Below are 57,671 nucleotides of genomic sequence, written 5' to 3'. Positions count from 1 at the left end.
CAGCGCCCCCAGAAACAGCATGGCAAACACCGGCGCGGTGATGTTCAGGGTTTCGAGGAAAATAGCCAGCATGCCGGGAGAACCTTGGGTGGGCGTCGTTAGGGGGCTAATGATAAGCCACTGGGGACGTTGGCGTCTGGTAGAACGCCTTCGCGAGCAAGCCCGCTCCCACATTTGATCAATGTCGAACACAAAATTTGTGCACGGCGAAAATCCACTGTGGGAGCGGGCTTGCTCGCGAAGCAGGCGACTCGGTCTCAGGTAATAGGCGCAGGGTTGAACAAGGTAATGTCGTTATGCAGCTTATGCTGCTCCGCCCACGTCTGTTTCTTGCCGCTGGCCACGTCCAGGTAGTAGTGGAACAACTCCCAGCCAAGCTCCTCAATCGACGCCCGCCCGGTGGCAATCCGCCCGGCATCGATGTCAATCAGGTCCGGCCAGCGCTGCGCCAGTTCTGTGCGGGTCGACACCTTCACCACCGGTGCCATCGCCAACCCATAAGGCGTACCCCGCCCGGTGGTGAACACATGCAGGTTCATCCCCGCCGCCAACTGCAACGTTCCGCAGACAAAATCACTGGCCGGGGTCGCGCAGAAAATCAGACCTTTGCGCTTGAAGCGCTCGCCAGGGCCAAGCACCCCGTTGATCGCGCTGCTGCCGGATTTGACGATTGAGCCCAGGGACTTCTCGACAATGTTCGACAACCCGCCCTTCTTGTTCCCCGGCGTGGTGTTGGCACTGCGATCCGCTTCGCCCTTGGCCAGGTAACGGTCGTACCAGTCCATTTCCCGCACCAGTTCCTGAGCGACATCCTCGGTTTCGGCGCGGGACGTCAGCAGGTAAATCGCGTCGCGCACTTCGGTGACTTCGGAAAACATCACTGTCGCACCGGCCCGCAGCAACAGGTCCGAGGCATAACCGAGCGCCGGGTTGGCGGTGATGCCAGAGAACGCATCGCTGCCGCCGCACTGCATACCAAGGATCAGCTCGGACGCCGGCACGGTTTCCCGACGACGCAGGTCGAGCTTCTTCAAACGAGTCTCGGCCAGCGCCATGATCTGCTCGATCATCTCGGTAAAACCGTGACTGGAATCTTGCAAACGGTATAACCACGGCTCGCTGAGATCGACCGAACTGTCGTTCTCGTGCATCACCTGCCCGGCCTGCAATTTCTCGCAGCCCAGGCTGATCACCAGCGCTTCACCACCCAGGTTCGGATTGCGCGCCAAGTTGCGCACAGTGCGAATCGGGATGTACGCGTCGGTGGCGGTGATCGCCACGCCGCAGCCGTAACTGTGGGTCAGCGCCACCACGTCGTCGACGTTAGGGTACTTGGGCAGCAACTCGTCCTTGATGCGCTTCACCGCATGATCCAGCACGCCGGTAACGCACTGCACGGTGGTGGTGATGCCGAGAATGTTGCGCGTGCCGACGGTGCCGTCGGCGTTGCGATAACCCTCGAAGGTGAAGCCTTCCAGCGGTGCCTGCGCGGCCGGCACCTCGGTGGACAGCGGCAAGCTGTCCAGCGGTGGCGCGGTCGGCATGCGCAGTTGATCTTCCTTGACCCAGCTGCCGCGAGAAATCGGCTGCAACGCGTAGCCGATCGTCTGGCCGTAACGAATCACCTGGCCGCCCTCGGGAATGTCCTCGAGCGTGACCTTGTGGCTCTGCGGCACAAAATCCACGGTGACCAGGCCATCGGGGAATTCAGTGCCGGCCGGCACGCCCTGATCGTTGACCACGATCACCACATTGTCCCGCTCGTGCAGGCGGATGTAGCGCGGCGAGTCGGAATGTTCAATCAACTGCATGACGCCGCTCCTCAGGAATGCGCTTCAGATAACTTATTGTTGGTTTCAGGACCGCTGACTGGCGGCTCTTTGAGCACCACACGCTTGATCGGGCCAACGATCACCAGATAGCTGAAGACGGCTACCAGCGCGTTGCAACCGACGAACACCAGCGCCCATTTGAACGAACCGGTGGAGCTGATGATGTAACCGATAACGATCGGCGTGGTGATCGAGGCAATGTTACCGAAGGTGTTGAACAGGCCACCGCTGAGACCGGCGATCTGTTTCGGCGAAGTGTCAGACACCACCGCCCAGCCCAACGCACCCACGCCTTTGCCGAAGAATGCCAGGGCCATGAAGCCGACGACCATCCATTCAACGTCTACATAGTTGCAGGCCACGATGCTACTGGAAACCAGCAGGCCGGCGATGATCGGCGCCTTGCGGGCGAAGGTCAGCGAGTGGCCTTTACGCAGCAGGTAATCGGAAATCACCCCGCCGAGCACACCACCGATAAACCCGCAGATCGCTGGCAACGAAGCAATGAAACCGGCCTTGAGGATGGTCATGCCGCGTTCCTGCACCAGGTACACCGGGAACCAGGTCAGGAAGAAGTAGGTGATGCCGTTGATGCAGTACTGGCCCAGATACACGCCGAGCATCATGCGGTTGGTCAGCAGCTGGCGGATGTAGTCCCACTTCGGACCGTCGCCCTTTTTGCCTTTGCCTTTGTCCTGGTCCATGTCGACCATGCCGCCGTTGTCGGCGATGTGCTTGAACTCGGCGTCGTTGATCATCGGGTGTTGGCGCGGGCTGTAGATCACCTTCAGCCAGATCCCCGAGAAGACAATGCCGATCACGCCCATGACGATGAACACATGCTGCCAGCCGAAGGAATAAACGATCCAGCCCATCAGCGGCGCGAACAACACGGTGGCAAAGTATTGCGCCGAGTTGAAGATCGCCGAGGCGGTACCGCGTTCTGCTGTCGGAAACCAGGCCGCCACGATGCGTGCGTTGCCGGGGAAGGATGGCGCTTCGGCCAGGCCCACCAAAAAGCGCAGCATGAACAGCGCAACCACCGCCGTGGACATGCCGAACTCACCGACATAGCCCTGCAGCACGGTGAACAGCGACCAGGTGAAAATGCTCAGCGCGTAGATTTTTTTCGAACCGAAACGGTCCAGCAGCCAGCCACCGGGAATTTGCCCGGCCACGTAGGCCCAACCGAATGCGGAGAAGATATAACCGAGGGTGACCGCGTCGATGCCGAGGTCTTTTTGCAGGCTGGAGCCGGCGATTGCGATGGTGGCCCGGTCGGCATAGTTGATCGTGGTCACCAGAAACAGCATGAGCAGGATCAAATAGCGGACGTGAGTCGGCTTGGTCGATTGCATTGTAGATGTACTCCCACTGATTATTTTTATGCGCGGGTGAATCTGTTGTGTTGCGGTATCGATACCGATACCGCGGTGTTTCCTGTCAGGAGCCGATGTAGCTGGTTTTTACGACCGTATAAAACTCTTGCGCATAGCGACCTTGCTCACGTGATCCATAGGATGAACCTTTACGCCCACCAAACGGAACGTGGTAATCCACGCCGGCGGTCGGCAGGTTGACCATCACCATCCCGGCCTGGGAGTGGCGCTTGAAGTGGTTGGCGTACTTCAGCGACGTGGTAGCGATGCCCGCCGACAGACCGAACTCGGTATCGTTGGCCATGGCCAGCGCCGCCTCGTAATCGGCGACGCGAACGATATTGGCTACCGGGCCGAAGATCTCTTCGCGGCTGATACGCATCGCCGCTGTGCTGTCGGCAAACAGCGTCGGGGCGAGGAAGTAGCCTTCGGTGTCGCAGGTCACCAAGCCACCGCCGCTGACCAGACGCGCACCTTCGGACTGGCCGATGTCGATGTACTTCATGTCTTGTTCAAGCTGAGCCTGCGAGACGACCGGACCGATATCAGTGCCGGTTTTCAGCGCGTGGCCAACCTTGATCGACTTCATGCGCTCGGCCATGGTTTCAACGAATTTGTCGTGAATCCCGGCGGTGACGATGAAGCGGCTCGACGCGGTGCAACGCTGGCCGGTGGAATAGAATGCGCTCTGTACCGACAGCTCGACCGCTTGTTTGAGGTCGGCGTCATCCAGAATGATCTGCGGGTTCTTGCCGCCCATTTCCAGCTGAACCTTGGCCTGACGCGAGACGCAGCTGACGGCGATCTGACGACCCACGCCCACGGAACCGGTGAAGCTGATGCCGTCGACTTTCGGGCTCTGCACCAGCGCATCGCCAACCACGCGACCGCTGCCCATCACCAGGTTGAACACGCCGGCCGGGAAGCCTGCGCGGGAGATGATTTCCGCCAGCGCCCAGGCACAGCCCGGAACCAGATCAGCAGGTTTCAGCACGACGCAGTTGCCGTAAGCCAGGGCCGGAGCGATTTTCCACGCCGGGATCGCAATCGGGAAATTCCACGGGGTGATCAGGCCGACCACACCCAACGCTTCACGGGTCACTTCAACGTTGACGCCCGGACGCACCGACGGCAAATAGTCGCCGGACAGGCGCAGGCATTCACCGGCGAAGAACTTGAAGATGTTGCCGGCGCGAGTCACTTCGCCGATGGCTTCGGGCAGAGTCTTGCCCTCTTCCCGGGCCAGCAAAGTGCCGAGCTCTTCGCGGCGGGCGAGGATCTCGCTGCCGACTTTATCCAGTGAATCGTGGCGAGCCTGAATACCCGAAGTGGACCAGGCCGGGAACGCGGCGCGAGCAGCGTCGATAGCGGCGTGGACCTGAGCCAGATCGGCCTTGGCATAGTCGCCGATGGTATCGGTCAGCTCGGACGGGTTGATGTTGGCGCAGTAATCACTGCCCGCCACCCATTCGCCGTTGATGTAGTTATCGAAACGCATTGAATCAGCCACTGAAATCTCTCCTCACGCAAAAAGCCGCTGATCGCTCAGCGGCCTTGGTTTTATCGAGTGTTATTGCGCACCCTGCTTGTCGATCAGCGCGGCGAGCATTTCGTACTCTTCGCCCGTCAGATCGGTCAGCGGCGCACGCACAGGGCCTGCGTCGAAGCCTGCGATTTTTGCCCCGGCCTTGACGATGCTCACCGCGTAACCGGCCTTGCGGTTACGGATGTCCAGGTACGGCAGGAAGAAGTCGTCGATGATCTTGCCGACGGTGGCGTGATCTTCGCGAGCAATGGCGTGGTAGAAATCCATCGCGGTTTTCGGGATGAAGTTGAACACCGCCGAGGAGTAAACCGGCACGCCCAGCGCCTTGTAGGCCGCGGCGTAGACTTCAGCGGTCGGCAAACCGCCCAGGTAGCTGAAACGATCACCGAGGCGGCGACGGATCGACACCATCAACTCGATATCGCCCAGGCCATCCTTGTAACCGATCAGGTTCGGGCAGCGCTCGGCCAGACGTTCCAGCAAAGGAGCGGTCAGGCGGCAGACGTTGCGGTTGTAAACCACCACGCCGATTTTTACTGATTTGCAGACCGCTTCAACGTGGTCGGCAACACCGTCCTGGCTGGCTTCGGTCAGGTAGTGCGGCAGCAGCAACAGGCCTTTGGCGCCCAGACGCTCGGCTTCCTGAGCGTATTCGATGGCTTGACGAGTCGAACCGCCGACACCGGCCAGGATCGGTACGCTGGTCGCGCAGGTGTCGACGGCTGTCTTGATGATTTCCGAATATTCGCTGGCCGCCAGAGAGAAGAACTCACCGGTGCCGCCCGCGGCGAACAATGCCGAGGCGCCGTATGGGGCCAGCCATTCGAGACGTTTGATATAGCCCGCGCGATGGAAATCGCCCTGAGCATTGAAGTCGGTGACCGGGAACGACAGCAGGCCGGAAGAAAGGATGGACTTCAGTTCTTGTGGATTCATTATTCGAACACCCTGGGTAGCAACGTTGTGTGAGAAAACCGTTCAGCCTTCGCCGAAGTTGTAGGTCATCGTACAACTTAAAATGCAACCGTCAACTGCATTTCATCGCGAGCCGCAAAATTCGCGTCGGAAAAAGTAATTCCTTGACGTAGGAAAGTTCTCATCTATGATCCAGATAGCTGTATATACATACAGCTAAATTTGATTCTACCTACGACATATCAAGGAGCTAGAAATGTCAGGTCTACACGCACAACCGAAGGAAAATACCCGACAGGTCATTGCCGATCTGGATGATCTTTTTACCGAGCACGGCATCGCCCTTACTGGCAATGGCGACACCCTTAAACTCACCGCCGGCAGCCATCACGGCCTCAAACATCAGCGCCAGGGCCTGCTGTCGACGCCACCAAAAAATGCGCTGAAAGGCGCGCCCCAGTTGAGGTTTGAGGGTGCAGAACATACCGCGATCGGCGACGGCACCCTGCTGCGCTTCGTCAAGGATGCACCTGCCATACCGGCCTCGCAGGTGGAGTTGCACCTGCCCAATGGCCTGGCATTGACCTATGGACAAGTGATTGCGCTGGGGGGTGATTTTTATGGAATTCCCGACCAACCGATCTGCGAAGGCGCAACAGCGGCGGACCGAATCCAGCGTTTTACCAACGCCTTCAACTCCCTGGCGGTACTGCCGGCCTCAAACGCCGAGGCGAAGCTGATCCTCGGTGTCATGCAGAAGGAAATCGCCGCCATCAATCAAGCGATCAGGGACGGCAAACAGCCTCACGAAGCTTATGACGCCCTCGGTGATACGTTGTCGGAAGAGTGGAACAAGATCACCGGCGGCGGCAGTTTCGTCTCGGCGCTGTTCCCTTTGGGGCGTTATCTGAAACTGGCCGCCAACAACGCCGACCATTTTGCCGAATGGGCGTTACTGGCCTACATCGCCGGGCACACGGCAGCGCTGCAACAAGCAGTGCTCGCCCACAACAGCGGCGATGAAAAGCAGTTGGAGTTGGCCTATGCGATGAACGCTTTTGCCGATCACTACCTGACCGACCTGTATTCCGCCGGCCACCTGCGAGTACCGCGCAAACAGTTGGCGGCGGTGGTCACGCCCAGTGATCTCGGCTCGCTGATTACCCGCTTCATGCACGATGAAGACAGCAAGTTCGGCCTCAACGTGAGCAATGGCAACGGCGATCGCTGGCACGCCTACGGCGACAAGCGCTACTTCGATGCCATCGACAGCGCCAATCGCGCCCAGGTGAATCAAGCGGTTCAGGTGTCTGCGGATGAAGTGTTCGCGGCGTACCTCAGTGGCTCTGCCCCGTCGGCTGGCAGCTTTGCTGCTTTGAAAAGGCTGCCCGACCTGCAAGCGGTACTGAACCCGGCAGGCAATTTCTCGCCACTGTTCAAAGTCGAGGGCAACAAGGTGTTGCGGCGCAAGGACGTCAACAACCTCAACGATACCGCCACCGTTGACGACTGGTGGGGCTGGAGTACCTATCTGCTGCTCAAGGACTACCAACCAACCGGCATGCTGAACTCAGCGGCCAATGCCTGATAAGGAGATCACTGATGACTATCAAACTGAAACTGGAACTGGTTTCTGGCCAATCGCTGAAAGGTGCGCCGCTGGAGTTGCTATCCAAAGGCGTGCCGATTACCCGGACGGTCGTGGATGAGCGCGGGCATGCGGTCTTCGATGCCAAACCTGGGGCTGCTGAGTTGGCGGTGAGGGTGGATCGTTCGATTTTGAGGACTGGCTGAAGTTACTGCGAGATGGCCGTCGGCCCTTTCGCGAGCAAGCCCGCTCCCACATTGGATCTTCGGTGAACGCATTTTTTGTGAACAACCGAGATCAAGTGTGGGAGCGGGCTTGCTCGCGAAAGCGATCTGTCAGGCAGCAAATCACCCAACCTGCAAACCTATCCCCGCTGTGCCTGCGCCTCTTCATGGGCCTGGCGCAACCGCTCGCGGCTATTCGTCAGGTGCAACCGCATAGCCGCCCGCGCCGCATCGGAATCCTGGCGGGCGATAGCATCATAAATCTCTTCATGCTCACGGCTCAGGCGACTCATGTAGTGCTGCTGGTCGTCGTGGGCCAGGCGCGCGGAGTTCAGGCGCGTGCGCGGAATGATGCTGGTGCCCAAGTGGGTCATGATATCGGTGAAGTAGCGATTGCCGGTGGCCAAGGCAATTTGCAGATGGAACTGGAAGTCCGAAGCCACCGCATCGCTGGCGTGGGAGGCGCTTTCATTCAGCGCATCCAGCGCCGCTCGCATCAACGCCAACTGCTCAGCGCTGCGACGTTGCGCGGCAAGGCCGGCGGATTCCACTTCCAGGCTGATACGCAGCTCCAGAATTGCCAGCACATCCCGCAGCGTGACCACTGTGGCCGGGTCGATACGAAAACCGCTCGGGCTTGGAGTGTCGAGCACGAAGGTGCCGATGCCGTGACGGGTTTCAACTTGCCCTGCTGCCTGCAAACGGGAAATCGCTTCGCGCACCACGGTGCGGCTAACGCCATGGGCATCCATGATCGCCGACTCGGTGGGCAATTTGTCGCCACGTTTGAGGTGACCGTCGCGGATCTGCTCGGACAGCACCGTCACCAGTTCCTGAGCGAGGCTGCGGCGCTTGCGAGGGAGGCGAGGTGCGTCGATCGGGTTTTCCATGGTGAACGTCTGTCTCGAAAAAAGCGGCTGAAACCGCATCATAGCTCAACACGGTTGTACGATCACCACCACTCCCTGTGGGAGCGTGGCTTGCCCGCGATGAACGATAACGCGGTTCTGCAGGTGAACCGCGTCGAGGCCATCGCGGGCAAGCCCGCTCCCACAGGTCAAGTGGTGTTTATGCGGTCACCGTCTGATCCACCAAATGGCCATTCTCGATACGCACATGCCGTGGATGGAAACGCTTCAGGCTGCTGCGATGCCCGACGCTGACGATGCTCAGCCCCGGCAATTCATCGATCAACGCCTGATACAGCGACGCTTCATCCTCTTCATCCATCGCCGAAGTCGCTTCGTCCATGTACAGCCATTGCGGCGCATAAAGCAGCGCACGAGCGAAGGCCAGTCGTTGCTGCTCGCCCGGCGAAAGCATGCGCTGCCAGTGGTTGGCTTCATCCAGACGCGAAACCAGGTGTGGCAAGCGGCAGGTTTCCAGCACGTGGACGTAGCGCTCGTGCGGGTAGGTGTCGCCGGGCTGTGGATAACTCAGCGCCTCGCGCAAAGTGCCAATCGGCAGATACGGTTTTTGCGGCAGGAACAGATAACGCCCCGTCGGCAGGCGGATGCTGCCGTGGCCGGCCGGCCAAAGGTGCCCCATCGCCCGCAGCAACGTCGATTTGCCGCTGCCGGAACGACCGCTGAGCATGACGCGCTCGCCCTCCTCCACCGTCATGTCGGCGTTGGTCAGCAGGTGACGACCGTCAGCGAGGTCGAGACCAAGGTTATGCACCTTCAACGCCGAGCCATGATTCTGCACGTCGATGGCCGGTGCGCGTTCTTCGTTGTCGGTCATGGCCTGACGGAAACTCAGCAGACGATCACACGTGGCGCGCCACGCAGCGAGATTCTGATACGCACTGATAAACCAGCTGAAACTCTCCTGCACGTTGCCGAACGCCGAACTGATTTGCATCAGATCGCCGAGTTCGATCTTGCCAGCGAAGTAACGCGGTGCAGCGACCATGAACGGAAAGATGATGGCGGCCTGGCTATAACCGGAGGTGAAGAACGTCAGACGCTTGGACACCTTCATGATGTCCCAGAAATTGCGCCAGACCATGCCGAAACGGCTGCTCAAACGACGGTTTTCATTGGGCTCACCGTTGTACAACGCAATGCTTTCGGCATTTTCGCGAACCCGGACCATGGAAAAACGCAGGTCGGCTTCGAAACGTTGTTGCTGGTTGTTCAGGCCGATCAAACGGCGGCCGATCAAATGCGTCAGCCAGCTGCCGATCACGGCATAGACCAGCACACACCAGAACATGTAGCCGGGAATGGTGAAACCGAACACTTCGATACTGCCCGACACGCCCCACAGAATGATCGAGAACGACACCAGGCTGACAATGTTGCGAAGCAAACCAATGCCCAGTTCCAGGGTGTTCGAGGTGAAGTTGTTGAGGTCTTCGGAAATCCGCTGGTCCGGGTTATCGGTGTAACCGCCCTGTTCCAGCTGGTAGTAATTCTTGTTGCCGAGCCAGCGGGCAAAATGCTTTTCGGTGAGCCAGGCTCGCCAGCGGATGGTCAGCATCTGGGTCAGATAGAGCCGGTAGACGGCAGCGATGATTGCCACCGCGGCGATCCCGCAGAAATACAGGATCAGCCGCCAGAAGGCCGCCTCGTCCTTTTGTTGCAGGGCGTTGTAAAAATCCTTGTACCAAGTGTTGAACCACACCGAGAGCCCCACGCTGACCAGCGACAATGCGATCACCGCGATCAGCAACGTCCAGGCCTTGCCCTTCTCTTCGCTGCGCCAGTAAGGCGTGGTCATCGCCCAGACTTTGCGAAAAAACTGCCCGCGCACAGCATCGTTGACCGCGGAATATTCAGCGTTCTGATTCATGGATAAGGCTCGATAAAGAAAAGAACACACACGAGCCGATCATAAATGATCGACCCGGCTTGTAACGAGGTGTGACAACAATTGTTCAGCGCCGGTTCAGCGACGGACCGGACGCTTCTGCAGTTTGCGTTGCAGCGTGCGGCGGTGCATGCCCAAGGCGCGGGCAGTAGCGGAGATGTTGCCTTCGTGCTCGGTCAGTACGCGCTGGATGTGCTCCCACTGCAGGCGGTCCACGGACATTGGGTTTTCCGGCACCAGCGTGTCGAGGTCGGCGTGCTCGGAGAGCAACGCGGCCAGCACGTCATCGGCGTCCGCCGGTTTGCACAGGTAATTGCAGGCGCCGCGCTTGATCGCCTCGACGGCGGTGGCAATGCTCGAGTAACCGGTGAGGATCACTACGCGCATTTCCGGGTCGAGTTCGAGCAGTTTCGGCAGCAACACCAGGCCCGAATCGCCGTCCATTTTCAGATCAAGGGCGGCGTAATCCGGGATGTCGGCCTGGGCGATGGTCAGGCCTTCTTCGGCGGAACCTGCTGTGCTGACGCGAAAACCGCGGCGGGCCATGGCGCGGGCCATCACGCGGGTAAAGGTTGCGTCGTCGTCTACCAGCAGCAAATGCGGCAGTTCTTCGCCTTCGACTTGGATCTCGTCACTCATGTTCGTCTCCTCGGGCGACACGGGGCAGGCGCAGCTCGGTAAGCGTGCCACCTTCCTCATGACTGTAGAGTTTCACTGAGCCGCCGGCGCGTGTCACGCTGGCCTTGCTCAAAAACAGGCCCAGGCCGAAACCTTTGCCCTTGGTGGTAAAAAACGGTTTGCCAATCTGCTCGGCAATGGCCAGTGGCACACCGGCGCCATGGTCGCGAATGCTGATGGTCAAATCCTCGGCATTCCAGTCCAGGGTCACTTGCAAGCCTTCGGGGCACGCATCGGCGGCGTTGTTCAGCAAATTTAGCAGGGCTTGGGTCAGATCCGGCGGCGGCGCCATGCGCGGCACGGTCCCCTGGCCCAGGCGCTGGAAGCGGTAACTGGCTTCCGGGCGCATCAGGTGCCAGCGGTTCAGGGCTTCGTCGAGCCAGTCGGTGACGTCTTGCATCTCCACCGCCAAGCGACGATTGGCTTCCGCCGCCCGAACTAACTGCTGCAAGGTCTCTTTGCAGAGTTTGACCTGATCCTGCAGCACGCTCAAATCGTCCTGCAATAGCGGGTCTGGATGGTCCTGACGCATTTCCTTGAGCAACACGCTCATGGTCGCCAGCGGCGTGCCCAGTTCATGGGCGGCGCCGGCAGCCTGGGTCGCGACGGCCAGCAATTGCTGATCGCGCAGGCCTTCTTCACGACGAATGGCGCGCAATTCTTCCTGACGACGCAGCTCCTCGGCCATACGGGCGGCGAAGAACGTGATCACCGCTGCCGCCAGAGCAAAGCTCAGCCACATGCCGTAAATCTGCAAGTTCTCGCGGGCGATAGGGAATGTTTCCAGCGGGTAGAACCGCGCCAGCAGTAACGTATAAAGCGCCAACGCGATTCCCGACAGAATCACCGAATAGCGCCACGGCAGCGTCACGGCGGCGATGGTCAGCGGCACCAGGTAATAAGAGACGAACGGGTTGGTCGAACCGCCTGAGAAGTACAGCAAGGCACTGTGGATAAACAGGTCGCAGGCCAGTTGCACGGCGTATTCGAGCTCGGTCACCGGCCACGACGTGCGCAGGCGAATCGCGGTCAGCGCGCAGAGCACCATGGAAAAGCCGAGGGTGATCGCCAATTGCAGCCAAGGCAACGGCAGCAGGTCAAACCAGTAGGCCAGGCCTACGGAACCGGCCTGAGCGGCCAGCACCAACGTGCGGATGAACGTGAGCCGCCAGAGGTTCTGGCGAGTGGCGGAAGTGATTTGAACGGGGGCGAGCATGAGCTCTCCTGATGAGCGCTCCAGGCGGATCGCACGGAGTATAACCAAGCCGCGGGCCTGAGAGGCGAAAGTGCGGCAAACGACCACAGCCACCAAGCAATGTATCTGTGACGAAATAACCCTGTGGCGAGGGGGCTTGCCCCCGTTCGGCGGCGAAGCAGACGCAGATCGGCTGACGCGGATTGACTGATAGAACAGGGTGGCAGGATTTGGGACTGCTTCGCAGTCCAACGGGGGCAACCCCCCTCGCCACAGGGTCACCTGCCTTCCATCTGTATAGAAGTTGTAACTGTGCGAACCGGGCCATTGAAGCTAGAGTCTGATGGTTTCACGCAGGTTCGGACCTCAACCCCTGCGCACCGTCCAAGGAGCTTTTCATGCACACATTGCGCCGCAGCGCCGCCCTTCTTGCCTTAAGCGTTGGCACCGTCGTCAGCCTCCCGGCCCTGGCCGTCGACGAACTGCATTACAACCAGATCTCCCTGCGCGCCGAAGTCAGCCAGGAAGTGGCCCGCGACCTGATGATCGTGACCCTCTACACCGAAGAGCAAAACACCGACCCGGCCAAACTCGCCGCCGACGTCAGTACCACCATGAACAAAGCACTGGCCCAGGCTAAAGAAGTCAAAGACATCACCCTGCGTCAGGGTAGCCGCAACAGCTACCCGATCTACGACACCAAAGGCCAGAAAATCACCGGCTGGCGTGAACGCGCCGAACTGCGCCTGGAAAGCTCGGACTTCGCTGCCCTCTCCAAACTCACCGGCGAACTGCTCACCGACCTGAAAATGGGCGGCATGGACTTCGCCATCGCCACCCCAACCCGCAAAGCCAGCGAAGACGCCCTGCTCAAAGAAGCCGTGACCGCCTTCAAGTCCCGCGCCCAACTGGCCACCGATGCCCTGGGCGGCAAAAGCTACAAAATCGTCAACCTGAACCTCAACAGCAACGGTTATCCACAACCGTACATGCGCGGGCCGATGATGATGAAAGCTGCCGGCATGGACTCTGCGCCGGTGACCCCGGAAGTTGAAGCTGGGACCAGCCAGGTCAGCATGACGGCGGATGGGGCGATTGAAGTGTTGATGCAGTGATTGGATAAGGGTTAAACGAAAACCGGCGATCAATAAGTGATCGCCGGTTTTTTTGTGCCCTGAAGAAATGGAGTTTGTCCGTCAGGCCTTGTGTTGATTGACCTGCCGTCAATCGCGGGCAAGTCGAATCGTCGCACCGCCGCTCCCACAAGGTCATGCGCCAATTTCAAATCAGCACAAATCCTGTGGGAGCGGGCTTGCTCGCGAAAGCGGTGTGTCAGTCACTGCGATGTTGGATGTACCGCCGTCTTCGCGAGCAAGCCCGCTCCCACATTGTTTGCGGTGTGTCTACGCCGGATCGACGTTATCCAACGCCCGGTTCACCGCCAATTCCGCCACCATGATGACCTGTTGAATCGCCAATGCCGTGTGGCGCTGCGGGCCAATCAGATTGTTGGCGAAATCACTGGCCAGGACACTCGCTGAGGCCAACGATTCGTAGGCGTGGGCCAGCAGGCTTTCGGTGCCGACATCCGGGGCGACCATGAACATGGTGCTGGGGCGACGGGGTTTTTCTGTGTATTGCGCGGGGGGATCAAGGTAGTAGTCGAGGGCGCGTTTTATGGCTTCGCGGTCTTTGAGTAATTCTTCGGTGCGCGATGCTTCTGCGTTGGGTGTGGTGGTATTGAAGGGTGGGTCGGGGATTAATTTGTCCATTGAAAAATTTCTCCAGCGTTGGAGCCTCCACTTGCCGCTTCTCACACGGCGAAGAGGTGGCAGCTATGTGCGAGGTGAGAAGACCGGTTATGGACACCCGGCCGGACCGAAGTCCGCCCGCACACAGCCGCCATAACGCATTTGCAGGCAGCAATAAGCTGGCAGCGATTATGCGTGTACAGACACTGGATGACCATAAGTTGCCGGGCTCTCACACCCGATCGCTGAGTTGTCAGCGACAGCCAAAGGTTATTGAGCCCGCGTCCGACCGACAACCTGAAAAATGCGTGGGAAAGGTCTGAGTTCTGACACACCCGTTAAACATTCAAAAGCGGAACGCAGAGCGTCCCTGGCGGCATTCCCACGCGGGAGCGTTGGAACGATCAATCTCACGTCTGACGCCGAATGCTCATCTGACACAGCTCCTACGTGGGATTGTGTACACCCGCCATAGACTGGTCGACTAAAAGGCCGCCAAGCCAACAACCAGCTTGAATATGCCGAGATAGAGGGGTCTCCCTTACAAACGGATATTTCCGCCAATCTCACCAACAACGCTACCCTCAGGAAAACACCGCCGCCAAGCCCTCGGGGACTCCATGGAAAGAACCACCGTCAAACCACTTCTACTCGCCCTTACCCTCGCCACAATCGCCTCCACCGCCCCACTCGCCCAAGCCGCCACCACCCTGGTCTACTGCTCCGAAGCCAGCCCCGCCGGCTTCGACCCCAGCCAGTACACCAGCGGCACCGACTTCGACGCCTCCGCCGAAACCGTCTTCAACCGCCTCACCCAATTCAAACGCGGCGGCACCGAAGTCGAACCCGGTCTGGCCACTAGCTGGGAAGTGTCCAAGGACGGCCTCAGCTACACCTTTCACCTGCGCGACGGCGTGAAATTCCACACCACCGACTACTTCACCCCGACCCGCGACTTCAACGCCGACGACGTGTTGTTCACCTTCCAGCGCCTGCTCGACCCGCAGAATGCGTTCCGTAAAGCCTACCCCGCCGAGTCGCCGTACTTCACCGACATGGGCCTGAACACCACGATCAAAAGCATCGACAAGACCGACGACCACACCGTGCGCTTCAGCCTGAACAACATCGACGCCGCGTTCGTACAAAACCTCGCCATGAGCTTCGCCTCGGTGCAGTCCGCCGAATACGCCGCGCAATTGTTGAAAGAAGGCAAAGCTGCCGACCTCAACCAGAAACCGGTCGGCACCGGCCCCTTCGTGTTCAAGCGCTATCAAAAGGACTCGCAGATCCGCTACGCCGCCAACAAGGCCTACTGGAAACCCGAGGACGTAAAACTCGACAACCTGATTTTCTCAATCACCCCGGACGCCGCCGTGCGCTTGCAGAAACTCAAGGCCGGCGAGTGCCAGGTCAGCGGCTACCCGCGCCCGGCAGACATTGAAGTGATGGAGAAAGATCCAAACCTGCGGGTACTCAAACAAGCCGGTTTCAACCTCGGCTTCCTCGCCTACAACGTGACCCATCCGCCACTGGACCAGCTCAAGGTCCGTCAAGCCCTGGACATGGCTATCGACAAACCGGCGATCATCAAAGCGGTCTACCAGAGTGCCGGGCAACTGGCGCAGAACGCTTTGCCGCCGGCGCAATGGTCCTATGACCCGAGTATCAAAGACGCACCGCACGACCCGACCAAAGCCCGCGCGCTACTAAAAGAAGCAGGGGTTGCGCCCGGTACTACTATCGATTTGTGGGCCATGACCGTGCAGCGTGCCTCCAACCCCAACGCGCGGATGTCGGCACAGATGATCCAGCAGGATTGGGAGAAAGTCGGTATCAAGGCCAACATCGTCAGTTATGAATGGGGCGAGTACATCAAGCGCGCCAAGAACGGCGAACACGACGCCATGATTTACGGCTGGACCGGCGACAACGGCGACCCGGACAACTGGCTCGGCGTGCTCTATAGCTGCGCCGCGGTGAAAGGCAGCAACTACGCCAAGTGGTGCGACCCGGCCTACGACAAGCTGGTGCAGCAAGCCAAGGTGTCCACGGACAAACAGCAGCGGGTCAACCTGTACCAACAGGCACAGCAAATCCTTAAGCAACAGGTGCCGATTACACCAATTGCGAACTCGACAGTGTTCCAGCCACTGCGCATGGAAGTGACCGACTTCAAAATCAGTCCGTTCGGCCTTACCCCCTTCTACGGAGTGGGTATAAATAAGTAACACCAGGCTCCAACCGGGTGCACCAAATGCCCCGGTCGCCCCTTGTCGGTGCGCGATTTGCACCGTAAAAAACCTGCGCAAACGGTCAAATGCGCACGTATTTATACATATGCGACATTAAGGTACGTTCGTGCCACTGTTTAAGGTTTGTAACCATTCCGGATCTTGCATTGGGTATGGCCCCTGCATAAGTATCCGCAGGTCGACTCACGAGGTCGTCCTCTAATTCCAAAAATGACAACAAATCATGAGGCCACCATGCTTAAACACGCGGTCATTCCGTTTTTAGTCGGCGCAAGCTTATTAGCCAGCGCACCTTTCGCCGTCGCTGCGACTAACCTGGTGTTTTGCTCCGAAGGGAGCCCGGCCGGTTTTGATCCTGGTCAGTACACCACCGGAACCGACTTCGACGCCTCTGCAGAAACCATGTTCAACCGTCTGACCCAGTTCGAGCGCGGCGGCACCGCCGTTGTTCCTGGTCTGGCGACCAAGTGGGACATCTCTGATGACGGCCTGACTTACACCTTCCACCTGCGTGAAGGCGTCAAGTTCCACACCACCCCGTACTTCAAGCCGACTCGTGAGTTCAACGCCGACGACGTGCTGTTCACCTTCAATCGCATGATTAACAAGGATGACCCGTTCCGTAAGGCGTACCCGACCGAATTCCCGTACTTTACCGACATGGGGATGGATACCAACATCACCAAGATCGATAAAGTCGACGACCACACCGTCAAGTTCACCCTCAAAGAAGTTGATGCCGCGTTCATTCAGAACATGGCCATGAGTTTCGCCTCGGTCCAGTCCGCCGAGTACGCTGCCCAGCTGCTCAAGGAAGGCAAAGCCGCCGACATCAACCAGAAGCCGGTCGGTACTGGCCCGTTTGTGTTCAAGAGCTACCAGAAAGACTCCAACATCCGCTACACCGGGAACAAGGACTACTGGAAGCCTGACGACGTGAAGATCGACAACTTGATCTTCGCCATCACCACCGACCCGTCGGTGCGTATTCAGAAGCTGAAGAAGAACGAGTGCCAGATCACTCTGTTCCCACGTCCAGCCGACTTGAAGGCGCTGAAGGAAGACAAGACCCTGAAGGTGCCTGATCAGGCCGGTTTCAACCTGGGTTACATCGCCTATAACGTGATGGACAAGATCAAGGGCAGTGATCAGCCAAACCCGATGGCCCAGTTGAAAGTGCGTCAGGCACTGGACATGGCCGTCAACAAGCAACAGATCATCGACTCGGTTTACCAGGGCGCCGGCCAACTGGCTGTCAACGCCATGCCACCGACCCAATGGTCTTATGACACCACCATCAAGGATGCCCCGTACAACCCTGAGAAAGCCAAAGCGCTGCTCAAGGAAGCCGGCATCAAGGAAGGCACCGAGATCAACCTGTGGGCGATGCCGGTGCAGCGTCCTTACAACCCGAACGCCAAGCTGATGGCGGAAATGCTGCAGTCCGACTGGGCCAAGGTCGGTATCAAGGCCAAGATCGTCACCTACGAATGGGGCGAATACATCAAGCGTTCCAAGGGCGGCGAGAACCAGGCGATGATCATCGGCTGGAGCGGCGACAATGGTGACCCGGACAACTGGCTGAACGTACTGTTCGGCTGCGACTCTCTGCAGGGCAACAACTTCTCCAAGTGGTGCGACAAGAAATTCGACGGCATCGTTAAAGAAGCCAAGCGCACTACCGATCAGGCCAAGCGCACCGAACTGTACAAACAGGCGCAACACGTCCTCAAAGACGCCGTTCCAATGACACCTATCGCTCACTCGACGGTGTTCCAACCCATGCGCGACAACGTGCAGGACTTCAAGATCAGCCCGTTTGGCTTGAACTCCTTCTACGGCGTCAGCGTCAGCAAATAAGGTTTGGCAACGGCGACGTTATTCACGTTGCCGTTGCTTTATCTGCCGAGAAAGTAGGAATCAACTGACAGCCAAATCCGCTGCGCACCACAGCAGAGGTTTAGGACGCGTCGCCTTTTCCTACGAGTCTTTCAGGCATTTACGCATTTACTGCCAGACCCACGGCTCATACCGTCGGGATCTGACCAGTTCATGCGTGGGCTCTCGGTTTGCTGCGTGCAATGGTTTGAGATCAATGAAGCCCCACGTTTCCGGACGGGACCACGGCTCATTGCACAACACTAAAAAGAGGGAGCGTCATGCGCCATACCTTGGTTTTATCCGCATTGCTGAGCACCGGCCTGCTGGCCGTCACTTCCATCAGCCAGGCCGCCAATAACAGCCTGGTGTTCTGCTCCGAAGGCAGCCCCGCAGGCTTCGACACTGCGCAATACACCACGGCGACCGATAACGACGCCGCCGAGCCGCTGTACAACCGATTGGCAGAATTTGAAAAAGGCGCCACTAACGTCGTACCGGGCCTGGCAACGAGCTGGGATATTTCCGAGGACGGTCTCAAGTACACGTTTCACCTGCGCGAAGGGGTGAAATTTCACACGACCAAATACTTCACACCGACCCGCGATTTCAACGCCGATGACGTGCTGTTCACCTTCAATCGTATGCTCGATCCACAGCAACCCTTCCGTAAGGCTTATCCGACCGAGTTCCCGTATTTCAACGGGATGAGCCTGAACAAGAACATCGCCAAGGTCGAGAAGACCGGGCCGCTGACCGTGGTGATGACGCTCAACAGCGTCGACGCCGCATTCATCCAGAACATCGCCATGAGCTTCGCCGCGATCCTGTCTGCCGAATACGCCGACCAGTTACTGGCCTCCGGCAAGCCGAGCGAGATCAACCAGAAGCCGATCGGCACTGGCCCGTTCGTGTTCAAGAGCTACCAGAAAGATTCCAACATCCGTTACAGCGGCAACAAGCAGTACTGGGACCCGAGCCGGGTCAAGCTCGACAACCTGATTTTCGCCATCAACACCGACGCCTCGGTGCGCGTGCAGAAGCTCAAGGCCAACGAATGCCAGATCACCCTGCACCCGCGCCCGGCCGACGTGACCGCGCTGAAAAACGATCCGAAACTGCAACTGATCGAAAAGCCTGGCTTCAACCTTGGTTACATCGCCTATAACGTGCGGCACAAACCGTTCGACCAGCTTGAAGTGCGCCAGGCGCTGGACATGGCGGTGAACAAGCAAGGCATTCTCAACGCGGTGTATCAAGGCGCCGGGCAACTGGCGCAAAACGCCATGCCACCGACCCAATGGTCCTACGACGATACCGTCAAGGACGCCGCCTATAACCCGGAAAAAGCCAAGGAATTGCTCAAGGCTGCCGGCGTCAAGGAAGGCACCGAAATCACCCTCTGGGCCATGCCGGTTCAGCGTCCGTACAACCCCAACGCCAAGCTGATGGCCGAAATGCTCCAGGCGGATTGGGCGAAGATCGGCCTCAAGGTCAAGATCGTCAGCTACGAATGGGGCGAGTACATCAAGCGCACCAAGAACGGCGAGCACGACATCAGCCTGATCGGCTGGACCGGCGACAATGGTGACCCGGACAACTGGCTCGGCACGCTTTACAGCTGCGATGCCATTGGCGGCAACAACTACTCCATGTGGTGTGATCCGGCCTACGACAAGCTGATCAAGCAGGCCAAGGTCGTCACCGACCGCGACCAGCGCACCGTGCTCTACAAACAGGCTCAGCAATTGCTCAAGCAGCAAGTGCCGATCACGCCTGTCGCCCACTCGACGGTCAACCAGCCGTTGAGCGCCAAAGTCGAAGGATTCAAGGTGAGTCCTTTCGGTCGGAACGTGTTCTCGGGCGTCAGTATCGACCAATAACCGATTAACCAAAACGCTGGGGGCGGATTCCGCCCTCATGCAAGCGTATTGCCGTAATTCGCCAATCTGGCCTATAGCAAACGTTTGCGATGCCTGCATGAGTTCTAAACCAAATAGCCGGATCACCAAAAAAGACCGGCATTTAAAAAAAGAAAGTAAGGAGCTTCACCCATGAAACTGAGCAGCACCGCGTTATTGGCCTTGGCCATCAGCAGCGTGACCGCCACGGCTTACGCAGAACCTGCAAGTCAGGAGTTTGTCCCTACCACATTGGCCGGCAGTAGCGCCCAAAGCGAGGCCAAAGGCTTTATCGATGGACAAAGCCTGGGCGGCACAACGCGTAACTGGTATGCCAACGAACTGAAACGTCGTGACGACACCTTCAGCTACAAGAAAAACAGCGTGAAGAACGATCCGAGCGCCCCTAGCACCCCGACACCACGTCGTATCAACTGGGTTCAGGGCACTATCGTCAACTACACCTCGGGCTTCACCCAGGGCACCGTTGGCGTCAGCACCGAAGTCGCCGCCTACAACGCCATCGTTCTGGACCGTGACCGCAAGGATATTGCCGGCGGCTCCAACCGCACCCTGGCAGACTCCAACGGCGATGCCGTCGACCAGTGGAGCAAACTGGGTCTGGCCAACGCCAAGTTCCGTGTATCGAACACCACCTTGACCGCCGGTCGTCAGAACTTCAGCACTCCAATCGTTGATGTCATCGGCAACCGCGCACTGCCTTCGAGCTTTGAAGGTATCAGCCTGCACAGCGAAGAATTCAATAACCTGTCGTTCGACCTGGCCGGTTTCGACCGCGTTTCGCCACGTACCGAACAGAGCCTGTCGAAGTTCCGCAGCGAGTACTCCGCCACCGGCGTTGAAACCGACAAGGTCTACACCGCAGGCGTGAACTACCAGCCGTTCAAGAGCCTGAAAACCAGCCTGTACGGCGCCAACGTCGAAGACTTCTGGAACCAGTACTACTTCGGCGCCACCCACGAGCTGGGTGACAGCCAGGTACTGAGTCTGACCACCGGCCTGAACTACTACAAAACCGTCGACGAAGGCAAAAAGTTGATGGGTGAGATCGACAACGACACCTACTCGCTGTCACTCGGCCTGACTCACCAGGCTCACAGCCTGACCTTCTCGTACCAGGAAGTGAACGGCGACACGTATTTCGACTACCTGCACGAAACCAACGGCATCTACCTGGCCAACTCCTTGCTGTCGGACTTCAACGGCCCGAACGAGAAATCCTTCCAGATTGCCTACGGCCTGAACATGGCCGAATACGGCGTGCCAGGCCTGAAGTTCAACATCTACCAGGCGCGCGGCTGGGGCATTGACGGTACTCACTACCGCGGCACGGCTTACACCGATCCGGGCGCCAAGCGCGGCGACCTGAGCCTGATGGACGGCGAAACCCACTACGAATACGGCATCGGCGCGTCCTACGCCGTGCAGAGCGGCCCACTCAAGGCTACCGCCATCCGCGCGACGTACACCACTCACCGTGCCAGCGAAAATCAGGCTGACGGCAACATCAACGAGTTCCGTCTCGTGACCACCATCCCGTTCAACATTTTGTAAAACGTATGCCTGCGGCTGACTCATGATGAGTCGGCCGTCTGGCTTTTCTGTTCAACCGATTGCAGAGGGCTCTAGATGAAAATGCTTCCCCTACGAGCGGCCATCGCTGCCGCGTTGCTGAGTGTCGCCGTCGGCGTCTCGGCCAAACCCTTGGTGGTCTGTACCGAAGCCAGTCCGGAAGGCTTCGATATGGTCCAGTACACGACTGCAGTCACAGCCGATGCGGTGGCCGAAACCATCTTCAATCGTCTGGCGGACTTCAAGCCCGGCACCACTGACGTGATCCCGGCACTGGCCGAGTCGTGGGACATCAGCGACGACGGTCTGACCTACACGTTCCACCTGCGCAAAGGCGTCAAGTTTCACACCACCGATTACTTCAAGCCGACCCGCGACATGAATGCCGACGATGTGGTCTGGAGCTTCCAGCGTCAACTGGACCCGAAACACCCATGGCATAAGCTGTCGAGCGTGGGCTTCCCGTACTTTGAAAGCATGGGCTTCAAAGAGCTGCTCAAAAGCGTCGAGAAAGTCGACGACAACACGGTCAAATTCACCCTGACCCGCCGTGAAGCGCCGTTCCTGGCCGACATCGCCATGGCCTTCTCCTCGATCTACTCCGCCGAGTACGCAGACCAGTTGCTCAAGGCCGACAAAACGGGCGACCTGAACAACAAACCGGTCGGCACCGGCCCGTTCGTCTTCCAGCGTTACGCCAAGGACGCTCAGGTTCGCTTCAAGGCCAACCCGGACTACTTCCGCGGCAAACCACCGGCTGATTCGCTGATTCTGGCGATTGCCACCGACAACAACGTGCGCCTGCAAAAGCTCAAGGCCAACGAGTGCCAGATCGCGCTGTATCCGAAACCGGATGACATCCCGAGCATCAAGAAAGACACCAACCTGAAAGTTGATGAGCTCAATGCGATGACCGTTTCGTACATCGCGATGAACACCTCGCACAAGTACATGAGTGATGTGCGCGTGCGTAAAGCCATCGACATCGCGTTCGATAAGGAAGCCTACGTCAACGCGCTATTCGGCAAAGGCAATGCGACGGTAGCGGTCAACCCGTACCCGGACACCCTGCTGGGCTACAACCACAAACTGACCAACCCGCCGCGTGACCTGGACAAGGCTCGCGCCCTGCTCAAGGAAGCCGGCGTGCCGGATGGCACCGTGTTCACCCTGTTCACCCGCAACGGCGGCGGCCCGACCAACCCGAACCCGATGCTCGGCGCGCAGATGATGCAGGCCGACCTGGCCAAGGTCGGGATCAAGGTCGATATTCGTGTCATGGAATGGGGCGAAATGCTCAAGCGCGCGAAAAACGGCGAGCACGATATGGTGTCCGCCGGTTGGGCTGGCGATAACGGCGACCCGGATAATTTCCTGACGCCTATGCTCAGTTGCGAAGCCGCCAAGAACGGCGAAAACTACGCTCGCTGGTGCAATGAAAAGTTCCAGACGTTGATCGACGAAGCCCGGGCTAAAGTGAACCCGGACGAACGCACGGCGCTCTACGAACAGGCCCAGGCCGTTTTCAATCAGGACCAGCCGTGGATCAGCATGGCGCACACCCGTATGTTCACCGCAATGCGCACCAACGTAGAGGGCTATCAAATTAGCCCCCTCACCACTAATAACTTCGCCACCACCCAGGTGAAGTAGATAAGAAACGCCCGGCCTCGCTGACCCCAGCGCTGCCGGGCACGCCTAACCGGCTGATGAGGTACCACACAAGATGTTTAGTTTTATTGCCCGCCGATTGGGGTTACTGATCCCCACGTTCTTCGGCATCACCTTGCTGACTTTCGCGTTGATTCGCATGATTCCAGGCGACCCCGTGGAAGTAATGATGGGCGAACGAAGAGTCGACCCCGAAATGCATGCTCAGGCAATGGAACGCCTAGGTCTGAACAAACCCCTGTATGCCCAATACCTGGATTACATCGGCAAGTTGGCCCACGGCGATCTCGGCGAATCCCTGCGTACCCGTGAAAGCGTCTGGACCGAGTTCAGCTCTCTATTTCCCGCGACCCTGGAACTGTCCATGGCCGCCCTGTTGTTCGCCGGCATCCTGGGCCTTTTGGCCGGGGTGATTGCGGCACTCAAGCGAGGATCCCTGTTCGACCATGGGGTGATGGGCATCTCCCTGGCGGGATACTCGATGCCGATCTTCTGGTGGGGCCTGATCCTGATCATGTTCTTCTCGGTGAGCCTGGGCTGGACGCCGGTGTCCGGGCGGATCGACCTGCTCTACGACATCGAGCCGCGCACCGGTTTCATGCTGATCGATACGCTGCTGGCCGATGACGTCGGGGCGTTCTTCGATGCCCTGCATCACCTGATCCTGCCGGCCATCGTGCTCGGCACCATCCCGCTGGCGGTGATCGCGCGGATGACCCGTTCGTCGATGCTCGAAGTGCTGCGTGAAGACTACATCCGTACCGCACGCGCCAAAGGCCTGTCGCCCTCGCGCGTGGTGTTCGTTCACGGCCTGCGCAATGCGCTGATTCCGGTTCTGACCGTGGTCGGCCTGCAAGTCGGCACGTTGCTGGCCGGTGCGGTCCTGACCGAAACCATTTTCTCCTGGCCCGGCATCGGCAAATGGCTGATCGAAGCCATTGGCGCACGGGACTATCCCGTGGTGCAGAACGGCATCCTGTTAATCGCCTGCCTGGTGATTCTGGTCAACTTCGTGGTGGACATCCTCTACGGCTTTGCCAACCCACGCATCCGTCATCAGCGCTGAGATCAAGACCATGACCACTCTCACTACACCGGTAGCAGTCGATCAAAGCCTGCTGTATCCGTCCCCGTACAAAGAATTCTGGCACGCGTTCTCCAGGAACAAAGGCGCCGTCGCCGGCCTGATGTTCATGCTGCTGGTGATCTTCTGCGCGATCTTCGCGCCGTGGGTTGCGCCGCATAACCCGAGCGAGCAATACCGTGACTTCCTGCTGACCCCGCCGTCCTGGCTGGAAGGCGGGCAAATCCAGTTCCTGCTCGGCACCGATGAACTGGGTCGCGACCTGCTGTCGCGGCTGATCAACGGTTCGCGCCTGTCCCTGCTGATCGGCTTGTCGTCGGTGGTGATGTCGCTGATTCCGGGCATTCTTTTGGGTCTGTTCGCCGGGTTCTTTCCGCGCGTACTCGGCCCGACCATCATGCGTCTGATGGACATCATGCTGGCCCTGCCGTCCCTGCTGCTGGCGGTGGCGATTGTCGCCATCCTCGGCCCTGGCCTGATCAACACCATTATTGCCATCGCCGTGGTTTCGTTGCCGTCCTATGTTCGTCTGACCCGCGCCGCGGTGATGGGCGAATTGAACCGCGACTACGTGACCGCCGCGCGCCTGGCCGGTGCCGGTCTGCCACGCCTGATGTTCGTCACGGTGCTGCCCAACTGCATGGCGCCGCTGATCGTTCAGGCCACCTTGAGTTTCTCCTCGGCGATTCTCGATGCCGCGGCACTGGGCTTCCTCGGCCTTGGCGTACAACCGCCAACGCCTGAGTGGGGCACCATGCTGGCTTCGGCTCGCGACTACATCGAACGCGCCTGGTGGGTGGTGAGCTTGCCTGGTTTGACCATTTTGCTCAGCGTGCTGGCAATCAACTTGATGGGCGACGGTCTGCGCGATGCGCTGGACCCGAAACTCAAGAACGCCGCCTGAGGAGATTCAAATGTCACTGTTAGAAATCAAGAATCTCAACGTTCGCTTCGGCGACGCCAACGCCGTTCCGGTGGTCGACGGTCTCGACATTACCGTGGACAAAGGCGAAGTGCTGGCCATCGTGGGCGAATCGGGTTCCGGTAAATCCGTGACCATGATGGCGCTGATGGGCCTGATCGAGCATCCGGGGATCGTCACTGCCGACGCCCTGAATTTCGACGGCAAGAACATGCTCAAGCTCAGCAACCGTCAACGTCGGCAAATCGTCGGCAAAGACCTGGCCATGGTGTTTCAGGACCCGATGACCGCGCTGAACCCGAGCTACACCGTCGGTTTCCAGATTGAAGAAGTGCTGCGCCTGCACCTGAAAATGTCCAGAAAGGACGCCCGCAAGCGTGCCATCGAACTGCTGGAAAAAGTGGAAATCCCGGGCGCCGCCAGCCGTATGGACGCCTACCCGCATCAACTCTCCGGCGGTATGAGCCAGCGTGTGGCAATTGCCATGGCGATTGCCGGCGAACCGAAACTGCTGATCGCCGACGAACCAACCACCGCTCTGGACGTAACGATTCAGGCGCAGATCATGGATCTGTTGCTGGCCCTGCAGAAAGAGCAGGACATGGGCCTGGTGCTGATTACCCACGACCTCGCGGTTGTAGCCGAAACCGCCCAGCGCGTGTGCGTGATGTACGCCGGCCAAGCGGTTGAAGTCGGTCAGGTGCCACAACTGTTCGACATTCCGGCGCACCCGTACAGCGAAGCGCTGCTCAAGGCCATTCCGGAACACAGCCTGGGTGCCGCGCGCCTGTCGACGTTGCCGGGCATCGTTCCCGGTCGCTACGACCGTCCGCAAGGCTGCCTGTTGTCGCCGCGCTGCCCCTACGTGCAGGACAACTGCCGCACCCAGCGTCCGGCCCTTGACCCGAAAAGCAACAGCCTCGCCCGCTGCTTCTACCCGCTGAATCAGGAGGTGGCGTAATGGCCGTCGTACTTACCGCCCGCAACCTGACCCGTCACTACGAAGTGTCCCGTGGCCTATTCAAGGGTCATGCGACCGTGCGCGCCCTCAACGGTGTGTCGTTCGAACTGGAAGCCGGCAAAACCCTCGCCGTTGTGGGCGAATCGGGTTGCGGCAAATCCACCCTGGCCCGTGCCCTGACGCTGATCGAAGAGCCCTCCTCCGGCTCCTTGAAAATCGCCGGGCAGGAAGTCGCCGGCGCTGACAAGGCTCAACGCAAGCAGCTGCGCAAAGACGTGCAGATGGTGTTCCAGAGCCCGTACGCGTCACTGAACCCACGGCAGAAAGTCGGTGATCAACTCGCCGAACCGCTGCTGATCAACACCAACCTGAGCGCCTCGGAACGTCGCGACAAAGTCCAGGCGATGATGAAACAGGTGGGCTTGCGTCCCGAGCACTACCAGCGCTATCCGCACATGTTCTCCGGCGGTCAGCGCCAGCGGATTGCCCTGGCCCGCGCGATGATGCTGCAACCGAAAGTGCTGGTGGCAGACGAACCGACCTCGGCGCTGGACGTATCGATCCAGGCGCAGGTACTCAACCTGTTCATGGATTTGCAGCAAGAGTTCAACACCGCCTACGTGTTCATCTCCCACAACCTGGCCGTGGTGCGTCACGTCGCCGATCATGTGATGGTGATGTACCTCGGCCGCCCTGTGGAGATGGGTCCGAAGAATGACATCTACGAGCGTCCTCTGCACCCGTACACCCAGGCGTTGCTGTCGGCCACTCCAACCATTCACCCGGACCCGAACAAGCCGAAAATCAAGATCGTCGGCGAACTGCCGAACCCGCTGAACCCGCCGTCCGGCTGCGCCTTCCACAAGCGCTGCCCGTATGCGACCGAGCGCTGCAGCGTCGAAGAGCCGGCCTTGCGCCTGCTCGACACCCGCCAGGTGGCTTGTCACTACGCCGAGCAATTCCTCGGCGGCGCGGCGTAACAATGTGGGAGCGAGCCTGCTCGCGATAGCGGTGTATCAGTCGGCATTAATGTCGACGGGTATGACGCCATCGCGAGCAGGCTCGCTCCCACAGGTATTGAGCGGCACGAAATATCTAAAGCGTTGATCAACCCCTTCTGCTTCGATTGCACATCAGTCCGGCAGGAGGGGTTTTCTTTTTGTCCGTCATTTACGTTTGCGTGTCTTCCTCATCCTCCTCATCGGCGTCTGGGTCGTCTTCGTCTGATTCAGTCGCAGCGATCATCAGCTCGCTGTGCACGCCTTGCCCGTTCAAGGCCTGTTTTTCATGGTTCTCACATTCTGCCCACGCCACCGCCGACGTGCCGAGGGACAGCATCACCAAAACCTTAAGCAACAACACAATGCGTTGAAAAATGCTCATAGCCGATTCCATCCTTTGTGGGTTGACGCATGGGATGCCTGAAAGGTACTGAATGAAATTTAGTTCCGATTGACCGGGTTCTCCAGACAGGACGCTACCGGGTAGCAGAAAATGTCGTTGGCGAAGAGACTGGTTTCGAATAATGGTTATATCCAAACCCTCTAACAACAATGATCCAATGTGGGAGCGGGCTTGCTCGCGAAGGCGTCGGGTCAGTCGACATCAATGTTGAATGAAAGGCCGCTTTCGCGAGCAAGCCCGCTCCCACAGTTGACCGAGGCGGCACAAAAAAACCCCGAGGCTTACGCATCGGGGCTTTGGGGGTTACGGCTCAGCGCTTAGTGATGCTCACGCGTCGCACGGAATTTCACATCAGGCCAGCGCTCTTCCATCAGCGCCAGGTTGACCCGTGTCGGGGCCAGGTAGGTCAGGTGACCACCACCATCGACTGCAAGGTTTTCTACGGCCTTGACCTGGAGTTCCTCGAACTTCTTCTTATCGTCGCAATCAATCCAGCGCGCGGAATAAACAGTGATCGGCTCATACGAGCACTCGACCTTGTATTCCTCTTTCAAACGACTGGCGACCACGTCGAACTGCAGCACACCGACGGCGCCGAGGATGATGTCGTTGCTGCGCTCGGGGAAGAACACCTGAGTGGCGCCTTCTTCGGCTAATTGCTGCAGGCCCTGACGCAGTTGCTTGGATTTCAGCGGATCACGCAGACGCACGCGACGGAACAGTTCCGGGGCGAAGTGCGGGATGCCGGTGAAGCCCAGGACTTCGCCTTCGGTGAAGGTGTCGCCGATCTGGATGGTGCCGTGGTTGTGCAGGCCGATGATGTCGCCGGCAAACGCTTCTTCCAGTTGCTCACGCTCGGAGGAGAAGAACGTCAGCGCATCGCCGATCCGCACGTCTTTGCCAGTGCGCACGTGGCGCATTTTCATGCCTTTTTCGTACTTGCCGGAGCAGATCCGCATGAAGGCGATGCGGTCGCGGTGTTTCGGGTCCATGTTCGCCTGGATCTTGAACACGAAGCCGGTGAATTTCTCTTCAACCGGTTCCACGGTGCGTTCGTTGGCGACACGGGCCAGCGGTTTCGGCGCCCAATTGACCACGGCGTCGAGCACGTGATCGACACCGAAGTTGCCCAGTGCGGTACCGAAGAATACCGGTGTCAGCTGGCCATCGAGGAATTCCTGCTGATTGAATTCGTGGCAGGCGCCCTGCACCAGTTCCAGCTGATCAACGAAGCGATCGTACTCATCGCCCAAATGCGCACGGGCTTCATCGGAGTCGAGCTTCTCGATGATTTTCACGTCGGTGCGCTCGTGGCCGTGACCAGCGGTGTAGACGATGATGTAGTCGTCGGCGAGGTGATAAACACCCTTGAAATCGCGGTAGCAACCGATCGGCCAGGTGATCGGCGCCGCCTTGATCTTCAGGACCGCTTCGATTTCGTCGAGCAGTTCGATCGGGTCACGAATGTCACGGTCGAGTTTGTTGATGAAGCTGACGATCGGCGTGTCACGCAGACGGCAGACGTCCATCAGCGCAATGGTCCGTGGCTCTACACCCTTACCGCCGTCGAGGACCATCAATGCCGAGTCCACTGCCGTCAGAGTGCGGTAGGTGTCTTCGGAGAAGTCTTCGTGGCCCGGGGTGTCGAGCAGGTTGATCATGTGATCGCGATACGGAAACTGCATGACCGACGTGGTAATGGAAATACCCCGTTGTTTTTCCATTTCCATCCAGTCGGAGGTGGCATGGCGGTCGGATTTTCGAGATTTCACCGTGCCCGCAATCGCAATCGCCTTGCCCATCAGCAAGAGCTTCTCGGTGATGGTGGTCTTACCGGCATCGGGGTGGGAAATAATGGCGAAAGTGCGGCGTTTCGCGACTTCGGCGGCCTGTTTGGTCATGGGAAATCGCCTGGCAGGTGATTCAAAAAAGGGCCGCGATTATAGCCCAACTTCATCGAAGAACCGAACCGTTGAGCACATTAGGGGTGGCCAAATGCTGCTTCAGATGGGAACCTTTCAGAGCGTGGAGGCGTCCACTCCCCTGTTACGACTATTCGTCAGGGTTTGAAAAATCAGCAAGTTAGCCTGACGAGGCTGCGCTTATGGCTCGATTTCATGCGGTTTCACGAGCATGAAGAGCTGCTTCTCGCGAACGTTGATTTCCCGGCAGCCAGGAATGGCATGCCACACGGGACTGCGTCCGCCGACTGAAAAAAGGAGTCCGCCTGTGGCTATTCGCTATGGCAAAGGGCTGATAGGAGGTGCGGTTGTCGTCGCCCTTCTGGCCCTGCTGGTCCACTGGATTGGCATCAACACGATCGAACAGTACCGCGACGATTTGTTGTTTTACCTGCAAGCTCATCTGATTCTCGTCCTCGTTTCCATGCTGGCCGCCCTTGTAGTGGGCATACCCGCCGGCATCTTCCTCAGCCGCCCGACCATGGTTGGACGCGCCGAACGCTTCATGCAGATCTTCAACATCGGCAACACCGTGCCGCCTCTCGCCGTACTGGCCATCGCCCTGGGGATCCTCGGCATTGGTAGCGGTCCTGCGATTTTCGCTTTGTTCCTCGCCTCACTGTTGCCGATTGTGCGCAACACCTATGAAGGACTGAAAAACGTCCAGGGTTCACTCAAGGAAGCGGCCGTTGGCATCGGCATGACACCGACGCAGGTGCTGTGGCGGGTCGAACTGCCGAACGCCGTGCCGATCATCATCGGTGGTGTGCGCGTGGCGCTGGCGATCAACGTCGGTACCGCACCGCTAGCGTTCCTGATCGGCGCCAACAGTCTGGGCAGCCTGATTTTCCCCGGCATCGCCCTGAACAATCAGCCGCAACTGCTGCTCGGCGCGGCATGCACCGCCCTGCTGGCCTTGCTGCTCGACGGCCTGGTGACACTCGCCAGCCGCCTCTGGCTCGAACGCGGCTTGCGCCCGTCTTAAGCCTCGGCAAAGGAATATTTATGAAGAAATTAAGCTTTTTAATAGGCTGCGTTCTGCTGTTCGCAGGATTTGCCCAAGCCGCTGAAAAACCCGTGATCCGCATTGGTGCCCGGGTGTTCACCGAACAAACCCTGCTGGCGGAAATAACTTCCCAGTACCTGCGCACCAAGGGTTACGACACCCAAGTGACCGGCGGTCTGGGCAGCAATCTGGCTCGTAGCGCCCACGAAAGTGGCCAGCTGGATTTGATGTGGGAATACACCGGCGTGTCGCTGGTGGCTTACAACCACGTCACCGACAAGCTCGACAGCGCTCAGTCCTACGCCCGAGTGAAAGAACTCGACGCGAAAAAAGGCCTGGTCTGGCTCACCCCGTCGAAGTTCAGCAACACCTACGCCCTGGCCCTGCCGGAAAACACCGCGAAGGCTTACCCACAGATCAACACCATGAGCGAGCTGAACACGGTGCTGCAGGCTGAGGCGAAGACCCATCACCTCGTCGCCCTGGACACCGAGTTTGCCAACCGTTCCGACGGTCTCGATGGCATGGTGGATCTCTACGGCATGAACCTGACCCGCAACAACATTCGCCAGATGGATGCCGGGCTGGTCTACACCGCGCTGCGCAATGGCCAGGTGTTCGCCGGTCTGGTTTACACCACCGACGGTCGTTTGAACGCCTTCAAGCTCAAGTTGCTGGAAGACGACAAGCATTACTTCCCGGACTACACCGCCGCGCCGGTGGTGCGTCAGGTTTACCTCGATGCCCACCCGAAACTCGCCGAAGAGCTCAAGCCGCTGGCCCAACTGTTCGACGACGCCACCATGCGTGCCCTGAATGCGCGGGTCGATGTCGATCACGAAAGTCCTTCATCCGTTGCTGCAGATTTCCTGCGCCAGCACCCCATCAACTGAGGAGGAAAAGCCATGGAATTTCTGAACGCCTTTTCCCATCTCGATTGGCCGCAGGTTTTGCACCTGACCTGGCAGCACATCACCTTGGTCGGCATCGCGGTGACGTTAGCGATTGTGGTCGGCGTGCCGCTGGGCATCCTGATGACCCGCTTCCCGACACTGGCCGGCCCGTTGCAAGCCAGCGCCACAGTGTTACTGACCGTGCCGTCGATTGCGCTGTTCGGCCTGCTGCTGCCGTTCTACTCGAAATTCGGCCAGGGCCTCGGCCCGATGCCGGCGATCACCGCAGTGTTTCTGTACTCGTTGCTGCCGATCATGCGTAACACCTATTTGGCGCTGACCGGCGTCGAACCGGGCATTCGCGAAGCAGCGCGTGGCATCGGCATGACCTTCGGCCAGCGCCTGCGCATGGTCGAACTGCCCATCGCGGTGCCGGTGATCCTCGCCGGCGTGCGCACCGCCGTGGTGATGAACATCGGTGTGATGACCATCGCCGCGACCATCGGCGCCGGTGGCCTCGGTGTACTCATTCTCGCTTCCATCAGCCGCAGCGACATGTCGATGCTGATCGTCGGCGCCGTGCTGGTCAGTCTCCTGGCCATCTTCGCCGACCTGCTTCTGCAATGGCTGCAACGCACGCTGACTCCAAAAGGACTGCTCAAATGATCGAACTTCAAAACCTCAGCAAGACCTTCCAAAGCAACGGCAAAGATGTGAAAGCCGTGGACTCGGTAAGCCTGACCGTCAATGAAGGCGAAATCTGTGTGTTCCTGGGGCCATCGGGCTGCGGTAAAAGCACCACGCTGAAGATGATCAACCGCCTGATCAAGCCTACCTCGGGCAAGATCCTGATCAACGGCGAAGACACCACCGACCTCGACGCCGTGACCCTGCGTCGCAACATCGGCTATGTGATCCAGCAGATCGGTTTGTTCCCGAACATGACCATCGAAGAAAACATCACCATCGTTCCGCGCCTGCTCGGCTGGGACAAACAGAAATGCCACGACCGTGCCCGCGAGTTGATGAGCATGATCAAGCTCGAACCCAAGCAGTATCTGACTCGCTATCCACGTGAATTGTCCGGTGGCCAGCAGCAGCGGATCGGCGTGATTCGCGCACTGGCGGCGGATGCGCCGCTGTTGTTGATGGACGAACCGTTCGGCGCGGTCGACCCGATCAACCGCGAGATGATTCAGAACGAGTTCTTCGAGATGCAACGGGCGCTGAACAAGACCGTGATCATGGTCAGCCACGACATCGACGAAGCAATCAAGCTCGGCGACAAGATCGCGATTTTCCGCGCGGGCAAACTGCTGCAGATCGACCATCCGGACACGCTTCTTGCGCACCCGGCGGATGACTTTGTCAGCAATTTCGTCGGCCAGGACAGCACCCTCAAACGTCTGTTGCTGGTGAAAGCCGAAGACGCGGCGGACAACGCACCCTCGGTGAGCCCGGGAACTCCGGTGGCCGAAGCGCTGGAATTGATGGACGAACTGGACCGTCGCTACGTGGTGGTTACCTGCGCCGAGAACAAGGCCTTGGGCTACGTGCGCCGTCGCGACCTGCACCGCCAGACCGGCACCTGCGCGCAATACCTGCGCGAGTTCAACGCCACTGCGGTGTACGACGAGCATTTGCGCATCCTGCTGTCGCGCATGTACGAGTTCAACCGCTCGTGGCTGCCGGTGATGGATGCCGAGCGGGTGTTCCTGGGTGAGGTGACTCAGGAATCGATTGCCGAATATTTGAGCTCTGGTAAGTCTCGTGGGGGCAAGACCAGCATTGTTTCGCCGGCCGAGACTGCTGTCGCCTGATCTGACGTCTTCGTGGGCAAGCCTCGCTCCTACAGGTTTTACACAGTACCTGTGGGAGCACGGCCCGGTTTATTCAATCAGGAGGAGATCGCCTGATCGTCGGGAATGAACTGGAAGATCACATTAGCAGTGGTCGTTTGCGGAAGCGTGATACGGATCATCGGGATCCAGATGCCGGTTTGCGTCTTGAAATCTCGCTGGTCGTATTGCGCCCCCGCCTTGCCGACATCATTGATGTAGAAAACTGCCTCGACCGGGAGGGTTTTACCCATATTCTGGCCCCATTTGGCCAGCCTGAATTCGTTCTGCGTATTAAAGGCAAAGGTTCCGCCCATTCCCTGCGCTTTGATTGCTTCATTGAAGGCAGTGGTTGCACCCTGATTCAAACTGTCGCGCACATTGAACCCGCACAAGAGGGAATACTTACTCGGAATACTATTGTAATGCGCGATATATTGGGCGGCGGTGTTAATACCCTGAGACTGACACTCCCTACTTGAAGGATAACCGGGTCTTTCACCACAGCCTTGTTCGCCCCGATTATCAGTCCCACCGTCCACCGGAAAGAAACACAATATTTCCGGATCCACTTTATCAACTGGCGCGTAAAACACCGGATAAAAGATAAAGCCATTATTATAGCCAAACACCAGTTTACTGAACTTGGCATCCGCCCGCAGATAGGAAAACGATACCCCGGTAGCTGCAGGATTCGGGTTCCAGAAGTGGAACTGGGTAGAGTGTTGGGTCGCGCGCAGCAGCACGCCCGAACACAGGAACGCCGGCGCGGAAGGGTTGTTTCGGCACATGTTCGCCTTATTAAGGTAGCGCTCCGTGAGGTATTGTGCGGTCACCGGGCCAGAAGCGGCCCCCACTGTATTGACTGCGCGGGACTCAACGGCCTGCCCGTCGAAACCAGATACATTGACCGGTGCATCTTCGTGACTCGCACAGCCGGCAACAACCAATGCAATCAGCAAGACAACTATTCTGTTCATACTCACGCACTCCGATGGATTAATATTCAAAAAACAATAAACACGCACACAGTTCCGCCAGACGCAGGGACAGACAGACATCACTGCGACATCATCCAAAAATCTAACTTAATCGCGCAAACAGAAGAATGCATGCCAATTAAAACAACAAGTAGAACTACCTTAATGAAACTCTTGCCATCCGACACCTGTTAAAACTAACAGTAATGATGTTATTGCCATACTTTATCGAGATTAAAAATGTCAGTGTTATCACCGACCGAGGTTCTGCGCCCATCGAAAATCGACTGCACGGGGAACATCAACCTGTCATCTGGGTCGGTTACATCAGTGACAGAGCAGCACCGCACGACGGAAGCGTGCAAAAACGCGACATTTTTTGTTGATCTCGAGCTCCTCACGCCCTAAAGTTCGCGCCGAACGTCCATGCTGGAAACGATCCATCCGGCTCAAGTACTGACGACGAGACAGCAAGGCCAAGGGAAAGCACCGCCTCCCGTGGCCTTTTTGCTTTCGGCGACATGCCTTGGGAAGTAGGCGAACCAAAGTGGGGATACGGAGGGCGTTCATTTGCACCCATTGATAATTTCAGTTTGCCAGTAGGAGTTCCCAGCATGTCGATCAACGTCGAAGACTATTTCGCACGCGATACCTTCCAGAAAATGAAGGCCTTCGCCGACAAACAAGAAACCCCGTTCGTGGTGATCGACACCGCGATGATCAGCCAGGCCTACGACGACCTGCGCGCCGGTTTCGAATTCGCCAAGGTCTACTACGCAGTCAAGGCCAACCCGGCCGTTGAAATCATCGACCTGCTCAAAGAGAAAGGCTCGAACTTCGACATCGCCTCGATCTACGAGCTCGACAAAGTGATGAACCAGGGCGTCGGCCCGGATCGCATCAGCTACGGCAACACCATCAAGAAATCCAAAGACATTCGCTACTTCTACGAGAAGGGCGTGCGTCTATATGCCACCGACTCTGAAGCCGACCTGCGCAACATCGCCAAGGCTGCTCCAGGCTCGAAAGTCTATGTGCGCATCCTGACTGAAGGCTCGACCACCGCCGACTGGCCACTGTCGCGTAAATTCGGCTGCCAGACCGACATGGCCATGGACCTGCTGATCCTTGCTCGCGACCTGGGCCTGGTGCCTTACGGCATCTCGTTCCACGTCGGTTCGCAGCAGCGCGACATCAGCGTCTGGGACGCGGCGATCGCCAAGGTCAAAGTGATCTTCGAACGCCTGAAAGAAGAAGACGGCATCCACCTGAAGCTGATCAACATGGGCGGTGGCTTCCCGGCCAACTACATCACCCGCACCAACAGCCTGGAAACCTACGCCGAAGAAATCATCCGCTTCCTCAAGGAAGACTTCGGCGACGAGCTGCCGGAAATCATCCTGGAACCAGGCCGTTCGCTGATCGCCAACGCCGGCATTCTGGTCAGTGAAGTGGTGCTGGTGGCGCGTAAATCCCGTACCGCCGTCGAGCGATGGGTGTACACGGATGTGGGCAAATTCTCCGGCCTGATCGAAACCATGGACGAAGCCATCAAGTTCCCGATCTGGACCGAGAAAAAAGGCGAGATGGAAGAAGTGGTTATCGCCGGCCCGACCTGCGACAGCGCTGACATCATGTACGAAAACTACAAGTACGGCCTGCCGCTGAACCTGGCGATCGGTGACCGCTTGTACTGGTTGTCGACCGGTGCGTACACCACCAGCTACAGCGCTGTTGAGTTCAATGGCTTCCCGCCGCTGAAGTCGTTCTACGTGTAAGAACCACGCGCAGAAATGAAAAAGCCCATGACGTGTCATGGGCTTTTTTGTGTCTGAACTTTCTACCGCGAAAAGCAGTTGATCGTTTCCACGCTCTGCATTGGAACGATCATATGCCACTGACGACTTATCCTATTCAACTCTATTGGAGGGGCAACGGTAATGGATGATCAGTGCTCAAACTGTCTGCCCACGCCTGAACAATTTCATGGTCAAACACCCTTCCAGCATCAACGTCCGCCAAAGCCTCATGAGTAAGTCGACATTGCTCTGCGCCCAGTTGCATTGTCTTTTGACGGTACTCAATCGCCAAGGCGCGAATTCGCAGATCGGTTGCGCTCACCAGCGCCTTGCTCGCCACCCGCAAAAAATTCAGATTCCCGCCGTCCAGTGCCTTGTGCAGCCAACACAGCGCCTCGTCGATCTTGCCTTCATCCGCCAACACCGCTGCATAACTGAACTGCCCACGAAAATCCCCGCCGACCGCCGAGCGTCGATACCAGTCACGGGCTGCTTGCGGATCTGCCGGGCAAACCCGGCCTTCTTCCAGATAACGCCCCAGCAGGTTCATCGACTTCGCGTGGCCCAATTCAGCTGCTTGCCGATACAGACTCAGCGCTTGCACCTGATCCTCGATCACCCCACGACCAGTAGCCAGCAGATTGGCGTAGTTGTACATCGCCCAATCCAGTCCGGCTTCAGCGGCAACACGATAATGCCCCTCGGCTATCGAAGCATCGGCGGTGCAACCCCAGCCATGTTCATGGCAACGGCCGAGCATGTTGCGCGCCATCAGATGACCTTGTCCGGCAGCGATCCCGAACCAACGCACGGCTAGCGCTTGATCCTGAGCGATACCCCGGCCGTCCAGCAGGATCTGCCCGAGCAACGCCTGAGCATCGAGCACGCCTTCACGGGCGGCGATCAGGATCGCCTGAGCCGCTCGCGCCGGGCTTTCTTCGAGCATCGATTTGAGGCGGTCGCCGTCGAGGATTTCCTCGCGGTGCAACCGAAAGTCCGTCACTTACACCTCGACCCAGCGACGCAACAGGTTGTGATAGGTGCCAGTCAGGCGGATCAATGAAGGATGGTCGGGCATGTCCTGGGTCAACTGTTGAATCGCCCCGTCCATCTCGAACAGCAAGGCGCGTTGGCTGTCTTCACGCACCAGGCTTTGCGTCCAGAAAAACGAGGCGTAACGGGTGCCGCGAGTGACGGCGTTGACCTTGTGCAGGCTGGTCCCGGGATACAGGACCATGTCACCAGCGGGCAATTTCACGCGCTGGGTGCCGAAGGTGTCCTGGATTTCCAGTTCGCCGCCGTCGTAGTCCTCCGGTTCACTGAAGAACAGCGTCGCCGACAGGTCGGTGCGCACTCGCTCGATACTGCCCTTGGGCTGACGCACCGCATTGTCGATGTGGAAATCGAAACTGCCACCGGCCGTGTAGCAGTTCAGTAACGGAGGGAAGACCTTGTGCGGTAATGCCGCCGACATGAACTGCGGATTTTTCCACAATCGCTCGAGCATCGCCGCGCCGATTTCCTTGGCCAACGGATGCCCTTCCGGCAGTTGCAGATTGTGCTTGGCCTTGGCCGACTGGTAACCGGCGGTGATTTTGCCATCGGCCCAATCCGCTTGCATCAGGGCCTCGCGAATGCGCTGCACTTCTTCTTTCGCGAACACGCCGGGAATGTGCAGCAACATGGAAAGACACCTGAAGGCAAAGGGGCGCCAATGGTATTGATTCTTATTGCCCGTGTAAAACACGTGCGACGAATGAAACGGCAAAACCGTAAAGGTAAATTGTAAAGAATGTAAATTAGTCGCGAATAGCAACGTTTCGCAATTGATACAGATACGTGTTTACCCTATATTCCGCGGCCTCAAATCCTTGGGGAGGGGAATTCACATGTCACGCCAACAACTACAATTAACGGTCGGTTCACCGCGTTTGCTTGCGTCTGCAATTGGCGTGGCGATCACTGCCGGCTCTGCGGGACACATGGTTTTCGCGGCCGAGAAGACCGGCGAAAAAGCACCGAACAATGCGATTTCCCTGGACGCGACCAGCGTTGTGGGCGAGCAGAATGACACCTCCTACAAGACCGATACTTCGGCCTCCAAGAAGTACACCGCGCCACTGCGCGAGACGCCGAAAAGCGTCACCGTGATCCCGCAACAAGTGATTCGCGACACCGGCGCTACCAGCCTGGTCGACGCCCTGCGCACTACTCCAGGCATCACCTTCGGTGCCGGCGAGGGCGGTAACCCGGCAGGCGATCGTCCGATCATTCGCGGCTTCAACGCCGAAAGCGACACATTCGTCGACGGCATGCGCGACCCGGCGTCCCAGAGCCGCGAGATCTTCAACGTTGAATCGATCGAAGTCAGCAAGGGCCCGGGGTCAGCCTTCACCGGTGCCGGTTCCACCGGTGGCAGCCTGAACCTGGTGAGCAAGACTCCCAAGCTGGGCAATTCCTACAACGGCGGCTTCACTTGGGGCTCGGACCAGACCAAGCGCACCACCCTTGATCTGAACCAGCAGATGACCGACACCTCGGCCTTGCGCTTGAACCTGATGAAGCACGAAGCCAATGTCGCCGGCCGCGATACCGTGGATGTCAGTCGCTGGGGTGTGGCGCCGTCCTTCGCCTTCGGCCTGGGCACCGATACCCGTTTGACCGTCGGCTACTACCACGTCGAGACCGACGACATGCCCGACTACGGCATCCCGTTGACCTTGAGCCCCAACCGCAGCAAGTACAACGTCGATAAACCTGCACATGTCGATCGCGACAACTTCTACGGCCTCACCGATCGCGACTATCGCCAGACCACCAATGACAGCGGCACCCTCAAGATCGAACACGATCTGAATGAAGACCTGACCGTATCGAACAGCTTCCGCATGTCCCGTTCGACCCTGGACTACATCCTCACCAACCCGGACGACAGCAAGGGCAACGTAGTCAATGGCAACGTATACCGGGGTGCGAAGAGCCGTAACTCGACGTCCAGCGGCTGGATCAACCAGACCGACCTGAGCGCCAAATTCAACACCGGCTCCATCGAGCACAGCCTGGTGACCGGTCTGGAGTTTTCCTATCAGGACACCCACAACCGTCCGTACGTCCTGACCTCCACCGCCAGTGGCACCCGCTGCAACCGCGCCCTGTTCAACTCCGGCGATTGCACCAGTCTGTACAACCCGACACCTGGGGATAACTGGAACGGCAGGATCACCGACAGCGCCGCATTCACTGACACCAACACCAAAACCGCCGCGGCCTATGTGTTCGATACCCTGAAGTTCAACGAGCAATGGTCCCTGAACCTGGGCCTGCGTTACGACAACTATCAGGTCGAATCCAGCGGCCACGCCAACGCCAGCAGCACAGCGCCAGCGAACGATTTCTCCCGTGCGAACACCAGCGACCTGGTGAACTACCAGATCGGCGTGGTCTACAACCCGTTGCCTAACGGCAGCATCTACGCGGCCTACTCGACCTCCAGCAACCCGGCCGGCGAAACCAGCGGCAACGGTGGCCTGGAACTGGCGGCGAACAACAGCCGTCTGGACCCGGAAAAGAACCGTAATTACGAAATCGGCACCAAGTGGGACTTCTTCGGTGACGATCTGTCGCTGACCGCCGCGCTGTTCCGCACCGAGAAAACCAACGCGCGGATCAACGATCCGGACGGCGGCACCACGCAAGTGCTGGACGGCGAACAGCAGGTCAATGGCCTGGAACTGAGCTACGCCGGCAAGTTGACCCGTAACTGGAGAGTCTTCGGTGGCTACACCTACATGGACAGCGAAGTGGTCAAAACCACCCTCGCCGCCGATGAAGGCAACCACATGCCAAACACCCCACAGAACAACTTCACATTCTGGTCGACCTACGACCTGGTGCCGGACAAGTTGACCGTCGGTGCCGGTGCGACCTATGTTGATTCCCAGTTTGGCAACGTCGCCAACTCGGTGGAGATCCCGTCCTACTGGCGCTACGACGCAATGGCCAGCTACCGCCTGACCAAGAACGTCGACCTGCAACTCAACGTGCAGAACCTGACCGACAAGCGTTATTTCGACCAGATACTCCAGAACCACTACGCCCACGTGGCGGCGGGCCGTACCGCCCTGCTGAGTGCCAACTTCCACTTCTGATTACAGAAGCGTGAAGGCTAAAGCTCTTAGGCAAAAGCCCCGTTCATCGAAGTGAACGGGGCTTTTGCCTGTAAAAAAGAATGCTTCTCGACAACTCACGGCATAATGCGCGCCGTGATGATGACTTTTGAACGAACAAGGCGAGCGACGTGTTGAAGAAATCCCTGTTCCAGTTGCACTGGTTTTTCGGCATCAGCGCCGGACTGGTCCTGGCCCTGATGGGCATCACCGGGGCGGCGGTATCGTTCCAGGATGAAATCCTGCGAGCGCTGAACCCCTCTGTGCTGCACGTCGAGAAGCAGATTGCCGGCGTACTGCCGCCTGCCGAGCTGGTAGAAAAAATCGAAGGCGCTTCGGGCAAGACAGTCTCGATGCTCTGGGTCGAGACCGACAGCGGCAACGCCGCGCGGGTGATCTTCACCGCGCCACCCGGTGAACGTCGCGGACCGATGCGCTACTTCGACCCGTACACCGGCGAGTTCATGGGCGATGTCACGGGCCAGGATTTCTTTGGTCTGATGCTGCAACTGCACCGGATTCTGGCCATGGGCGATATCGGCCGACAGATCACCGGCGCCTGTACGCTGATTCTGGTGTTCTTCTGTCTGTCCGGCCTGTACCTGCGCTGGCCGCGTCAGTGGAAAAACTGGCGCGCGTGGCTGACCCTGGACTGGAATAAAAAGGGTCGCAGCTTCAACTGGGATTTGCACTCGGTAGCCGGTACCTGGTGCCTGATGTTCTATCTTTTGGCAGCGCTGACCGGGCTGACCTGGTCGTACGAGTGGTACAACAAGGGCCTGACGCGGCTACTTTCCGATTCGCCGCAAAACGAACGAGTGCGCAGTCGCGGTCCTGCGCCGAGCGGCCCGGCCCCCACTGCCGATTACGCCGCGATATGGAGCAGCATCTACAGCGCCGCCGGCCCTGGGCTTTCGTCCTACAACGTTCGTATGCCGCCTGTGGCCGGGCAACCGGCAACCGTGTTCTACCTGCTGAAGAACTCACCCCACGACCAGGCACGGAACCAGCTCACCCTCGATCCGGCAACCGGCATCGTCAGCCGTCATGACCGCTACAGCGACAAGAGCTTCAAGGCGCAGCTGCTGACCAGTGTCTACGCGCTGCACGTCGGTAGTTATTTCGGGATTATCGGGCGGATTATGGTGACGATCGCCGCACTGGCCATGCCACTGTTTTTCATCACTGGCTGGTTGCTGTACCTGGACCGTCGACGCAAGAAACGTCAGATCAAGGACGCCCGCAAAGGCCTCGCGCAACCGGGCAGTGATGCGCCGGCATGGCTGATCGGCTTCGCCAGTCAGAGCGGATTCGCCGAGCAACTCGCCTGGCAGACCGCCGGACAATTACAGGCCGCCGGGTTACCGGTGAAGGTTCAACCGTTGGCAAATGTCAGCGAACAGGACCTGCAGGATTCCAGCAACGCGCTGTTTGTGGTGAGCACCTTCGGCGACGGAGAAGCGCCGGACAGCGCTCGAGGATTCGAACGCAAAGTGCTGGGTCGTGCGCAGAGCTTCGACAGCCTTAACTATGCCGTGCTCGGCCTCGGTGACCGTCAGTATCAACACTTCTGCGGCTTCGCCCGCCGATTGCACACTTGGCTGGGCGAGCACGGCGGCAAGACCCTGTTCGCCCCGGTGGAGGTCGACAGCGGCGACCCTTACGCCCTGCGCCACTGGCAACAGCAACTCGGTCTGCTGACGGGTCAGGCGCCGGTAGATACCTGGCAAGCGCCAAGCTACGACAACTGGACCCTGACCCGCCGCGAATTGATGAACCCGGACAGCAGCGGTTCGCCCGTGTATTTGCTCGGCCTCAGCGCCCCCACCACCAGCAGCTGGCTGGCCGGTGATCTGGTGGAAGTGCTGCCGCGCAATTGTCCGTGGGCCATCGAGCATTTCCTCGACGGCCTGGGGATTGACGGTCGGGCCACGGTTGAGTTCGATGGCCTGTCGCAAACGCTGGAACAAGCTCTCGCCAGCCGCCAACTGCCCGAGAACCGCACTCATCTGGTCGGCCTGCACGCGCAAGCGCTGACGGACGCCCTGGTGCCGTTGGCCATGCGCGAATACTCCATCGCCTCGATCGCCGCTGACGGCGCGCTGGAATTGATCGTGCGTCAGGAATTGCACGCCGACGGCAGCCTGGGCGTCGGTTCCGGCTGGTTGACCGAACATGCTCCCGTGGGTAGCAGCATCAGCCTGCGAGTACGACGCAACAGTGGCTTCCATCTACCGAACGAACCGGTGCCGATGATTCTGCTGGGCAACGGCACCGGGCTGGCCGGGTTGCGCAGTTTGCTCAAGGCACGGATTGCCGACGGGCAGCAGCGTCACTGGCTGCTGTTCGGCGAGCGTAATCGCGAGCATGACTACCTGTGCCGCGCAGAGCTTGAGGAATGGTTGATCAACGGTGATCTGGCACGGCTGGATCTGGCGTTCTCCCGAGATCAGGCCGAGAAGATCTATGTGCAGGATCGCCTGCGCGAGTCTGCTGACGAGTTGAAAAAATGGCTGGCCGACGGCGCCGTTATTTACATCTGCGGCAGTTTGCAGGGGATGGCTTCAGGGGTGGATCACGCGCTCAACGAATTGCTGGGCATTGAAGAGGTCGACCGCCTGATCGAACAAGGCCGCTACCGCCGCGACGTTTACTGACACCAAACCATTAAATGTGGGAGCGGGCTTGCTCGCGAAAGCTATTTAACATTCAACAAAGATGTTGGCTGTCAGACCGCCTTCGCGAGCAAGCCCGCTCCCACATTGATCGAGTGTCGGCTTACTTCTTCTCACACCGGCGCCAACTTGCGCTCAAACACCCCCACCCCATCCAGATCCCGCAACACCACACTCATCTCCCCCGTCTGCCCGTCGATATTCACCTCGCCAAAAAACTGAAACCCGGCAAACGGCGAGGTGTTCTGCGCCGGTGGTGCTTTCTCGAACACCACTTCGGGGCCGAAGGTTTTATCCAGCGCATTCGGCCCGAAGCTCCCCGCATTCAGCGGCCCGGCGACAAACTCCCAGAACGGTTCGAAGTCCTGGAACGCCGCGCGGTCCGGATGGTAATGGTGCGCCGCGCAGTAATGCACATCCGCCGTGAGGAATACGAAATTGCGCACCTGCTGCGCCCGCAGAAAACCGAGCAATTCAGCGATTTCCACTTCACGACCCTGAGCCGGGCCAGGGTCACCATTGGCCACCGCTTCCCACCGCGCCACACCAGGGCGGACTTCACCGTCGGGGACGCCGAGGCCGATGGGCATGTCGGCGGCAATGACTTTCCATTGGGCCTGGGAGCCTTTCAATTCACGCTTGAGCCAGTCCAATTGTTCGCGACCAAGGAACGGTTTGGCGGCACCCAGGTTGTCGTCATTGGCTTCGCGATAACTGCGCATGTCGAGCACGAACACATCCAGCATCGGCCCATAACTCAGCTTGCGATAAATCCGCTCGCCATCATCGGCACTCTGCAAGCGCATCGGCGCATATTCCAGCCAGGCCTGGCGCGCACGACCCACCAGGCTGTGGATATCTTTGCTCTTGTAGCGCTCATCCAGCTGCTTGCCCGGCGACCAGTTGTTCACCACTTCGTGGTCGTCCCACTGCCAGATCTGTGGGACCTCGGCGTTGAAGCGGCGGATGTTCTCGTCCATCAGGTTGTAGCGGTAATTGCCGCGATAGTCGTCGAGGGTTTCGGCGACTTTGCTCTTGGCTTCGCTGGTGAGGTTGCGCCACACCCGGCCGCTCTCTGTTGTGAGCTGCGCAGGTACGGGACCGTCGGCGTAGATGGTGTCGCCGCTGTGGATAAAAAAGTCCGGCAGGCGCAGACGCATGGCTTCGTAGATGCGCATGCCGCCGATGTCCGGGTTGATGCCGAAGCCTTGGCCGACCGTGTCGCCACTCCAGACGAACCGAATATCTCGCCGGGCGGTAGGCACACTGCGCAGATGGCCGAACCAGGGCTCACTAGCGACACCGCTCTGGGCGTCTTCGAAAGTCACGCGATAGAAAATTGCCTGATCGGCGGGCAGGCCAGTGAGTTCGACCCGGGCAGTGAAGTCGGTGCGGGCATCGGCCAAGGGCGAGACGAATCGACGAGGGTTACTGAACAGGCTGCGGGTGTCCCATTCCACCACCATCCGCGCCGCACGGTCGCTACGACTCCAGATCATCGCCCGGTCGCCCAGCAAATCGCCGGACTGCACGCCATCGGTGAGTTGCGGCCGATCCTTGACCGAAGCAATCACCGCCGGCGCCAGGCCAGGCATCAACAGCCCAGCGCCAACGGCCTGCATGACACGACGACGGCTGAGGTCGAATTCGCTCATGGTGTTCTCCCTGAAAAAGGAAAACTTAAGCATGGCTGTATGACTGCGGCATGACACAAAAGTCTGCCGATCCCTGTGGGAGCGGGCTTGCTCGCGAAGACGGTTTAACATTCAACATTAATGCTGGCTGTCAGACCGCTTTCGCGAGCAAGCCCGCTCCCACAAGGGATTGGGGTCAGGCGCTGACTGGCTCTACTGCCAACTCCACCGTCTCAGGCCGTTTGAGCACCGAATACGTCACCGCCGTCAGCAAGCTCCCGGCCACGATCGCCAGCAAATACAACAGCGCGTGGTTGATTGCATTCGGAATCAGCATCACGAACAACCCACCGTGCGGCGCCATGAGTTTGCAGCCGAAGTACATCGACAACGCGCCGGTCAGCGCACCGCCGGCGATGCTCGCCGGAATCACCCGCAAAGGGTCTTTCGCCGCAAACGGAATCGCCCCCTCGGAGATAAAGCACAACCCCAACACCAGCGCCGCTTTACCGGCCTCGCGCTCACTCTGGGCGAACTTGCGCCGGGCAATGAACGTGGCGATGCCAAGGCCTATCGGCGGCACCATGCCGGCGGCCATGGTCGCGGCCATCGGTGCATAACTCTGCGACGCCAGCAGCCCCACCGAGAACGCGTAAGCCGCTTTGTTGATCGGCCCGCCGAGGTCGACGCACATCATGCCGCCCAGCAGCACACCGAGCAGAATGGCGTTGGTGGTGCCCATGCTGTCGAGGAAGTGCGTGAGCCCCGCGAGCATCCCGGCTACCGGTTTGCCGACCACGTAGATCATCACCAGACCGGTGAACAGACTCGCCAGCAACGGGATGATCAGGATCGGTTTCAGCGCCTCAAGGCTCTGCGGCAAACGCGCATAGCGATTGATCGCCTGGGCCGCATAGCCGGCGATGAAGCCGGCTATGATCCCGCCGATGAAACCGGCGCCCAGGGTGCTCGCCAGCAAACCACCGATCATCCCTGGCGCCAGGCCCGGGCGGTCGGCGATCGAGTAAGCGATGTAGCCCGCCAGCAGCGGCACCATCAGTTTGAACGCGGTGTCGCCGCCGATTTGCATCAGCGCAGCCGCCAGCGTGCCTTCCTCCTTGAACGCGGTGATACCGAACACGAAGGACAAGGCGATCATCAGTCCGCCCGCCACCACCATCGGCAACATGTACGACACACCGGTCAGCAGGTGTTTGTAGATGCCGGTCTTTTCTTGCTTGGCCGGGCCTTTGGCGCCGGTCGAAGCGCTTTCCTGTTTGCCTTCGGCCAGGGCTTTGTTCAGCGTCGCTTCGGCTTGTTTCAGCGCAATGCCGGTGCCACAGCGATAGATTTTCTTGCCGGCGAACCGCTCGGTGGCAACGTCGATGTCTGCCGCCAACAGCACCACGTCGGCATCGGCAATCGCCTCTGCGCTGAGTGGATTACGCGCGCCGACCGAGCCTTGGGTTTCCACTTGCAAGTCGTAGCCCAGACGTTTGGCCGCTTGCTGCAAGGCTTCGGCGGCCATGAAGGTGTGGGCGACGCCGGTCGGGCACGCGGTGACAGCCACCAGGCGTGGCGCATTTTTAACCACGGCAGCCGGCTCGGCGGCGGCTTCGGGCGCGACGTAAACCTCGGCCTCCTCCACCCCGCGACGCAGCACCGCTTCAACATCTTGCAGGGCCTGGGCCGGGGTGCTCTGGAATACGCGTTTGCCGACGAACCGTGACATATCCACCGGCGCGCTGGTGACCAGCAACACCCACTCAGCGGCCTCGATGGTCGCAGCCGACAGTTGACGTTCCGGATGGGCCGCATCAACGACTTCGACACTGGTGCTCCAGCCCTGACGCTGGGCCGCTGCATCGAGCAGACGAGCGCACAGCACACTGGTGACCATGCCGTTCGGGCAGGCCGTAACAATGGCTAACTTCATTGCAAACCCTCTTATTGTTCTGTCAGGGCGCGCAGGCGCACGCCCTGTTCGAGGTGCGCCAGTTGCGCGGTGTCGCCGATACCAAAACCGATCTGGGTAACGGCCATGGCGGCAATTGCGGTGGCGGTGCGCAAGGTTTGCTCGGGCGTATCGGCACTGAGCAAACCGTGCAGCATGCCCGCCAGCAACGAATCCCCCGCGCCGACAGTGCTGACCACGCTGACCTTGGGTGGCGTGGCGTGCATGGCCGAGCCGACACTGAACCAGTTCACCCCGTCGGCACCGTCGGAAATCACCACGTGTTCGATGCCATGCGCATGCAAGCGGCTCGCCGCCTCGGCTTGGGCGCCCACGGAAACCACCTCGCAACCCAGCGCTTCAGCCAATTCTTCGGTGTTGGGTTTGATCAGCCATGGACCGGCCGCCAGACCTGCGCGCAAGGCTTCACCGCTGGTGTCGAGCGCCACTTTCAAACCGCGTTTTTTCAAGCGCTGGATCAACTCCCGCAACCACTGAGGATTCACGCCACGGGGCAAACTACCGGCCACGACGACCGCGTCATGCCCAGGAGCAATCTGATCGAGTCGATCGAGCAAGGCCTGCTGCGCCGCTTCACTGACCCTCGGCCCCGGGCCGTTGATGTCGGTGATGCGCCCATCGCTTTCTGCCAGTTTGATGTTGCTGCGGGTCTCGCCGGGGACACGGACAAACGCGTCGGTAAAACCGCGTTTGGCAAACAGGGTTTCGAACGCCTGAAGATTGTCTTCCCCGAGAAAACCGCTGACGGTCAGCTGATGCCCGAGGTCGGCCAGCACCTGCGCCACGTTCACGCCTTTGCCGGCGGCGTGGGTGTGCATTTCGTCGCTGCGATTGACCTGACCGGGGGTAAGTAGCGGCAATTGGACGGTGAGGTCCAGCGCCGGGTTAAGGGTCAGGGTTAAGATCTTGGCCATTACAGGGCCTCCACTAATGCACGAACTTCGTTCGCGCTGCCCACGGCCAAGGCCTGTTGGGCAAGGGTTTGAGTCTGGGTCAGGCTGAGTTCACGAATGCGTGCCTTGACCTCGGCAATGCTGCGGCCCGACACGCTCAACTCATCCACCCCCAGGCCCACCAGCACCGGCACCGCCAGCGGATCGGCCGCCAGCTCACCGCACACGCCGACCCACTTGCCATGAGCATGAGCCGCACGCACGGTGATGTCGATCAGTTGCAGCACTGCCGGATGCAAGCCGTCAGCCTGGGCCGACAAGGTCGGATGACCACGGTCGATGGCCAAGGTGTATTGCGTCAGGTCGTTGGTGCCGACGCTGAAGAAATCCACTTCCTTGGCCAGCACCGGCGCCAGCAAAGCGGCCGACGGCACTTCGATCATGATCCCCAGTTGCAGGTCCGCAACCGGGATTTCCAGGCGCAGACGTTCGGTCATGTCCCGCGCCTGGCGCCACTCATCGACGCTGCCGACCATCGGGAACATGATTCGCAATGGACGGCTGTCAGCCGCACGCAGCAAGGCGCGCAACTGCGCTTCCATGACCTGCGGACGTTGCAGGGTCAGGCGAATGCCACGCACGCCGAGGAACGGGTTTTCTTCTTTCGCGATCGGCCAGTACGGCAGCGGTTTGTCACCACCGACGTCCAGGGTGCGCACGACCAGCGGTCGACCGGCCAGGCCATCGAGTACGCGCCGGTATTCGACTTCCTGAGTCGCCTCGTCTGGCGCTTGCGAGTGGGCCATGAAAATCAGTTCGGTGCGCAGCAGGCCAATGCCTTCGGCGCCCTGCTCCACCGCACTGGTGACGCCGGCGCTTTCACCGATATTGGCGAACACTTCCACCGCGTGGCCGTCCGTGGTCAGCGCCGGTTGATGGCGTTGTTCAGCGGCGGCTTTCAAGCGCAGTTCGCGGGTGTCGCGTTCTTCGGTGGCGCGCTGCAAGATCGCGGCATCGGCGTCCACGTGCAGGCGACCACGTTGACCATCGATCAATAGCGGCGTGCCCGGTTTCAACAGCAACACCGCGGCACCGGCGCCCACCAGCGCCGGAATACCGAGGGCACGCGCGACGATGGCGCTGTGGGCCGTGGCGCCACCACGAGCGGTGAGGATTCCCGCCACGCGTGCCGGATCAAGACGTGCCACGTCGGACGGGCCGACTTCGTCCATCACCAGAATGTACGGCTGCTCTGGTTCGGCCGGGGTTTCGACGCCACTCAATTGCGCCAGTACCCGACGGCCAATGTCGCGCAAGTCGGCGGCACGTTCGGCGAGCAAGGCGTCCTGAAGCGATTCCTGTTGTTTGGCGGCGGCTTCAATTACCGCCATCCACGCTGCTTCGGCGCTTTCGCCTTGCTTGAGACGGGTGTCGACTTCGTCAGTCAGTTCAGGGTCGTCGAGCATTTCCTGGTGGGTGATGAAAATCTCGCGAATCGCCTTGGACTTGCTGCGCTCGATCAGGCCTTCGATGTCGCGACGCACATCCGTCAGCGCTTGCTTGAGACGTTCGCGCTCGATGGCGGCGGACTCACCGCGCAGCGGGTACTCGATGACTTGCAGCACTTGAATATGCGCCGGGCCGATAGCGATCCCCGGGGCAGCAGCAATCGCCTGAATCAGACTGCCGGAGGCCGGTGCAAGCAGCACTTCGGCGACATCGGCGATCACTTCGCGATGTTGGCTCACTGCCGGCAGCGGCTCGACTTCTTCACCGAGGCCTTCTTCGATGGCCGCCAGCAAGGCCGGCAAGGCATCGGCGGCGATGGTCGGTTCGGCGATGAATTCCAGCACCTGACCGCGACGGGCGCCAAGGCTGAGCAGTTTGCTCAAACTCTTCACCGACACCGCGCTGTCGTGACCATCGACGATGCGCACGCGGATTTCGCCTTCAAAACTTTTCGCCAGTTGCGCGAGAATCTTCGCCGGGCGCGCATGCAAACCGTGGGCGTTGGCCAGGGCAATGCGTGCGCTCGGCCAATCCGCCGGCACCTCACCGCCGAGGACTTCCAGAACCGCGCGGCTGCTGGTGGCACGGCCCAGCTCATGACCACGGCCTTCGATCAGCAGCGCGCAAAGACGTTCGAGCAATGCCTGATGGGCTTCACCGAGGCTGGCCAGGCAGAACAGCCCGCTCAACGGCTGGCCGAGGTAGCGCATGGGTTTGTCCGGGGTAACGAACGCCAGGCCCGGACGCTTCACCGTTTGTTCGCTGTGCAGCCACCACAGGCCATCGCCCAGCGGCAGCGCGTCGACCTGCTGCAAGACGCCGGCAAAACCGTTACTCACGCAATCGGCCTGACGCAGCAAGCGGGCACCGCGCCAGACCAGTTCTTCGAAGTCATCGGCGGAAACACCAAGGCCGATCATCTGTGCGTCCAGCGCCAATTCTTGCGGTGCGCCTTGCAGCAGTTTCAACAAGGCTTCGGCGGAACTGGCGCGGCGCAGGGCCTGGCCCAGATCGGTTTCACCGAGGGCGCGGGTCAGCAGTTGCAGCAGGCGCAAGTGTTCATCGGATTTGGCAGCGATACCAATCGCCAGATAAACGATCTGACCATCGCCCCAGTCCACGCCGTCAGGAAACTGCATCAGCCGCACACCGGTGGCGAACACCTGATCACGGGTTTCCGGGGTGCCGTGTGGGATGGCAATACCTTGGCCGAGAAAGGTCGAGCCCTGGACTTCCCGGGCCTGCAAACCCGCAAGGTAACCATCCGCCACCAGGCCATCGGTCACAAGTCGGTCAGCGAGTAATTGCAGGGCGGTGGCTTTATCCACAGCCGACTGGCCCATGGATATCTGCTCTATGGTGAGCTCGAGCATGCTTTCTCCTTTTTGGCGCCGTGTGACGCCAGGTATTGTTTTGATTGATTCAGCTTAGGCCCTTGGGAGCGCCTTTTCAGGGGCAGTTTTGGCGGTTTCGCGGCAGAACCGACCAAAGCGACCTTTAACGTAGAAAATACGCCTGCTGAAACGTTTAATCTAGAATGTTAGGCACGTTACTCGATAATGTCTCATCCTTGAAGTCCAATTGTCGGATCTGCTGCGACAATGGTCGCCTGCCCGAATCGGGTAGGATTGGCGAAAATGTCGGGCAAGCTCGAACAAATAAGGAAAACCCGGGTTGAAACTCAGTGATATTGCACAGTTGGCCGGCGTCTCCGTGACTACCGCCAGTTATGTCATCAACGGCAAGGCTGAACAGCAACGCATCAGCAGCGCCACCGTCGAACGCGTGCGGGCGGTGGTCGAACAACATGGCTTCACACCCAACCCTCAGGCCGCCGGGTTGCGCAGTCGGCACACCCGCACTCTGGGCTTCATTCTGCCGGACCTGGAAAACCCCAGTTACGCGCGAATCGCCAAACTGCTGGAACAAGGCGCCCGGGCTCGCGGCTATCAACTGCTGATCGCCAGCTCCGACGATGCGCCGGACAGCGAACGGCAATTACTGCAACTGTTCCGCGCCCGCCGCTGCGATGCGCTGATCGTCGCCAGTTGCCTGCCGGCCGGCGACGACAGTTATCGGCAATTGCAGGCCAAAGGCATTCCGATCATCGCCATCGACCGGGTGATGGAGCCTGAGCACTTTTGCTCGGTGATCAGCGACGACCGCGAAGCCAGTCTGCAGCTTACCCGCAGCCTGCTGAACCCATTGCCCAAGCAGATCGCGCTGATCGGTGCCCGTCCCGAATTGAGTATCAGCCAGGAACGGGCGGCAGGGTTCAAGGAAGCGCTGAACGGTTTCAAAGGCGAGGCGCTGATCGAACACGGCGAGTCGTTCAGTCGTGAGTGCGGTAAACAATTGATGGAAGAATTGCTTCAGCGCCTGGGTCATTTGCCGGATGCGCTGGTGACCACCTCCTACGTGTTGCTTCAGGGCGTGTTCGATGCCTTGCACGACTTCCCTCTGAAGTCCCGCCCGCTACGTCTGGGCACTTTCGGTGATACGCAGTTGCTGGACTTCCTGCCACTGCCGGTCAACGCCATGTCCCAGCAGCATCAGCTGATCGCCGACAAGGCGCTGCAACTAGCGTTGGCAGCCATTGAACAGGCCGATTACCAACCCGGCGTGCAGGCCATCGCGCGGACCTTCAAGCAGCGAATTCATCAGGACTGAGCCGTGGAACTGATCGACACCCACACTCATCTGGATTTCCCGGATTTCGACGTGGATCGTCAGGCGCTGCTGGCCGAGAGCCGCGCCCTCGGCGTGCGGCGGATGGTGGTGCTGGGGGTTTATCAGGCCAATTGGCAGCGGGTCTGGGACTTGGTGCAAAGCGATCCCGATCTGCATGCCGCGTTCGGTTTGCACCCGGTGTATCTGGATGACCATCGCCCTGAGGATGTGACCGAACTCGGTGACTGGCTGACGCGCCTGGCGGGCCATCGACAGCTATGTGCGGTGGGCGAGATCGGTCTGGATTACTTCATCGAGACCCTGGATCGTGAACGCCAGCAAGCGTTGTTCGACGCCCAACTGCAACTGGCGGCGGACTTCAATCTGCCGGCGCTGATTCATGTGCGACGCAGCCATGCGGCGGTGATTGCCACGCTCAAACGGTTTCGCTTGAAACGGGCGGGGATCATCCATGCCTTCGCCGGTAGCCAGGAAGAGGCGCGCGAATACATCAAGCTGGGTTTCAAACTCGGCTTCGGCGGCGCCGCGACCTGGCCGCAGGCCCTGCGCATGCACCGAGTGCTCGCCGGTTTGCCCGTTGAATCGGTGGTACTGGAAACCGACTCACCGGACATGGCCCCCGCCATGTTCCCCGGTCAACGCAACAGCCCGGCCCATTTACCGGCGATCTGCGAGGCACTGGCCACCCTCATGGCGATCAGCCCCGAACAATTGGCTACCGCCAGCACCGCCAATGCGTGTGAGGTGTTTAACTGGTAATCCACTGATTCACGCAATACCTGTGGGAGCGGGCTTGCTCGCGAAAGCGGTTTATCAGTCACCTCAATGTTGAATGTGACGACCTCTTCGCGAGCAAGCCCGCTCCCACATTTGTTCCGGGGTGCTTTTTAAACCCGAAACGCGCTTATCAATTGTTTGAGTTCCACTACCTGCGCCGACAACGCTCGGCTGGCATTTTCAGTCTGGTGCGCGCCGTCGGCGGTACGCTCACCAGCGCGGTTGATCTCGACAATATTCTGGTCGATGTCGTGAGCCACGGCGGTCTGCTGCTCTACGGCGGCAGCGATCTGCTGGTTCTGGTCGACGATCATGCCGACGGCGCCGAGGATGTTTTCCAGCGCCTGCTGGACCTTTTCCGACTGCCCGACCGTGCCATTGGCCATCTGATGGCTGGTGCCCATCGCCTTGACCGCCGCCCCGACACCGCTGTGCAGCTTGGCAATCATCTGCTCGATTTCTTCGGTCGATTGCTGGGTGCGTTTGGCCAGGGTCCGGACCTCGTCCGCCACCACCGCAAAACCACGGCCCTGCTCGCCCGCGCGCGCGGCTTCGATGGCCGCGTTGAGCGCCAGCAAGTTGGTCTGTTCGGCGATGCTTTTGATCACTTCCAGCACACGACTGATGGACTGGCTGTCGCTGGCCAGTTGATTGATCACCCGCACCGACTGATCGATCTCACTGGCTAGTGCAGCGATGCTGCCCTGCTGGGACTCCACCAGGCCGCGACCGCTAATGGTCTCGTCGTTGACGCTGTGGGCGCTGCTGACGGCCGCCGCGGCACTGCGCGCCACCTCCAGGGAAGTGGCTGACATCTGATTCATCGCGGTGGCAACCTGCTCGATCTGCGTGCGCTGCCCCGCCACTGCCTGATTGCTCTGGGCGGACACGTTTTCAACCTGGCCGGCTTGGCGCTCGACCTCGCTGACGGTCTGGCCCACGCGCTCGATCAGGTCATGGATCTTCTTCACGGTGCCGGTGAATACCTCGCCCAACTCGCCCAATTCATCGCGGCTGTTGGCGCTGAAGGTCACGGTCATGTCGCCTGCCGCCACCTTGTCCATCACCGCACCAAGACGCTTGAGGGTGGTGCGGGTCGAGGCGTAGAAACCGCCATAGAGGTAAAAAATCAACACAAACACCACCGCCAATGCCACCGCCTGCAAAATCATGTGGGTGCGATGTTGCTCCAGCCGCTGCTGCAACTGGGTACCGAGAAACTTCAAGGTGGCTTCATTGAGTTGGTAGGTCTGGTCGATCAGGCCCGTAACCTGATCGTAAAAGGCCTGCCACGGTGCATCGAGGGTGTCAGCCATCACCACTTGTTCTTCGAACAGTTCACTGGCCTTTTTCAGAGAGGCCTTGCTGCTTTCGGCCTGAGCGGCCAGGGTTTCGTGCGCCGCTTTACTGGAGCCCAGAGCATCCTGCAATTTCAGACCATATTCGGCCTGAAGCTTTTCGATCTGCGCCAGCAACTCATCGAAACGGGTGCTCGACGCCGAATTGAGGAAGCCCTGCCCCAACGAGTAAGAACCCATCGCCCGGCCGTCGCCGAGCGTCTGGGTGACGGCCGGCGTGACGTTGGTAATGAGCTCGCTCAGCTGACGCATGTCGCTCTGGCTGTCGCGGCTCAGGCCGGCCTGACTGGCAATGATCTGGCTGAAAATCTGCGCATTACCGAGCAACTTGCCGATCAGCGCACTTTTACTTTGCAGGGAGGTTTCCGTTTGCTGGGCCTTGAACGCGGCAATCATTTCATCGCGCTTACCATCGAAAAAGGTGATTTGCTCCGGGTCAGTGGTCATCGCCGCCAGCCCTTGCAAACGGGTCAGAACGCTTTGCTCCAGAGCACTGATATTCGACTCGACATGACCCGCCTTGCCGGACTGGCCAAGGATGACGTTGATCTGCACCAGGTTGTTCAGGGTTTCCAGATCCCGGCGCAGGCTCAGGCCGCTGCCCAACAGGTCGAGGCTTTGCAGCTCGACCCGTGTGCCCTGGAATTCGCGATAGGAATCGCGCACCAGATAGAAGTTGGTCACCAGCATCGGCACGAGGAATAGCACGCTGATCAGGCTGAACTTCATGCCGAAGCTCAGGCGGTTCATCAGCGCGACGGCGGGATAGAGCAAGCTCTTCACTGTGAAGTCTCCCTTTGAATTCTTATTTTTATGGCAGGCGCACAGAGACAGCAGATAGCCACTATTGGCGCTATCTCTGTATAGCCTAAATCGGCGGAGGGTTTTGTAACTTAAGGTTAACGAAAAAGATCGCAGCCTTCGGCAGCTCCTACAGATTCACACGATCCCTGTAGGGGCTGCCGAAGGCTGCGATCTTTTCAATTCAAAGCAGAAATCAGGACAAAACAGTCCACAACGCGAACCCGGCGTACCAAAGCACTGCCGCGCGCAGCAGCAGTTCCCAGATCCGGTCGAGGCTGTTGATGCCGTCCGGCCCGACTACCGGCGCCGGAATTTCACCGGCCACCAAGCCGACCTTCTCGATCAGTTGGGCGGCGCTGATGTTCCAGTTCAGCAGCTCGTGCAGCATCACCCGGCCGACCGCGACAAAGTTGCCGACCAGCGCAAAACTTGCCGCCAGCAGTCGCACCGGTACCCAATCGAACGCATGACGCAGCTGTGCCGCTCGCTCGACCACGGCCGGGTTCTGCCCGTGCTCCTCGGCCAGCGCCAGCAGTCGATAGCTCAACGCAGCAACCGGGCCCAGCAGGAAGTACCAGAAGATCACCGCGAAAAAGCTCTGATAGGCCTGCCACAGCAGATGCCCTTCAACTCGCTCCAGCAGTTGCTCGCCGTTGTCGGCGCAAATATTCAGATCGCGTTTGGCCACATGGGCGGCGGCTTGCAGGTCTTCCCGGCGCCAGGCATCGCGGAACGGCCCGAGGCCGGCCAGCAGATCACCTCGGCCTAGACTGTAAATCACCACCAGCAGGTGCACCGGTAACGCCAGTAAACCGTAGGCTACCGGCTCCAGCACTACCAACAGCAAACCCAGCAGCGCCACCGGCAACAACACCAGCACCACCAGTATCAGCCACGGACGGTTTGTCATGCGTGGGTTGGCTTCAAGCTTGTGCAGCTCGCGCACCCAACCGCCATCACGTTGAACCTGATGGCGCAGGGCCGAGAACTTCTCGATCCACACCGCCAACAGCAGCACCAGAAAACTCATTGTTACTCCTTTTTTTCCAGAGCAGCGTTTGCCAGAGCCGCGCGATAGCGTGCCCAGTCAAATGCCGGTCCCGGATCAGTCTTGCGCCCGGGTGCGATGTCGCTATGCCCGCAGATGCGTTGTGCGGTGATACCCGTAAAGGCGCTTTGCAGCTGTCGGGTCAGGGCCGTCAACGCTTGATATTGTTCGTCGGTGAACGGCAGATCATCCGTGCCTTCAAGCTCGATGCCCACGGAGAAATCATTACAGGTTTCCCGTCCTTCGAAACACGAGACGCCAGCGTGCCAGGCGCGCTCAAGACAAGAGACAAACTGAGTGACGGTGCCGTCACGTTCGATCAGAAAATGCGCAGACACCCGCAGGTCGGCGATCCCTGCAAAGTAGGGATGTTCCGTGACATCCAGACGATTCTGGAAAAATTCCTGCACCTTGCCGGTCAGAAACTGCGCTGGCGGCAGACTGATGTTGTGGATCACCAGCAGGGAAATTTCGCCCTCGGGGCGCGCATTGAAGTTGGGCGAGGGGCATATGCGCACGCCCTGACACCAACCGCTCGCGGGGTCCAACTGCATACAGGTTCCTTCAACGACGACTGTGTTGGTGCCCAGTATGCCGCGATAGACCCTCGGCGCGCGATCACTTGCCGCGATTGAGACGCCGCAGGTTGCCCAGCACCGACTCCAGCGCCCGGTCGAACAGCAAGGTGTCGTCCAGCGTTCGCACCGCGCCACGCCGGAACTCCAGAGCCAGACCGGTACGGCTGTGCTCCAGCACTTTCATCCCGGTACGGTTGACGAAGATGTATTTGTCGGTGGCTTCAATGATCGCCGCCAGCTTGCAGCGCAGGGTGTTTTCCTCGTCCTCCTGAAACTCGACCCAGCAGCCCAGGTGCAGCTGATCTACCTGAAGCAGAGCAACATCGTCCTCCGGCAAACGCATTGATGCCGTTTCGACCGGGCCTTCGTCAGCGGTGCGAAGCACGATTTCCTGCTGCACTTCGACCATCATCGGTGCGTCAACAGCCGTGCTTTTCTGGCCCGGGCGTTCGAACAACTGAAGGTGCAAAACTTCCAGCTCGCTGAAAAACTCGCCGGTGGCGAACGGGTCGAATGCCGAGCTGTTCAAGCCATCGCGCAACGACTTGAGCAACCCCGGCACCAGCGACAACAAGCGCAGGCTCGCGTCGGGTTCGTCATGGCGTTGCACGCTCCAGATCAATTGCGCCATGGTCTGCACATCGGCATGCCATTCGGCGGACTGATCACCGTGCTTGAGGCAGGTCAGCAACAGCACTTTGCTCCAGGCTTCCTGGACAAACGCCACCACGCTGTGCGGCAGTACCTTGCCCACCAACACCTGATTCAGCACCTGCTCGACGCGCTGACGCGCCAGATCCGTCCTGGCACGGCCTTCTTCGGCGTCGCGGGTGCGTTGCTCGAGTAATTCGCTACGACGGCGTTCGTCACTGGTGAAGGCGAGAAAATCCGCCAGCAATTCGGAAAAGATCGCCGGGTCATCGACAAAATCGTTCAGCAAACGCTGCACCACTTGCTCGATGCGCAGGTACAGGCTGTCGCGCTCATGGTCATCGCACTCGCCCCAGCCCATGGCCGCAGCGGCGATTTCGTTGAGTAAACGCCGGGCCGGATGGCTGCTACGACTGAAGAAGCTCTTGTCGAGCACCGCGACTTTCAGCATCGGGATCTGCAAACGGCCGATCAGCGCCTTGAGGGAGTCCGGCAGGTTACGGTCATCGAGGATGCATTCGAAGAGCATGGCGATCAGGTTGATCACGTCTTCGTCGGCCACCCCCACCACGCGCGACTTGCCGCTTTTGACGCTGACGCGGGTCAGCAGTTGTTCAAGCTGATTACGCAGATCGAAGTCGTCCGGAGCGGCCAGGTCCGGTACGTATTGCTGCAAGTGCGAGAGCAGGCGCAGCAGGTCGCGGGTGGAAATAGGCTGGGTCTGGGCACTGACTTCCAGGGTCGGCGCAACGCTGCCACGCACGTGGAACAGCAATTCCTGCAAGGCGGCGAAGACTTCCTGCACGCCCTCGTCGATCTGTGTATTGCCAGTCCTCACGCCTGT

The 57,671-nt window shown here is 59.4% G+C and carries 44 protein-coding genes and 1 pseudogene (2 of these 45 cut by a window edge); 21 read left to right on the top strand and 24 right to left on the bottom strand.

Annotation, left to right across the window (positions count from 1 at the left end):
• The 5 genes from AB7M29_RS07520 to kdgD form a co-directional block, all read right to left on the bottom strand.
• Window positions 1-72: the start of an AEC family transporter gene (locus AB7M29_RS07520; protein ID WP_217857634.1), read on the bottom strand. The gene continues 870 nt to the left of window position 1, outside the view; the window shows 72 of its 942 coding nt (coding positions 1-72); the start codon lies at window positions 70-72; the stop codon falls past the left edge of the window.
• 185 nt (window positions 73-257) lie between these two features.
• On the bottom strand, window positions 258-1,811 hold the full coding sequence (gene garD / locus AB7M29_RS07515; protein ID WP_217857633.1) for a galactarate dehydratase: 1,554 nt from the start codon (window positions 1,809-1,811) through the stop codon (window positions 258-260).
• Window positions 1,812-1,822: 11 nt separating this feature from the next.
• The gene (locus AB7M29_RS07510) at window positions 1,823-3,190 is read right to left on the bottom strand and encodes an MFS transporter (protein ID WP_050682833.1); all 1,368 of its coding nucleotides are present in this window, start codon (window positions 3,188-3,190) and stop codon (window positions 1,823-1,825) included.
• 85 nt (window positions 3,191-3,275) lie between these two features.
• The gene (locus AB7M29_RS07505) at window positions 3,276-4,721 is read right to left on the bottom strand and encodes an aldehyde dehydrogenase family protein (RefSeq protein WP_217857632.1); all 1,446 of its coding nucleotides are present in this window, start codon (window positions 4,719-4,721) and stop codon (window positions 3,276-3,278) included.
• 60 nt (window positions 4,722-4,781) lie between these two features.
• Window positions 4,782-5,693, bottom strand: coding sequence for a 5-dehydro-4-deoxyglucarate dehydratase (gene kdgD, locus AB7M29_RS07500; RefSeq protein WP_052965597.1), 912 nt, complete (start codon window positions 5,691-5,693; stop codon window positions 4,782-4,784).
• Between the two features lie 235 nt (window positions 5,694-5,928).
• Between kdgD and AB7M29_RS07495 the strand changes: the two genes are divergently transcribed.
• Both AB7M29_RS07495 and AB7M29_RS07490 read left to right on the top strand, forming a co-directional pair.
• Complete coding sequence (locus tag AB7M29_RS07495) at window positions 5,929-7,260, top strand: phospholipase (protein WP_454246627.1); 1,332 nt, start codon at window positions 5,929-5,931, stop codon at window positions 7,258-7,260.
• A gap of 14 nt (window positions 7,261-7,274) precedes the next feature.
• The gene (locus tag AB7M29_RS07490; protein WP_454246626.1) at window positions 7,275-7,466 is read left to right on the top strand and encodes a hypothetical protein; all 192 of its coding nucleotides are present in this window, start codon (window positions 7,275-7,277) and stop codon (window positions 7,464-7,466) included.
• A 158-nt stretch (window positions 7,467-7,624) separates the two neighbouring features.
• Here the strand turns inward: AB7M29_RS07490 and AB7M29_RS07485 are convergent, their stop codons facing one another.
• From AB7M29_RS07485 to AB7M29_RS07470, 4 genes are all read right to left on the bottom strand, one after another.
• The gene (locus AB7M29_RS07485) at window positions 7,625-8,374 is read right to left on the bottom strand and encodes a FadR/GntR family transcriptional regulator (RefSeq protein ID WP_038978943.1); all 750 of its coding nucleotides are present in this window, start codon (window positions 8,372-8,374) and stop codon (window positions 7,625-7,627) included.
• Window positions 8,375-8,552: 178 nt separating this feature from the next.
• On the bottom strand, window positions 8,553-10,280 hold the full coding sequence (locus AB7M29_RS07480; RefSeq protein ID WP_217857629.1) for an ABC transporter ATP-binding protein/permease: 1,728 nt from the start codon (window positions 10,278-10,280) through the stop codon (window positions 8,553-8,555).
• A 96-nt stretch (window positions 10,281-10,376) separates the two neighbouring features.
• Window positions 10,377-10,937, bottom strand: coding sequence for a response regulator transcription factor (locus AB7M29_RS07475; RefSeq protein ID WP_007901386.1), 561 nt, complete (start codon window positions 10,935-10,937; stop codon window positions 10,377-10,379).
• The gene (locus AB7M29_RS07470) at window positions 10,930-12,192 is read right to left on the bottom strand and encodes an ATP-binding protein (protein ID WP_007901384.1); all 1,263 of its coding nucleotides are present in this window, start codon (window positions 12,190-12,192) and stop codon (window positions 10,930-10,932) included. Before AB7M29_RS07470 ends, AB7M29_RS07475 begins: the two co-directional genes overlap by 8 nt.
• A 377-nt stretch (window positions 12,193-12,569) precedes the next feature.
• Here AB7M29_RS07470 and AB7M29_RS07465 point away from each other — a divergent pair, with 377 nt between their 5' ends.
• A complete protein-coding gene (locus tag AB7M29_RS07465) occupies window positions 12,570-13,286 on the top strand; it encodes an SIMPL domain-containing protein (RefSeq protein WP_038978941.1) in 717 nt (238 codons plus the stop codon).
• A 288-nt stretch (window positions 13,287-13,574) separates the two neighbouring features.
• On the opposite strand, the gene AB7M29_RS07460 is transcribed toward AB7M29_RS07465, so the two are convergent.
• Window positions 13,575-13,943, bottom strand: coding sequence for a DUF6124 family protein (locus AB7M29_RS07460; RefSeq protein WP_217857628.1), 369 nt, complete (start codon window positions 13,941-13,943; stop codon window positions 13,575-13,577).
• A gap of 599 nt (window positions 13,944-14,542) precedes the next feature.
• Here AB7M29_RS07460 and AB7M29_RS07455 point away from each other — a divergent pair.
• The 9 genes from AB7M29_RS07455 to AB7M29_RS07415 all read left to right on the top strand — a co-directional run bounded on the left by AB7M29_RS07455 (window position 14,543) and on the right by AB7M29_RS07415 (window position 27,167).
• Window positions 14,543-16,153 (top strand): ABC transporter substrate-binding protein, encoded by a 1,611-nt coding sequence (locus AB7M29_RS07455; RefSeq protein WP_454246625.1) that lies wholly within the window; start codon window positions 14,543-14,545, stop codon window positions 16,151-16,153.
• A gap of 258 nt (window positions 16,154-16,411) precedes the next feature.
• Window positions 16,412-18,037: an ABC transporter substrate-binding protein gene (locus AB7M29_RS07450; protein WP_217857626.1), complete on the top strand. Its 1,626-nt coding sequence runs from the start codon at window positions 16,412-16,414 to the stop codon at window positions 18,035-18,037.
• Window positions 18,038-18,336: 299 nt separating this feature from the next.
• Complete coding sequence (locus AB7M29_RS07445; protein ID WP_217857625.1) at window positions 18,337-19,938, top strand: ABC transporter substrate-binding protein; 1,602 nt, start codon at window positions 18,337-18,339, stop codon at window positions 19,936-19,938.
• 171 nt (window positions 19,939-20,109) lie between these two features.
• Window positions 20,110-21,531: an OprD family porin gene (locus AB7M29_RS07440; RefSeq protein ID WP_217857624.1), complete on the top strand. Its 1,422-nt coding sequence runs from the start codon at window positions 20,110-20,112 to the stop codon at window positions 21,529-21,531.
• Between the two features lie 75 nt (window positions 21,532-21,606).
• Window positions 21,607-23,202, top strand: coding sequence for an ABC transporter substrate-binding protein (locus AB7M29_RS07435; RefSeq protein ID WP_217857623.1), 1,596 nt, complete (start codon window positions 21,607-21,609; stop codon window positions 23,200-23,202).
• A gap of 73 nt (window positions 23,203-23,275) precedes the next feature.
• Window positions 23,276-24,286, top strand: coding sequence for an ABC transporter permease subunit (locus tag AB7M29_RS07430; protein ID WP_007900379.1), 1,011 nt, complete (start codon window positions 23,276-23,278; stop codon window positions 24,284-24,286).
• Window positions 24,287-24,296: 10 nt separating this feature from the next.
• A complete protein-coding gene (locus AB7M29_RS07425) occupies window positions 24,297-25,208 on the top strand; it encodes an ABC transporter permease subunit (RefSeq protein ID WP_052965615.1) in 912 nt (303 codons plus the stop codon).
• 10 nt (window positions 25,209-25,218) lie between these two features.
• Window positions 25,219-26,187, top strand: a complete 969-nt coding sequence (locus AB7M29_RS07420; protein ID WP_052965616.1) for an ABC transporter ATP-binding protein — start codon at window positions 25,219-25,221, stop codon at window positions 26,185-26,187.
• Window positions 26,187-27,167 carry a peptide ABC transporter ATP-binding protein gene (locus tag AB7M29_RS07415; protein ID WP_217857621.1) on the top strand — a complete coding sequence of 327 codons (981 nt, stop codon included), beginning with the start codon at window positions 26,187-26,189 and terminating at the stop codon, window positions 27,165-27,167. The genes AB7M29_RS07420 and AB7M29_RS07415 overlap by 1 nt, the downstream gene beginning before the upstream one ends.
• A 190-nt stretch (window positions 27,168-27,357) precedes the next feature.
• Here the strand turns inward: AB7M29_RS07415 and AB7M29_RS07410 are convergent, their stop codons facing one another.
• Entirely contained in the window at window positions 27,358-27,570 is a 213-nt protein-coding gene (locus tag AB7M29_RS07410) for a hypothetical protein (protein WP_217857620.1), read from the bottom strand.
• 338 nt (window positions 27,571-27,908) lie between these two features.
• Complete coding sequence (locus tag AB7M29_RS07405) at window positions 27,909-29,492, bottom strand: peptide chain release factor 3 (protein WP_454246624.1); 1,584 nt, start codon at window positions 29,490-29,492, stop codon at window positions 27,909-27,911.
• Between the two features lie 328 nt (window positions 29,493-29,820).
• On the opposite strand from AB7M29_RS07405, the gene AB7M29_RS07400 reads away from it, so the two are divergent.
• Genes AB7M29_RS07400 through AB7M29_RS07385 form a run of 4 tightly spaced genes read left to right on the top strand, consistent with a single transcriptional unit; the run spans window position 29,821 to window position 33,271 of the window.
• Entirely contained in the window at window positions 29,821-30,537 is a 717-nt protein-coding gene (locus AB7M29_RS07400) for an ABC transporter permease (RefSeq protein ID WP_007900385.1), read from the top strand.
• A 20-nt stretch (window positions 30,538-30,557) separates the two neighbouring features.
• The gene (locus AB7M29_RS07395) at window positions 30,558-31,451 is read left to right on the top strand and encodes a glycine betaine ABC transporter substrate-binding protein (RefSeq protein WP_454246623.1); all 894 of its coding nucleotides are present in this window, start codon (window positions 30,558-30,560) and stop codon (window positions 31,449-31,451) included.
• A gap of 12 nt (window positions 31,452-31,463) precedes the next feature.
• Window positions 31,464-32,117, top strand: a complete 654-nt coding sequence (locus tag AB7M29_RS07390; RefSeq protein WP_063341568.1) for an ABC transporter permease — start codon at window positions 31,464-31,466, stop codon at window positions 32,115-32,117.
• A complete protein-coding gene (locus tag AB7M29_RS07385) occupies window positions 32,114-33,271 on the top strand; it encodes an osmoprotectant ABC transporter ATP-binding protein OsmV (protein WP_052965622.1) in 1,158 nt (385 codons plus the stop codon). The genes AB7M29_RS07390 and AB7M29_RS07385 overlap by 4 nt, the downstream gene beginning before the upstream one ends.
• Before the next feature lie 77 nt (window positions 33,272-33,348).
• Here the strand turns inward: AB7M29_RS07385 and AB7M29_RS07380 are convergent, their stop codons facing one another.
• Complete coding sequence (locus AB7M29_RS07380; RefSeq protein ID WP_454246622.1) at window positions 33,349-34,269, bottom strand: hypothetical protein; 921 nt, start codon at window positions 34,267-34,269, stop codon at window positions 33,349-33,351.
• 614 nt (window positions 34,270-34,883) lie between these two features.
• On the opposite strand from AB7M29_RS07380, the gene AB7M29_RS07375 reads away from it, so the two are divergent.
• Complete coding sequence (locus AB7M29_RS07375; protein WP_052965627.1) at window positions 34,884-36,047, top strand: type III PLP-dependent enzyme; 1,164 nt, start codon at window positions 34,884-34,886, stop codon at window positions 36,045-36,047.
• A gap of 142 nt (window positions 36,048-36,189) precedes the next feature.
• Here the strand turns inward: AB7M29_RS07375 and AB7M29_RS07370 are convergent, their stop codons facing one another.
• Both AB7M29_RS07370 and AB7M29_RS07365 read right to left on the bottom strand, forming a co-directional pair.
• Window positions 36,190-37,014, bottom strand: a complete 825-nt coding sequence (locus tag AB7M29_RS07370; protein ID WP_454248702.1) for a tetratricopeptide repeat protein — start codon at window positions 37,012-37,014, stop codon at window positions 36,190-36,192.
• A 57-nt stretch (window positions 37,015-37,071) separates the two neighbouring features.
• Complete coding sequence (locus tag AB7M29_RS07365; RefSeq protein ID WP_052965629.1) at window positions 37,072-37,752, bottom strand: Fe2+-dependent dioxygenase; 681 nt, start codon at window positions 37,750-37,752, stop codon at window positions 37,072-37,074.
• Between the two features lie 205 nt (window positions 37,753-37,957).
• On the opposite strand from AB7M29_RS07365, the gene AB7M29_RS07360 reads away from it, so the two are divergent.
• Window positions 37,958-40,216, top strand: a complete 2,259-nt coding sequence (locus tag AB7M29_RS07360; RefSeq protein WP_454246621.1) for a TonB-dependent receptor — start codon at window positions 37,958-37,960, stop codon at window positions 40,214-40,216.
• Window positions 40,217-40,365: 149 nt separating this feature from the next.
• Entirely contained in the window at window positions 40,366-42,891 is a 2,526-nt protein-coding gene (locus AB7M29_RS07355) for a PepSY domain-containing protein (protein WP_454246620.1), read from the top strand.
• Between the two features lie 131 nt (window positions 42,892-43,022).
• On the opposite strand, the gene AB7M29_RS07350 is transcribed toward AB7M29_RS07355, so the two are convergent.
• From AB7M29_RS07350 to ptsP, 4 genes are all read right to left on the bottom strand, one after another.
• Window positions 43,023-44,564 (bottom strand): alkaline phosphatase D family protein, encoded by a 1,542-nt coding sequence (locus AB7M29_RS07350; RefSeq protein ID WP_217857615.1) that lies wholly within the window; start codon window positions 44,562-44,564, stop codon window positions 43,023-43,025.
• Between the two features lie 175 nt (window positions 44,565-44,739).
• Window positions 44,740-46,479, bottom strand: a complete 1,740-nt coding sequence (locus AB7M29_RS07345) for a PTS fructose-like transporter subunit IIB (protein ID WP_217857614.1) — start codon at window positions 46,477-46,479, stop codon at window positions 44,740-44,742.
• Between the two features lie 11 nt (window positions 46,480-46,490).
• Window positions 46,491-47,432 (bottom strand): 1-phosphofructokinase, encoded by a 942-nt coding sequence (pfkB, locus tag AB7M29_RS07340; protein ID WP_217857613.1) that lies wholly within the window; start codon window positions 47,430-47,432, stop codon window positions 46,491-46,493.
• Window positions 47,432-50,293: a phosphoenolpyruvate--protein phosphotransferase gene (gene ptsP, locus AB7M29_RS07335; RefSeq protein ID WP_454246619.1), complete on the bottom strand. Its 2,862-nt coding sequence runs from the start codon at window positions 50,291-50,293 to the stop codon at window positions 47,432-47,434. Before ptsP ends, pfkB begins: the two co-directional genes overlap by 1 nt.
• Before the next feature lie 301 nt (window positions 50,294-50,594).
• Between ptsP and cra the strand changes: the two genes are divergently transcribed.
• Both cra and AB7M29_RS07325 read left to right on the top strand, forming a co-directional pair.
• Window positions 50,595-51,590 (top strand): catabolite repressor/activator, encoded by a 996-nt coding sequence (cra, locus tag AB7M29_RS07330; protein ID WP_217857611.1) that lies wholly within the window; start codon window positions 50,595-50,597, stop codon window positions 51,588-51,590.
• 3 nt (window positions 51,591-51,593) lie between these two features.
• Window positions 51,594-52,370: a TatD family hydrolase gene (locus tag AB7M29_RS07325; protein ID WP_217857610.1), complete on the top strand. Its 777-nt coding sequence runs from the start codon at window positions 51,594-51,596 to the stop codon at window positions 52,368-52,370.
• Window positions 52,371-52,498: 128 nt separating this feature from the next.
• Here AB7M29_RS07325 and AB7M29_RS07320 read toward each other — a convergent pair whose 3' ends face one another.
• The 5 genes and pseudogenes from AB7M29_RS07320 to AB7M29_RS07300 form a co-directional block, all read right to left on the bottom strand.
• Window positions 52,499-53,203 carry a methyl-accepting chemotaxis protein gene (locus AB7M29_RS07320; protein WP_401175982.1) on the bottom strand — a complete coding sequence of 235 codons (705 nt, stop codon included), beginning with the start codon at window positions 53,201-53,203 and terminating at the stop codon, window positions 52,499-52,501.
• A 153-nt stretch (window positions 53,204-53,356) separates the two neighbouring features.
• A pseudogene (locus tag AB7M29_RS07315) lies at window positions 53,357-53,560 on the bottom strand (HAMP domain-containing protein); the annotation flags it as partial.
• Window positions 53,561-54,743: 1,183 nt separating this feature from the next.
• Window positions 54,744-55,580 (bottom strand): regulatory signaling modulator protein AmpE, encoded by an 837-nt coding sequence (gene ampE, locus AB7M29_RS07310; protein WP_217857608.1) that lies wholly within the window; start codon window positions 55,578-55,580, stop codon window positions 54,744-54,746.
• Window positions 55,581-55,582: 2 nt separating this feature from the next.
• Window positions 55,583-56,152 (bottom strand): 1,6-anhydro-N-acetylmuramyl-L-alanine amidase AmpD, encoded by a 570-nt coding sequence (gene ampD / locus AB7M29_RS07305; protein ID WP_217857607.1) that lies wholly within the window; start codon window positions 56,150-56,152, stop codon window positions 55,583-55,585.
• Window positions 56,153-56,216: 64 nt separating this feature from the next.
• Window positions 56,217-57,671 carry the 3' portion of a DUF1631 domain-containing protein gene (locus AB7M29_RS07300; RefSeq protein ID WP_454246618.1) on the bottom strand. Its footprint extends 753 nt past the window's final position, so 1,455 of the gene's 2,208 nt are visible here — the last part of the coding sequence; the start codon falls outside the window, past its right edge — the gene reads right to left on this strand; the stop codon is at window positions 56,217-56,219.

The sequence above is a fragment of the Pseudomonas sp. F-14 TE3623 genome (assembly GCF_053629015.1).
The sequence above is the reverse complement of the archived record's forward strand: the minus strand, read 5'-3'. Positions and strand labels throughout refer to the sequence as shown.

What these genes read in the sequence shown, in the direction of transcription:
- AB7M29_RS07510 (WP_050682833.1), bottom strand. Translation starts at nt 3,190, where the DNA reads ATGCAATCGACCAAGCCGACTCACGTCCGCTATTTGATCCTGCTCATG.
- AB7M29_RS07495 (WP_454246627.1), top strand. Translation starts at nt 5,929, where the DNA reads ATGTCAGGTCTACACGCACAACCGAAGGAAAATACCCGACAGGTCATT.
- AB7M29_RS07455 (WP_454246625.1), top strand. Translation starts at nt 14,543, where the DNA reads ATGGAAAGAACCACCGTCAAACCACTTCTACTCGCCCTTACCCTCGCC.
- AB7M29_RS07420 (WP_052965616.1), top strand. Translation starts at nt 25,219, where the DNA reads ATGTCACTGTTAGAAATCAAGAATCTCAACGTTCGCTTCGGCGACGCC.
- AB7M29_RS07490 (WP_454246626.1), top strand. Translation starts at nt 7,275, where the DNA reads ATGACTATCAAACTGAAACTGGAACTGGTTTCTGGCCAATCGCTGAAA.
- AB7M29_RS07380 (WP_454246622.1), bottom strand. Translation starts at nt 34,269, where the DNA reads ATGAACAGAATAGTTGTCTTGCTGATTGCATTGGTTGTTGCCGGCTGT.
- AB7M29_RS07485 (WP_038978943.1), bottom strand. Translation starts at nt 8,374, where the DNA reads ATGGAAAACCCGATCGACGCACCTCGCCTCCCTCGCAAGCGCCGCAGC.
- AB7M29_RS07450 (WP_217857626.1), top strand. Translation starts at nt 16,412, where the DNA reads ATGCTTAAACACGCGGTCATTCCGTTTTTAGTCGGCGCAAGCTTATTA.
- AB7M29_RS07370 (WP_454248702.1), bottom strand. Translation starts at nt 37,014, where the DNA reads ATGCTCGAAGAAAGCCCGGCGCGAGCGGCTCAGGCGATCCTGATCGCC.
- AB7M29_RS07440 (WP_217857624.1), top strand. Translation starts at nt 20,110, where the DNA reads ATGAAACTGAGCAGCACCGCGTTATTGGCCTTGGCCATCAGCAGCGTG.
- AB7M29_RS07465 (WP_038978941.1), top strand. Translation starts at nt 12,570, where the DNA reads ATGCACACATTGCGCCGCAGCGCCGCCCTTCTTGCCTTAAGCGTTGGC.
- AB7M29_RS07385 (WP_052965622.1), top strand. Translation starts at nt 32,114, where the DNA reads ATGATCGAACTTCAAAACCTCAGCAAGACCTTCCAAAGCAACGGCAAA.
- AB7M29_RS07345 (WP_217857614.1), bottom strand. Translation starts at nt 46,479, where the DNA reads ATGAAGTTAGCCATTGTTACGGCCTGCCCGAACGGCATGGTCACCAGT.
- garD (WP_217857633.1), bottom strand. Translation starts at nt 1,811, where the DNA reads ATGCAGTTGATTGAACATTCCGACTCGCCGCGCTACATCCGCCTGCAC.
- AB7M29_RS07425 (WP_052965615.1), top strand. Translation starts at nt 24,297, where the DNA reads ATGACCACTCTCACTACACCGGTAGCAGTCGATCAAAGCCTGCTGTAT.
- AB7M29_RS07350 (WP_217857615.1), bottom strand. Translation starts at nt 44,564, where the DNA reads ATGAGCGAATTCGACCTCAGCCGTCGTCGTGTCATGCAGGCCGTTGGC.
- AB7M29_RS07390 (WP_063341568.1), top strand. Translation starts at nt 31,464, where the DNA reads ATGGAATTTCTGAACGCCTTTTCCCATCTCGATTGGCCGCAGGTTTTG.
- AB7M29_RS07480 (WP_217857629.1), bottom strand. Translation starts at nt 10,280, where the DNA reads ATGAATCAGAACGCTGAATATTCCGCGGTCAACGATGCTGTGCGCGGG.
- ampE (WP_217857608.1), bottom strand. Translation starts at nt 55,580, where the DNA reads ATGAGTTTTCTGGTGCTGCTGTTGGCGGTGTGGATCGAGAAGTTCTCG.
- kdgD (WP_052965597.1), bottom strand. Translation starts at nt 5,693, where the DNA reads ATGAATCCACAAGAACTGAAGTCCATCCTTTCTTCCGGCCTGCTGTCG.
- AB7M29_RS07365 (WP_052965629.1), bottom strand. Translation starts at nt 37,752, where the DNA reads ATGTTGCTGCACATTCCCGGCGTGTTCGCGAAAGAAGAAGTGCAGCGC.
- AB7M29_RS07435 (WP_217857623.1), top strand. Translation starts at nt 21,607, where the DNA reads ATGAAAATGCTTCCCCTACGAGCGGCCATCGCTGCCGCGTTGCTGAGT.
- AB7M29_RS07375 (WP_052965627.1), top strand. Translation starts at nt 34,884, where the DNA reads ATGTCGATCAACGTCGAAGACTATTTCGCACGCGATACCTTCCAGAAA.
- AB7M29_RS07470 (WP_007901384.1), bottom strand. Translation starts at nt 12,192, where the DNA reads ATGCTCGCCCCCGTTCAAATCACTTCCGCCACTCGCCAGAACCTCTGG.
- AB7M29_RS07410 (WP_217857620.1), bottom strand. Translation starts at nt 27,570, where the DNA reads ATGAGCATTTTTCAACGCATTGTGTTGTTGCTTAAGGTTTTGGTGATG.
- AB7M29_RS07360 (WP_454246621.1), top strand. Translation starts at nt 37,958, where the DNA reads ATGTCACGCCAACAACTACAATTAACGGTCGGTTCACCGCGTTTGCTT.
- AB7M29_RS07405 (WP_454246624.1), bottom strand. Translation starts at nt 29,492, where the DNA reads ATGACCAAACAGGCCGCCGAAGTCGCGAAACGCCGCACTTTCGCCATT.
- AB7M29_RS07475 (WP_007901386.1), bottom strand. Translation starts at nt 10,937, where the DNA reads ATGAGTGACGAGATCCAAGTCGAAGGCGAAGAACTGCCGCATTTGCTG.
- AB7M29_RS07460 (WP_217857628.1), bottom strand. Translation starts at nt 13,943, where the DNA reads ATGGACAAATTAATCCCCGACCCACCCTTCAATACCACCACACCCAAC.
- AB7M29_RS07320 (WP_401175982.1), bottom strand. Translation starts at nt 53,203, where the DNA reads ATGTCAGCCACTTCCCTGGAGGTGGCGCGCAGTGCCGCGGCGGCCGTC.
- pfkB (WP_217857613.1), bottom strand. Translation starts at nt 47,432, where the DNA reads ATGGCCAAGATCTTAACCCTGACCCTTAACCCGGCGCTGGACCTCACC.
- AB7M29_RS07415 (WP_217857621.1), top strand. Translation starts at nt 26,187, where the DNA reads ATGGCCGTCGTACTTACCGCCCGCAACCTGACCCGTCACTACGAAGTG.
- ptsP (WP_454246619.1), bottom strand. Translation starts at nt 50,293, where the DNA reads ATGCTCGAGCTCACCATAGAGCAGATATCCATGGGCCAGTCGGCTGTG.
- AB7M29_RS07430 (WP_007900379.1), top strand. Translation starts at nt 23,276, where the DNA reads ATGTTTAGTTTTATTGCCCGCCGATTGGGGTTACTGATCCCCACGTTC.
- AB7M29_RS07445 (WP_217857625.1), top strand. Translation starts at nt 18,337, where the DNA reads ATGCGCCATACCTTGGTTTTATCCGCATTGCTGAGCACCGGCCTGCTG.
- ampD (WP_217857607.1), bottom strand. Translation starts at nt 56,152, where the DNA reads ATGCAGTTGGACCCCGCGAGCGGTTGGTGTCAGGGCGTGCGCATATGC.
- AB7M29_RS07395 (WP_454246623.1), top strand. Translation starts at nt 30,558, where the DNA reads ATGAAGAAATTAAGCTTTTTAATAGGCTGCGTTCTGCTGTTCGCAGGA.